At 52.8% G+C, this 57,671-nt stretch carries 57 protein-coding genes and 1 CRISPR repeat array; of the genes, 11 read left to right on the top strand and 46 right to left on the bottom strand.

Going from position 1 to position 57,671, the window contains the following annotated elements:
- Nucleotides 1-46: 46 nt before the first annotated feature.
- Nucleotides 47-376: direct repeats of the CRISPR family, unit length 37 nt; unit sequence GTTTTAATCCTCTCGCGGGGATTAAGGCCATTCCAAG.
- Nucleotides 377-1,327: 951 nt separating this feature from the next.
- The 13 genes from SE18_RS27590 to SE18_RS28265 form a co-directional block, all read right to left on the bottom strand.
- The gene (locus tag SE18_RS27590) at nucleotides 1,328-1,504 is read right to left on the bottom strand and encodes a hypothetical protein (RefSeq protein ID WP_160319530.1); all 177 of its coding nucleotides are present in this window, start codon (nucleotides 1,502-1,504) and stop codon (nucleotides 1,328-1,330) included.
- 18 nt (nucleotides 1,505-1,522) lie between these two features.
- Complete coding sequence (locus SE18_RS19580) at nucleotides 1,523-1,798, bottom strand: type II toxin-antitoxin system VapC family toxin (protein WP_330218469.1); 276 nt, start codon at nucleotides 1,796-1,798, stop codon at nucleotides 1,523-1,525.
- Nucleotides 1,799-1,908: 110 nt separating this feature from the next.
- Nucleotides 1,909-2,133 carry a type II toxin-antitoxin system Phd/YefM family antitoxin gene (locus SE18_RS19575; protein WP_201783515.1) on the bottom strand — a complete coding sequence of 75 codons (225 nt, stop codon included), beginning with the start codon at nucleotides 2,131-2,133 and terminating at the stop codon, nucleotides 1,909-1,911.
- Between the two features lie 154 nt (nucleotides 2,134-2,287).
- The gene (locus tag SE18_RS19570) at nucleotides 2,288-2,479 is read right to left on the bottom strand and encodes a hypothetical protein (RefSeq protein WP_054536161.1); all 192 of its coding nucleotides are present in this window, start codon (nucleotides 2,477-2,479) and stop codon (nucleotides 2,288-2,290) included.
- Nucleotides 2,480-2,488: 9 nt separating this feature from the next.
- Complete coding sequence (locus SE18_RS19565; RefSeq protein ID WP_054536160.1) at nucleotides 2,489-2,920, bottom strand: hypothetical protein; 432 nt, start codon at nucleotides 2,918-2,920, stop codon at nucleotides 2,489-2,491.
- On the bottom strand, nucleotides 2,917-3,147 hold the full coding sequence (locus SE18_RS19560) for a helix-turn-helix domain-containing protein (RefSeq protein ID WP_054536159.1): 231 nt from the start codon (nucleotides 3,145-3,147) through the stop codon (nucleotides 2,917-2,919). The genes SE18_RS19565 and SE18_RS19560 overlap by 4 nt, the downstream gene beginning before the upstream one ends.
- Entirely contained in the window at nucleotides 3,140-3,778 is a 639-nt protein-coding gene (locus tag SE18_RS19555) for a hypothetical protein (protein ID WP_054536158.1), read from the bottom strand. The genes SE18_RS19560 and SE18_RS19555 overlap by 8 nt, the downstream gene beginning before the upstream one ends.
- 114 nt (nucleotides 3,779-3,892) lie before the next feature.
- A complete protein-coding gene (locus SE18_RS19550) occupies nucleotides 3,893-4,477 on the bottom strand; it encodes a hypothetical protein (protein ID WP_054536157.1) in 585 nt (194 codons plus the stop codon).
- 65 nt (nucleotides 4,478-4,542) lie between these two features.
- Nucleotides 4,543-4,893, bottom strand: a complete 351-nt coding sequence (locus SE18_RS19545) for a hypothetical protein (RefSeq protein ID WP_054536156.1) — start codon at nucleotides 4,891-4,893, stop codon at nucleotides 4,543-4,545.
- 58 nt (nucleotides 4,894-4,951) lie between these two features.
- Nucleotides 4,952-5,878, bottom strand: coding sequence for an ArdC-like ssDNA-binding domain-containing protein (locus SE18_RS19540; RefSeq protein ID WP_054536155.1), 927 nt, complete (start codon nucleotides 5,876-5,878; stop codon nucleotides 4,952-4,954).
- Between the two features lie 271 nt (nucleotides 5,879-6,149).
- Nucleotides 6,150-6,668, bottom strand: coding sequence for a hypothetical protein (locus tag SE18_RS19535; RefSeq protein ID WP_054536154.1), 519 nt, complete (start codon nucleotides 6,666-6,668; stop codon nucleotides 6,150-6,152).
- Between the two features lie 64 nt (nucleotides 6,669-6,732).
- Nucleotides 6,733-6,927: a hypothetical protein gene (locus SE18_RS19530; RefSeq protein ID WP_054536153.1), complete on the bottom strand. Its 195-nt coding sequence runs from the start codon at nucleotides 6,925-6,927 to the stop codon at nucleotides 6,733-6,735.
- A gap of 943 nt (nucleotides 6,928-7,870) precedes the next feature.
- Entirely contained in the window at nucleotides 7,871-9,166 is a 1,296-nt protein-coding gene (locus SE18_RS28265; protein ID WP_054536151.1) for a formylglycine-generating enzyme family protein, read from the bottom strand.
- A gap of 160 nt (nucleotides 9,167-9,326) precedes the next feature.
- On the opposite strand from SE18_RS28265, the gene SE18_RS19515 reads away from it, so the two are divergent.
- Entirely contained in the window at nucleotides 9,327-9,539 is a 213-nt protein-coding gene (locus tag SE18_RS19515; protein WP_054536150.1) for a response regulator transcription factor, read from the top strand.
- Nucleotides 9,540-10,982: 1,443 nt separating this feature from the next.
- On the opposite strand, the gene SE18_RS19510 is transcribed toward SE18_RS19515, so the two are convergent.
- From SE18_RS19510 to SE18_RS19490, 5 genes are all read right to left on the bottom strand, one after another.
- On the bottom strand, nucleotides 10,983-11,237 hold the full coding sequence (locus tag SE18_RS19510; protein WP_054536149.1) for a hypothetical protein: 255 nt from the start codon (nucleotides 11,235-11,237) through the stop codon (nucleotides 10,983-10,985).
- Between the two features lie 806 nt (nucleotides 11,238-12,043).
- Nucleotides 12,044-12,790 carry a hypothetical protein gene (locus SE18_RS19505; RefSeq protein WP_054536148.1) on the bottom strand — a complete coding sequence of 249 codons (747 nt, stop codon included), beginning with the start codon at nucleotides 12,788-12,790 and terminating at the stop codon, nucleotides 12,044-12,046.
- 68 nt (nucleotides 12,791-12,858) lie between these two features.
- Entirely contained in the window at nucleotides 12,859-14,502 is a 1,644-nt protein-coding gene (locus SE18_RS19500; protein WP_160319529.1) for a DUF4365 domain-containing protein, read from the bottom strand.
- Nucleotides 14,503-14,529: 27 nt separating this feature from the next.
- Nucleotides 14,530-15,543, bottom strand: a complete 1,014-nt coding sequence (locus SE18_RS19495) for a hypothetical protein (protein ID WP_054536146.1) — start codon at nucleotides 15,541-15,543, stop codon at nucleotides 14,530-14,532.
- 61 nt (nucleotides 15,544-15,604) lie between these two features.
- Nucleotides 15,605-16,801 carry a hypothetical protein gene (locus tag SE18_RS19490; protein WP_054536145.1) on the bottom strand — a complete coding sequence of 399 codons (1,197 nt, stop codon included), beginning with the start codon at nucleotides 16,799-16,801 and terminating at the stop codon, nucleotides 15,605-15,607.
- 197 nt (nucleotides 16,802-16,998) lie between these two features.
- On the opposite strand from SE18_RS19490, the gene SE18_RS19485 reads away from it, so the two are divergent.
- Genes SE18_RS19485 through SE18_RS19470 form a run of 4 tightly spaced genes read left to right on the top strand, consistent with a single transcriptional unit; the run spans nucleotide 16,999 to nucleotide 24,344 of the window.
- Nucleotides 16,999-18,543 (top strand): type I restriction-modification system subunit M, encoded by a 1,545-nt coding sequence (locus SE18_RS19485; protein ID WP_054536144.1) that lies wholly within the window; start codon nucleotides 16,999-17,001, stop codon nucleotides 18,541-18,543.
- The gene (locus tag SE18_RS19480) at nucleotides 18,540-19,712 is read left to right on the top strand and encodes a restriction endonuclease subunit S (protein WP_054536143.1); all 1,173 of its coding nucleotides are present in this window, start codon (nucleotides 18,540-18,542) and stop codon (nucleotides 19,710-19,712) included. The genes SE18_RS19485 and SE18_RS19480 overlap by 4 nt, the downstream gene beginning before the upstream one ends.
- Before the next feature lie 29 nt (nucleotides 19,713-19,741).
- Complete coding sequence (locus SE18_RS19475; RefSeq protein ID WP_054536142.1) at nucleotides 19,742-22,942, top strand: type I restriction endonuclease subunit R; 3,201 nt, start codon at nucleotides 19,742-19,744, stop codon at nucleotides 22,940-22,942.
- Nucleotides 22,943-22,955: 13 nt separating this feature from the next.
- On the top strand, nucleotides 22,956-24,344 hold the full coding sequence (locus tag SE18_RS19470; protein WP_054536141.1) for a HEPN domain-containing protein: 1,389 nt from the start codon (nucleotides 22,956-22,958) through the stop codon (nucleotides 24,342-24,344).
- Between the two features lie 21 nt (nucleotides 24,345-24,365).
- Here the strand turns inward: SE18_RS19470 and SE18_RS19465 are convergent, their stop codons facing one another.
- The 7 genes from SE18_RS19465 to SE18_RS19435 form a co-directional block, all read right to left on the bottom strand.
- On the bottom strand, nucleotides 24,366-25,988 hold the full coding sequence (locus SE18_RS19465; protein WP_054536140.1) for an FtsK/SpoIIIE domain-containing protein: 1,623 nt from the start codon (nucleotides 25,986-25,988) through the stop codon (nucleotides 24,366-24,368).
- Between the two features lie 9 nt (nucleotides 25,989-25,997).
- Nucleotides 25,998-26,684 (bottom strand): hypothetical protein, encoded by a 687-nt coding sequence (locus tag SE18_RS19460; protein ID WP_054536139.1) that lies wholly within the window; start codon nucleotides 26,682-26,684, stop codon nucleotides 25,998-26,000.
- Nucleotides 26,685-26,847: 163 nt separating this feature from the next.
- Nucleotides 26,848-27,279, bottom strand: a complete 432-nt coding sequence (locus tag SE18_RS19455) for a hypothetical protein (protein ID WP_054536138.1) — start codon at nucleotides 27,277-27,279, stop codon at nucleotides 26,848-26,850.
- Nucleotides 27,280-28,524 (bottom strand): acetate and sugar kinases/Hsc70/actin family protein, encoded by a 1,245-nt coding sequence (locus SE18_RS19450; RefSeq protein WP_054536137.1) that lies wholly within the window; start codon nucleotides 28,522-28,524, stop codon nucleotides 27,280-27,282. It lies immediately after the preceding gene.
- Between the two features lie 1,086 nt (nucleotides 28,525-29,610).
- A complete protein-coding gene (locus SE18_RS19445) occupies nucleotides 29,611-30,624 on the bottom strand; it encodes a replication-relaxation family protein (RefSeq protein WP_236706922.1) in 1,014 nt (337 codons plus the stop codon).
- A complete protein-coding gene (locus SE18_RS19440; protein ID WP_054536135.1) occupies nucleotides 30,563-32,527 on the bottom strand; it encodes a type IV secretory system conjugative DNA transfer family protein in 1,965 nt (654 codons plus the stop codon). The genes SE18_RS19445 and SE18_RS19440 overlap by 62 nt, the downstream gene beginning before the upstream one ends.
- Before the next feature lie 123 nt (nucleotides 32,528-32,650).
- Nucleotides 32,651-33,178, bottom strand: a complete 528-nt coding sequence (locus SE18_RS19435) for a hypothetical protein (protein ID WP_054536134.1) — start codon at nucleotides 33,176-33,178, stop codon at nucleotides 32,651-32,653.
- Between the two features lie 238 nt (nucleotides 33,179-33,416).
- Between SE18_RS19435 and SE18_RS19425 the strand changes: the two genes are divergently transcribed.
- Nucleotides 33,417-33,869: a DUF6326 family protein gene (locus SE18_RS19425; RefSeq protein ID WP_170206289.1), complete on the top strand. Its 453-nt coding sequence runs from the start codon at nucleotides 33,417-33,419 to the stop codon at nucleotides 33,867-33,869.
- Between the two features lie 99 nt (nucleotides 33,870-33,968).
- Here the strand turns inward: SE18_RS19425 and SE18_RS19420 are convergent, their stop codons facing one another.
- The 21 genes from SE18_RS19420 to SE18_RS19320 form a co-directional block, all read right to left on the bottom strand.
- Nucleotides 33,969-34,364, bottom strand: coding sequence for a hypothetical protein (locus tag SE18_RS19420; RefSeq protein WP_054536131.1), 396 nt, complete (start codon nucleotides 34,362-34,364; stop codon nucleotides 33,969-33,971).
- 29 nt (nucleotides 34,365-34,393) lie between these two features.
- Entirely contained in the window at nucleotides 34,394-34,561 is a 168-nt protein-coding gene (locus SE18_RS27585) for a type 2 periplasmic-binding domain-containing protein (RefSeq protein WP_160319528.1), read from the bottom strand.
- 11 nt (nucleotides 34,562-34,572) lie between these two features.
- Complete coding sequence (locus SE18_RS19415; RefSeq protein WP_054536130.1) at nucleotides 34,573-36,912, bottom strand: VirB4 family type IV secretion system protein; 2,340 nt, start codon at nucleotides 36,910-36,912, stop codon at nucleotides 34,573-34,575.
- Nucleotides 36,909-37,325, bottom strand: coding sequence for a hypothetical protein (locus tag SE18_RS19410; protein ID WP_054536129.1), 417 nt, complete (start codon nucleotides 37,323-37,325; stop codon nucleotides 36,909-36,911). The genes SE18_RS19415 and SE18_RS19410 overlap by 4 nt, the downstream gene beginning before the upstream one ends.
- 80 nt (nucleotides 37,326-37,405) lie before the next feature.
- The gene (locus SE18_RS19405) at nucleotides 37,406-37,768 is read right to left on the bottom strand and encodes a hypothetical protein (RefSeq protein ID WP_054536128.1); all 363 of its coding nucleotides are present in this window, start codon (nucleotides 37,766-37,768) and stop codon (nucleotides 37,406-37,408) included.
- A 93-nt stretch (nucleotides 37,769-37,861) separates the two neighbouring features.
- Complete coding sequence (locus tag SE18_RS19400) at nucleotides 37,862-38,224, bottom strand: hypothetical protein (RefSeq protein WP_054536127.1); 363 nt, start codon at nucleotides 38,222-38,224, stop codon at nucleotides 37,862-37,864.
- A 236-nt stretch (nucleotides 38,225-38,460) separates the two neighbouring features.
- The gene (locus tag SE18_RS19390; RefSeq protein ID WP_054536125.1) at nucleotides 38,461-40,056 is read right to left on the bottom strand and encodes a hypothetical protein; all 1,596 of its coding nucleotides are present in this window, start codon (nucleotides 40,054-40,056) and stop codon (nucleotides 38,461-38,463) included.
- A gap of 7 nt (nucleotides 40,057-40,063) precedes the next feature.
- Complete coding sequence (locus SE18_RS19385) at nucleotides 40,064-41,974, bottom strand: pre-peptidase C-terminal domain-containing protein (RefSeq protein WP_054536124.1); 1,911 nt, start codon at nucleotides 41,972-41,974, stop codon at nucleotides 40,064-40,066.
- Nucleotides 41,975-42,002: 28 nt separating this feature from the next.
- The gene (locus SE18_RS19380; RefSeq protein ID WP_054536123.1) at nucleotides 42,003-44,195 is read right to left on the bottom strand and encodes a hypothetical protein; all 2,193 of its coding nucleotides are present in this window, start codon (nucleotides 44,193-44,195) and stop codon (nucleotides 42,003-42,005) included.
- Nucleotides 44,176-44,856 (bottom strand): carboxypeptidase-like regulatory domain-containing protein, encoded by a 681-nt coding sequence (locus SE18_RS19375; RefSeq protein WP_054536122.1) that lies wholly within the window; start codon nucleotides 44,854-44,856, stop codon nucleotides 44,176-44,178. The genes SE18_RS19380 and SE18_RS19375 overlap by 20 nt, the downstream gene beginning before the upstream one ends.
- Nucleotides 44,853-45,152, bottom strand: coding sequence for a hypothetical protein (locus SE18_RS19370; protein ID WP_236706920.1), 300 nt, complete (start codon nucleotides 45,150-45,152; stop codon nucleotides 44,853-44,855). Before SE18_RS19370 ends, SE18_RS19375 begins: the two co-directional genes overlap by 4 nt.
- A 96-nt stretch (nucleotides 45,153-45,248) precedes the next feature.
- Nucleotides 45,249-46,511 carry a peptidoglycan DD-metalloendopeptidase family protein gene (locus SE18_RS19365; protein ID WP_054536120.1) on the bottom strand — a complete coding sequence of 421 codons (1,263 nt, stop codon included), beginning with the start codon at nucleotides 46,509-46,511 and terminating at the stop codon, nucleotides 45,249-45,251.
- Between the two features lie 10 nt (nucleotides 46,512-46,521).
- The gene (locus SE18_RS19360) at nucleotides 46,522-46,881 is read right to left on the bottom strand and encodes a hypothetical protein (RefSeq protein WP_054536119.1); all 360 of its coding nucleotides are present in this window, start codon (nucleotides 46,879-46,881) and stop codon (nucleotides 46,522-46,524) included.
- 31 nt (nucleotides 46,882-46,912) lie between these two features.
- Nucleotides 46,913-48,508 carry a sialidase/neuraminidase family protein gene (locus tag SE18_RS19355; RefSeq protein WP_054536118.1) on the bottom strand — a complete coding sequence of 532 codons (1,596 nt, stop codon included), beginning with the start codon at nucleotides 48,506-48,508 and terminating at the stop codon, nucleotides 46,913-46,915.
- Nucleotides 48,505-48,990: a hypothetical protein gene (locus tag SE18_RS19350; RefSeq protein ID WP_054536117.1), complete on the bottom strand. Its 486-nt coding sequence runs from the start codon at nucleotides 48,988-48,990 to the stop codon at nucleotides 48,505-48,507. The genes SE18_RS19355 and SE18_RS19350 overlap by 4 nt, the downstream gene beginning before the upstream one ends.
- Nucleotides 48,991-49,016: 26 nt before the next feature.
- Nucleotides 49,017-49,364 carry a single-stranded DNA-binding protein gene (locus tag SE18_RS19345; protein WP_054536116.1) on the bottom strand — a complete coding sequence of 116 codons (348 nt, stop codon included), beginning with the start codon at nucleotides 49,362-49,364 and terminating at the stop codon, nucleotides 49,017-49,019.
- A 148-nt stretch (nucleotides 49,365-49,512) separates the two neighbouring features.
- Nucleotides 49,513-49,647, bottom strand: a complete 135-nt coding sequence (locus SE18_RS28180; protein WP_269083558.1) for a hypothetical protein — start codon at nucleotides 49,645-49,647, stop codon at nucleotides 49,513-49,515.
- Between the two features lie 10 nt (nucleotides 49,648-49,657).
- On the bottom strand, nucleotides 49,658-50,020 hold the full coding sequence (locus tag SE18_RS19340; RefSeq protein WP_054536115.1) for a hypothetical protein: 363 nt from the start codon (nucleotides 50,018-50,020) through the stop codon (nucleotides 49,658-49,660).
- Nucleotides 50,021-50,308: 288 nt separating this feature from the next.
- Complete coding sequence (locus tag SE18_RS19330) at nucleotides 50,309-50,488, bottom strand: hypothetical protein (protein ID WP_054536113.1); 180 nt, start codon at nucleotides 50,486-50,488, stop codon at nucleotides 50,309-50,311.
- Between the two features lie 31 nt (nucleotides 50,489-50,519).
- Nucleotides 50,520-51,029: a hypothetical protein gene (locus SE18_RS19325; protein ID WP_054536112.1), complete on the bottom strand. Its 510-nt coding sequence runs from the start codon at nucleotides 51,027-51,029 to the stop codon at nucleotides 50,520-50,522.
- A 17-nt stretch (nucleotides 51,030-51,046) separates the two neighbouring features.
- Nucleotides 51,047-52,681 (bottom strand): hypothetical protein, encoded by a 1,635-nt coding sequence (locus SE18_RS19320; RefSeq protein WP_054536111.1) that lies wholly within the window; start codon nucleotides 52,679-52,681, stop codon nucleotides 51,047-51,049.
- A 680-nt stretch (nucleotides 52,682-53,361) separates the two neighbouring features.
- Between SE18_RS19320 and SE18_RS19315 the strand changes: the two genes are divergently transcribed.
- The 5 genes from SE18_RS19315 to SE18_RS19295 all read left to right on the top strand — a co-directional run bounded on the left by SE18_RS19315 (nucleotide 53,362) and on the right by SE18_RS19295 (nucleotide 57,121).
- Complete coding sequence (locus SE18_RS19315) at nucleotides 53,362-53,706, top strand: helix-turn-helix domain-containing protein (protein ID WP_054536110.1); 345 nt, start codon at nucleotides 53,362-53,364, stop codon at nucleotides 53,704-53,706.
- Complete coding sequence (locus tag SE18_RS19310; RefSeq protein ID WP_054536109.1) at nucleotides 53,703-54,221, top strand: ImmA/IrrE family metallo-endopeptidase; 519 nt, start codon at nucleotides 53,703-53,705, stop codon at nucleotides 54,219-54,221. The genes SE18_RS19315 and SE18_RS19310 overlap by 4 nt, the downstream gene beginning before the upstream one ends.
- Nucleotides 54,218-55,306 carry a hypothetical protein gene (locus SE18_RS19305; RefSeq protein ID WP_054536108.1) on the top strand — a complete coding sequence of 363 codons (1,089 nt, stop codon included), beginning with the start codon at nucleotides 54,218-54,220 and terminating at the stop codon, nucleotides 55,304-55,306. The genes SE18_RS19310 and SE18_RS19305 overlap by 4 nt, the downstream gene beginning before the upstream one ends.
- Nucleotides 55,303-55,881: a hypothetical protein gene (locus SE18_RS19300; RefSeq protein WP_054536107.1), complete on the top strand. Its 579-nt coding sequence runs from the start codon at nucleotides 55,303-55,305 to the stop codon at nucleotides 55,879-55,881. The genes SE18_RS19305 and SE18_RS19300 overlap by 4 nt, the downstream gene beginning before the upstream one ends.
- An 88-nt stretch (nucleotides 55,882-55,969) precedes the next feature.
- Nucleotides 55,970-57,121, top strand: coding sequence for a hypothetical protein (locus tag SE18_RS19295; RefSeq protein WP_054536106.1), 1,152 nt, complete (start codon nucleotides 55,970-55,972; stop codon nucleotides 57,119-57,121).
- The last annotated feature ends 550 nt before the right edge of the window (nucleotides 57,122-57,671 follow it).

Below are 57,671 nucleotides of genomic sequence, written 5' to 3'. Positions count from 1 at the left end.
ACAGGACAAAAGAAAAACCAGCGTCGTGATGGGCGCTGGTTCGTTAATGATAATCCTCTCGCGGGGATTAAGGCCATTCCAAGCTGGTACCAACTAATACTCCAACTGTAACAGTTAGTTTTAATCCTCTCGCGGGGATTAAGGCCATTCCAAGCGCATTGATAGTGTTATGGAGGATAGTCTGATGGCTTGTTTTAATCCTCTCGCGGGGATTAAGGCCATTCCAAGGGGTTGGTAAGAAATTTTATATTTTCATGAATCCAATCGTTTTAATCCTCTCGCGGGGATTAAGGCCATTCCAAGGAGGTTGACTTTGGTTAGCCTCTTTGAACTGGTCGAGTTTTAATCCTCTCGCGGGGATTAAGGCCATTCCAAGTCCTCTGTGTCCACGTTTGCAAATGCGCCTGCTCGACGAGCCGCATTCAGAGGCATTGCGTGATCATCACCAGACATGATGGATACAGACGTAATAATTATGTCAAACAAAGAGTGGTTGTTTCATAATCTGTGTCCATTATACCAAATCTGTCAATCGCCTTATAATGCCGCCTTCACCGTGCTTACCGTATTCATCGCTACACCAACCACTGCCACTTTCTCCCGTAGCGATGTCCCGTGCGTGCGACACACCATATATGCCTGACGGCTACGCTTGGCCACCATGAGACAAAAACGCGCAGTTCACCCCATGAACCGCGCGTTCGCCGTTACGTGGCGAGAACGTCGAGGCCCATAGCATACCAAATCAGTGGCCCTCGCGCAACACGGAGCTGCAACGCGCATGCGGTTTCCGTAGCACGCACGCTTCATTCAGTGCATGTGCGCAATGGATGGAGCTGGTGGCTCAGAATCTCTATGAACCTGCGGTCATTGGTAAAGGCGACGAGTAATCACCCTTGGACGGCCACCATGGTGATTTCCAGCGACTCCCACACCAGGCGAAAGCCTGCCTCCGCTTGGCGAAAGTTGATTCCACGCCGCTCGCACAGCATCAGGGCAGTGCGTCTGTCTCGCCTGTTGATGGGCTGCGAACGGCTTGGTCGTGCGGGATACCGCGTGCGCGATCCTCCTGGCGCCAACACGGGTGACGCTTACGCCACCAGTAGTCAATTTCCGTCGCACACACGGGACATGTCCATCGCTTCGGCTTGCGCTTCGTCGTTGCATGCGCGGTCGGGAACACCTGGCGAGTTGGATTCGCTGCACAGTGGGCTTCGTGATGCTGCAACCCCGTGGTTGAAACCGCTAATTTCGTATGGCAATAGCGACAAAATTTCTGCATCGCATCCTCCTACAGCGACACCTACTACCGGGACTGACTTTATCCTCACGGGTCACCCATCATCGCTGTGTGGGCTGCCTGAATGATTGGGACGGCCATCAGGGTTCCCGTGCCCGTGCGGTCGCGTTCGGCCTGCGTCAATTCCATGAGCAGCAGCATGATGAGCGGATCATCCAAGTCGATGCGCCGCACCCGTGGGTCGGGTAGCCACTCGTCACCCATCACTGGCTCCTTTCGATGCTAGCCCCACCACCGCTGCACCGGATAGGCATCAAACGCACTGTCCCGCCCAAGAATCGGAATCTGCTCCACGATAGCTTGGGCAATCAACATGCGGTCAAACGGATCGCGATGATGAAACGGCAGCGTGACAATCTGCTCCAGATGCAGCGTCGAAATCCCAAACAGCAGCATGCCATTCTGCGGCACCAGCTCATGCACCAGTTCACGCAGCGACATGCCCAAATCGAGCTTGCCCAACGAGATTTTGATCGCCATTTCCCAGATGCTGGCCAAACTGACTAAGCGCTGGGCGTTGGGCTACTCAATCCGCGCGCGCACCGCTGCGGGCAGCTGCGGATCACCTGCCAAATACCAGAGCAGCGTATGCGTATCGAGCAAAAACCTCATGCCGCATCCTCCATCCCATCCGCAAGCGGGTCGTCAAAATCGGCACGCAGGCGAATCTTGCCACGGGCGCTGCCAAACTGGGGCGTGCCTGTGGCGACTGGAATCAGTTGGACGGCACTGCCATCAGGGCGCGTGATAATCACTTCGTTGCCTTGGGTGGCGGCCTCAATCAGTTCGGCTAATTGCTGCTGCGCTTTCGTTATGTCAATTACCGTCATCATATCCTCCTTGTAGTCGGTTAGCCGCCGTGAAGCTCCAATGGATCGTTCATAACATCGTGTGTGCGCTGATCCTCGGTGTCAATCTCGGTCAATGCTTCGGCCATCCTGATTCCTTTCACACTATGCCGAGTATACCGAGAGCGGGGCGCGCTGGCTAGCCTAACAACACAAGTCCTGTCAACACTACACCGACCACCGTTGCAGCCCGTATCAGATAGAATGATGCGCGGCGAAACCAGAGCATGCGCTCCAGCGGGCCAAAAAAACTCATAATCGTGGCGATTCCCGAGCCAAGGATACAGCCATAAAACAGCCAGATGGCGAGCATCACCAGCAAATCCTTCATTATTGCTCCCTATGCGCCAAGATTCCAAAAAACAATACACATGATAATGGCGGAGAGACATGCCCTGCGGGCATACCTGGCCACTGTTTGCCATCGCCCGATCCAATCCGATTCGCTGAAGATCGCGGCGATGCTTGCACCAACGGCAATGCCGATGCTGACCAGTGCCAGGATAAAACACCACAGCGCTGTACCAGTCATGGGCCGCTGGCTCTGCAGCAGCCAGAATTCAAAGCGGGCGGCTGCGGCTGGCTCGATCCAGGTAGGGATGCTCACCCCAATGAAGGCAATCGCCGCCATAAAACTGCGAGCCGCAACATTCCGAGACCAGAACGGTGGATCGGATTCCGGCAGCCAATACACGATTGCTGCGATGATGGATACGAACAAGCAACCCATGGCCATACCAACGCAAAACCACTGGATAGTCGTGGGATTCATGCCGTATCCTCCTCTTCCGGCAGCGGGTCAAACTGCTCGTTATACGTCGCGGTTCGCCAGGCTTGATACGCCAACACATCCTCGCGCGTAAACAGGTAGCGGGTGCGCTGTTTGCCTTCTGATTTGAAACTGGGGACGAGGCGACCTGCCATGATTTCCTGATGAATCATCGGCTGCGAGAGCTTACACAGTTTGGCGACTTGGGTCGTCGATAATAACTCATGCATCTTCCGCTTCTCCAGTGATTGCCTGATCAGTCGTCCGATCCGGCACAAACCGCACGGTCTTGCCTGTTAACACCGGAATGTATTTGCCATTCGCGATCTGGTGTTCAGTAAGGAAGGTTTTCACCGTTAAAACAACTCCGGTATGGCTACTCGGCTTCACCTTATAAATTCCCTGCCCGTGTTTCTCTGGTTCCTCGGCAGCCAGCAAGATCACCGCATTACCTTTCATTTGAAGGCCAATCCAGTCAGGATTCCCGAGATGATCATAGACATCCTTGCCAAATGCCAGAAATCGATCTCCATGAACCCGCACAAAGCGACTTGTTCGACGACCTTTGTGCGGGTTTGCGGGCGCGCCATAGGCGATAACCGTCGGCGTTCGCTTCGGTGCCGCCGTGCAGGCGGCGCACCAATCGCCAAGTGGGATATGCTGCTCCGCTTGGCGTAAGGTTGGATAGCTCGCTTGTTCTTGATGGGTTTCGCAGACCACCACCCACGGGTGATCTGCTTCGATCCCTGCTTGCTCAGCAACGTACAGGGTCACGGGCTGTCCGGTCGTGCGGCTGATACTTTGTTTCACCCGTCCAGGAATGCCCTGATCGGCGTAGGTTCGGTCGGTCGGTCGGGCCATACACGCCTCCATCGGTCATAGTTATGGGTCATTGCTTAATTCCTCCTCAAACATCATTCCTTAACGTGCGGATGCGCCATGGTGAAATTACTCCACCATGGCACAGGGATGCTCTTATGCAGCGCCGCGATTATGCTGGGGTGGCATCATCGGTGGGGGAGCCTGCCGCTCGATGCGTGCCACATCCTCACGTCGCTCAGAGACGATCTGCCACGCTTGGGCTTCCACGCGGTGCGCTTCGGCGAGCTGTTCTTCGCAGCGCATGCGGTGCTCGGTTGCATCCTCGTAGGCCGTGATGGCCACATTGAGCATGTGTTGAGCAAACTGATGAGCGCTTTGGCGCTGGCGTTCACGTTCCGCTGCGAGCCACAACGAAACCGCGATCATATGGATGCATGTATCCTTATAGCCTCGTCGTTTTTGTGGGCATGGACACTGCCACGGGATTCCTGCCGCATTGTGGCCAACGGTCACACGGTAGCGGCGAGTCCCATCAGAGACAAGGATATACTGCGCCACGTCGTCGGATAGGTCGTCGATGGCCTGCGGATGCTGGGCCGCGATCAACGCTACGGCACGCTCAACGGCTGATAACGAACGGGCGAGGGCATGCAGGTCGCGGGCGCTGGTGGTGGTGGCAATTTGTGCATAGAGCGCTTGACGCATGCGCGCGGCTTCGGGTACAATTAATGCGTTCATAGTTTGGTTCCCTTTGGGTACTAAACACGCGCTGGTCGTGCTGGTTACACGACCAGCGCATTGTTTTAAGCGGCTTCGTTGGGTGCTATTCCACGTGTCTTGGTAATTCGCAAACTCCCCGCGCGATGGTGCTGCTTGCGCTGCTTTTCGATCATCTCGGCAATCCCTCCTCGCCCATTCGCCACCAGTTTCCGTACCAGCGCTTCCAATCCTGCCCGATCGTAGCTCATCACAATCGCAGGGCGGGTTATTTCCATGGTCGCGACGCCATCAAGGATCACTTTTCCTCCTGCGGCTTCGACGAGGCCGCTTAAGGTCGTTCGGGCCTGCTCGCGCTCGGCGTTGAGACAGGCGATCTGGTCGTCTAACGCGGCGATGGTTTGATAGATGTCGATCATGGCTGGATCGTTGGTCATGGCTTTATCCTCCTATCATCGGCAGCGGCGTGAGGCCGCTGCCTTTTTTTTTCGCTCGTTAGGCGGCCATCGCGGTCATCGTGCGGCGGCGTTTGACGGAGGCAGCGGTGGGTGGCGGTGGTTCCGGCGCGCCGTCGCTGGCCTCCTCAGCTGGCGCAACGATGGCCATGATCTGCTTGGTGATGGTTTGGATATGGCCTAAGACCTGCTTGATTAATGCGGTTCCGCCCTCATGCGCTGCCCAACCAGCGATATAGGTAAATGAGCGGTCGCTGCTGTCAATCCCCAAACAGGCACAGACTTGATAGGCGGTTCCCTCTGCAATCGTCTCATCCGCCTCACGGGTGTGCTTGCCCACCGTTAAATGGTGGGCGATTTCGTGAATGAGCGTTTTCACCATCTGTGCTTTGGCGGCTGGGCGAATCCAAATCAAACGTGACGATGCTGAATAATAGCCCATCGCCTCACCCATGGCATGCTGGTCGTCGTTACTGACGGTCAATCCTTCGCGGGTCGCATAGGCAACCAAGCAATCATAGATCTCGTGGCCGCGTTCCTCGGTCAAAATGGGACAATCGAGCGTGGGGATGTCGTCGCCCTCGGTTTGCGACACATCAAAGACATGTTCAATCCCAAAATACACATGGGTTTGCTCGTCGCCCGTCGCTGCGTCAATTTTTGAGGCAACGCGCGGCGCATAAATCATGATGCCTTTTTCGCCCTTTTTGACGGTTCGCCCTAGTTTTCGCCACGTGTGGAACCCTGCCACGCGCTGGGCAGCGGGGTTTTGCAGCCAAATCAGCATGGCGTTATTGGCGCTGTAGGCGTGAAACTTGGCATTCGCCGCAAGGGCCGCTTGAAAGGTGTCACTATCCAAAATGGCTTGAACCCCATTCATTAAGGCGCTATCCAGCTGGCTGCGGCGTTCGGTATCACGGGCGGTACGTTCGTCGGCGGTCAACATGGACTTGCGGTTGGTGTTCATAGTTGGCTCCCTTGTGCTAGGCGGTAGCGGTGCTGGTACACTTACTGCCGTTCTTGATTTCCTCTGTATTATATATCATTTTCAACTCTTTGTCAAAAAATTTCTTCCCTTTCTAATGGCCTAAAACGACTATTTCTGACCAGTTCAGCGCCGCGATTTTGCAGATTGTCGTTGGCTGGTTGGGGGCGTTTCGCGGGTGCTGTGACGCGCTGTACGGGTTTATGCGGGATGTTCTGTGCATCATGGTTTGGTCTGATATGGATGTATCCGCTTACTGGACTGAATGCAAGACAACGCGAATCGTTTGGGCGGTGGTTTTCTTGGCCAGATCGCGATAGGCGGTTTCATGCGCGGCGGTGTAGGCTGCATCGCCCATGATCCAGCGCTGCCGTTTGGCGGGAACCTTCGCGCGGGGTTCACGGTGCCATGCGCCGTCACGAATCAGCATCGTGCTATAAATCCGCTGGTTGGTGTCGCGGATCTGGACGCGGATTGCATCCTCGTTAGGGTCAGCAGTGATCTGGATGGTGTGGGTATCGGCCACATCTTCTAACAAGCGGCGCAGTTCGCGTGCGCCAAACTGGTAACATGCCGAGCCAACCATGAGGTGCAGCATCGTGCTGTTGGGCTTCGTGAAGGCCGCGCGTACCACGCTCACACCCATCCAGCGGCTTGCGTGGATCATGCGCTCCATTGGACGCGGTGCGGCTGGTTGTTTCACAATCACGGGTTGGGCGATCACTGGGGCGGTATCGCTGAATAAGTCCATTTGGCTGGTAGTTGGCAGCATGGGGATTCCCCTCTCACTCCTGGCGAGCGGCCAAGACTGGCCGCTCGTGACTCTCCATTCCGACTTAGGCGGCGTATTCTTCGGCCATCACGGGAATACTAGCAGGCATGGGGAATTGGGTACGGCTCCAACGCTCGACATCAATCTGCCATAAATAGCCTTTCAAGTGGTCAATGTGGGCTATGATGGCAGCCTCACGGACCTCTAACTCTGCATCGCTCAAAAGCTCTACGTCGGTGGTGGTATTGAGGGTGTTCATAGTTGGCTCCCTTGTGCTAGGCGGTAGAGGCGCTGGTACACTCGCTACCGTTCTTGATTTCCTCTGTATTATATATTATTTTCAACTCTTTGTCAATAATTTTCTTCCCTTTCTAATGGCCTAAAACGACCAATTCCAACCATTTCAGCGCCTCGATTTTTAGGCTTGTCGTTGGCTCATTGCGGTCACAGCATGGGTGCTGTGACGCGCTGTACGGGCCGCTGCGGGACAGTTGCTGGCGTGGTCGCTCGGTTTCGTGCGCGGCGCTCCGCGCATTAATGGCCTGCCGCGCACGGCAGTTTCCTTGGTCGTGAGAGATGGAGAGGAGGAGGGTGAAGGAAAGGATGGGTGGGGGTTTGGGGGCGGGAAGGAAAAACTTGGGGCGATGGTTTCCCTTCCCGCCCCCAAGAACAACTTTTAGGCGTGGATCGGCGCATTCATGCCAGCACTGCCGTGTGCGTTTGAATACTAACCAAATGACCACCGCGCAGCGGCCACTATCTGATAACCGCCCAAGGATGACTTGAACCTTTGGTGATTGTGGTTCGCTTGCAGGGCGCATGACATAGGGTCAGATGGCGCGGCCAAATGAGAAACAGGATGCTTGGCGGGGTGGCACGAATGGATTGCGGCGCACGACGCATCGCGGGTGCAGTGGGTTCGTGGATGCAGCTGAGGTTATGCAAATACGTTGTGCAGTGGGAATACATTATGCTGGCGAAGTGGCGTGCAGAGCAGCGGAAGAAGACCCGCCACCGTGGTTTATGGAAGTACTGCTCGGTTTTCATGAGTAGCGTGGCCCTGCTGCTAGTGGCTGTGATAGCCCGTGGCGCGGCTTCTGGATGTTCGAACCATGACCATGGAATGGTGAGTATGTTTGTACTAATTCTATCCTGTAATTTCATCCTGACCATAGCGATCTCTCAATCCTCGCAAGCGTGATTTAATTTCCGTCTTCGACACATCGAAAACCCGTGCTATCGCTCGTATCATCTTTCAAATCAATACGCCACGTCGCATGTAAAAATCCCGACTGCGTATTCCATGCTCCACCACGACGTACATGCTGTCCGGTCGATACTTTCGGCCCCGTCGGATTCCGTGTTTCTCCAGATTTATAATATTCACCAGAATACCAATCACTCGTCCATTCTGCCACGTTGCCAAGCATATCATGCACTTCATCCTTGCTTGCCCCGGCGGGAAACGACCCGATTGCTTTGGTACCAAATGAATTTCCTTCGTAGGCATGATTTAATCGCGTTGCATCCCACTCGTTACCCCACGGGAATATCCATCCATCGACTCCTCGTGCTGCTCGTTCCCATTCTGCTTCTGTGGGAAGGCGTTTGCCATCCCATTGACAGTAGGCTTCAGCATCATGGTACGCTATGTGAACAACAGGATGCTCCAATTTTTCAACAATACTGGTCGTAGGGCCGCCTGGAGATCGCCAATTAGCACCCTTTACGATCTCAAACGTCCGGGCTAATCGACTCCAGACCTTACTTTCACCTCTTTTTTCAGCATCAGTCACATAATGGGTTGCCTCAACAAAAATTTGGTATTGTGCATTTGTCACCTCATGCTGTCCAATCCAATAGTCATGCAACCAAATTGCCATCTGGGGTAACTCATCGCTAAACAACGCGCGATTACACTCCTTACTGATATCAATACATAAGGATTCTATATACCGCAGGTCATCCTCCGTACTCCCACGAAGAAAAGATCCCTCTGGAATATAGACCATCCCATCACGAATTATTGGGGGCTGTGCCTGCACCGTAGGGGAGCGTGATAGAGACCAACGTTGCGGCATATCGAACCAGAGAAACAGTATTATTGAAAGCCCAAGCACTATTGCGCCAACCGTCATTATGCGGCGTATCGGGATCGAATACTGTGTCTGGACAACCTGCCTCTCAGGCGTTAAGGCAGGAAATGTCGTATGTAATGCCGTTTCGACAGTTGATGACTGTGTTCCTAGTTTGGCAAAGCCACCCGCTGCCAAAAGACTATCAATTTCATCACGCGAGCGTATCGCATGATGATCGTGGAATATTTTGACAACCTTCAAGACAAAATCTCGTGTAATAGCTGAGGGTCTTTCTCCATTCAGAACATTGGACAATCCCCCCGCTGTATATCCCATATCCTGCGCAAGTTTATCTTGATTATAGTCAGGAATCCGGCTGCGATACTCGATGATTAATTGCTTCAGGGTCGCCATAGGCATGATTTCTCCTGCTTGATAGCACAATTTTCAGCTTGAAAACCCTATTTTCAGGGTAAACGAGTAGGGTGGTGGTATGTGATTTCGATACCACCCACATAGTAGTCGTTGGCTATTGTACTACGGTAGCTTGTATGGAATGTGGGTGATTAGGAGGAAGCTTATGACCACCCGCAATCTCAGTCCAAGAGAACAAGAACTATGGAAATGGCTTTCGGCTGGATACTCAAATAAACAGATTGCAGCAGCAATGGGTTTATCCGTTGCAACGGTTCGTTGGTATGTCACGATCATTTATCAGAAACTGCGGGTAACGGGACGGGTTGAGGCAACAATTGCCTATATGACACGCGACAATGATCCTATGGATGCCTAGTACTGATGGGTCAGGTCACAGATCAGGATTGTAATCGTAGCTCAATAGGATAGGCTCATCATGTTCCTTCTAAAGACGTGCTGATAGTCAATCCGATGAGCAGGAAGCAGCTGAAAGAACGATAGACCATCACGCATTCTTAGCAATGGAATACGATTCATTCTTTTCGTAAAAGGAGGCTGTCATGGCAAAAGGATCATCGAACGGAGGCCGATATGGTGGTAAATCATCAGGTGGTTCGAAAGGGAATGGTGGCACAGGCAACCAGGGTGGAAGGAAATAGATAGCATAAACCTCCCCCATTGGATGTTTCACACACCGCTGTGGATACAATACCGGTATGGGTTTATAGCACAGGATAGCGCAATATCACTGCTCCGGTGGGAACAACTCATGAGAGCATCTTGATTCCTGCATTGTTCTATGAACAAACACATACCGGTATTGATGATACAGCACATTGGACAGCATGGTTTAATAGATTTTAGTCCTGTCGCACATCACCATAGCATCGTATTTTTCATGTGCGACCCATGAGGTATTCTCTATGAAACGATTACAGACGTTGCTATGGCTCTGCGTGTTCGTTAGCAGGTTCGCTCTTTCACCAATCCCTGCCCAAGCGAAATCAACAGTCGAGCAGCCCCATCAGACGTTGTGGGGATCCAATGAATCAATGGTTGCGGTTCATGGTGGAAATGCATGTGGCGGATCATGCTCCGTTCAACAAGTCAAGATTACTGGCCGGAATCAAGAAAATCAACCTACCATGTGGACATCTTCCTACAGTGCAAATGGTTATTCTGCCTATGCGCTTTGGGGTTGGTGGTGGAAACCCGATAAGACTATCACAGTAGAATTTACCTTTCAAGGCTATTCAGGCACTCGACAATGCAGCATTACGGAACCACGTCCTTGGATGGGCTATGATACCTGGATTCACATAGAATATACAGGCGATTATACCTGTAAGTCCTGGTTCTCCCCGAATTCTTGGTCCTAGACAAAAATAACAACTTAAATATTGCTAGAGCAATCTATAACACAACCCTAAAACTCATCCCGAATGACCCATACCTCGATATGTGGCCTCAGCGCCACGAGAATGCATAGCGCTGAGGCCCAAATTGTGACACATCTAATAAAGTAACCAAACTAAGCCATTGCCTTGGTACCACATACCGATCCTTCACCATGGCAGCATTACCCAAGGATACGAAGTATTTATCATTCCTATTCCTGCATTTTTATGGCATTACACTAGGATAAAAACACTCTGCCAATACGCGTGCTCGGTATATATTATCAACCTATGAACTTAGCGTGAAAGTAACCTCAACTCTCAATCATAGTGTCCTGATTGACCCTTATACAAGAATATGCTGCTATCATAATCTGTATTCACTAATCCACTATCGTAAGGGATACTGGACAAAATAATTATTACCCTGATTCACGATCAACCACGAGTGCTTCCAGCCGAACCAAGGCCGCTCCCAGCGCGCGCTCGGCACTGATGCGTTGTGCTCCGGTTAAGCGTTCTTGGTAGTCTTGACTCAGCCCATGCCGACCGACAACCGCAAATTCGATGGGTCGTGCGATAGCCCACAGCTGATCGTGCTGGGCTTGATTCAGTTTTCCATTCCCTGCAAGCTCGCTGCGCAATCCATCCAACTCCCGCTGCCATCGCGATAGCATAGCTATGGATCATCTAAGTTTGCACGCACGCATAATCAAACATTAGAAAAACATAAGAATTTTATTTTTAATGAACAGCACGGTATCACGAATACTTGAATAATTCTTTTTCGTGAGAGGATTATTTAGACCGCGATTCGTGGCTACTATTGAATTCATCCCTTTAGAATGACATGAATTTTAAAGCTTGATCAATGAATACTTATAAAGTATGGGTTTACCCTATAACACAATTTCAAACATAGCACACGTAGCTTAGGTTATTCCTATTGACATATGTTATAGCGACCTATATAATGCCAATTAGCGACCGCCGTACTGGAATATTATGATCGTCATTGATCTCCAGTGCGGCTTTTTTATACCCAAGGTCGCCTAACAATTGGTATTTGAATCACGAAAGGAGGATTCTATAAAAATATCAATGAAAGGGGGTGAAAAGCTATGGAAAAAGGCAAAAAGAAGAGCCATCAAAAGATGGCCCGACGTTTTCGCAATATGTCCAATTGGTTGAAAAAGAATGTCAGTTCTGTTATCAACCTGGTCGCATCGCTTATCCGCTTGTCAACGGACTTAAACTAAACTGGCATAAAGGCACAAGAGGTACGAACTCTTGTGCCTTTATTTTCAGCCGATTTGCCAATTTTGTCAACATAATCATTAGTACTCTAATCCCGATTGGAATAGTACTTGAAATAGTACTCTAATAATATCGCGTATAGTACTGTAGTATATATAGTGTGATACTCCAAGGTGTATCAAATATTGAAATCCATTATCGTGAGAGATATTGGACAAAATAGAAATCATGCTGATTCGCGATCAAGCAAGAGTGCTTCCAGTCTGACCAAGGCCGCTGCCAGCGCTCGCTCGGCGGTCGCGCGTTGTGCTCCGGTTAAGCGTTCCTGGTAGTCTTGACTTAACCCATGCCGCCCGACAACCGCAAATTCGATGGGTCGTGCGATAGCCCACAGCTGCTCTCGCTGGGCTTGATTCAGGGTTCCATTCCGTGCAAATTCGCTGCGCAAGGTATCCAACTCCCGCTGCCATTGATTATGTTTGTGTTCCGGATCGTCAATCGTGGTTAACACGACCTCCGTGCGCTCGGCCAATTTCTGTGGCTCCCGCACAAAACACTCCAATATGACCCACCGCACATTCACGGCCAGATATTCGACGAGCAGTGTTTCCAGCGTGGCAATCAGATTTCTTCCATCAAACTTCGTTTTCATCGCGGTCAGCTGGCGATCGATCGATCGGTCCAGGCTGCGATTCAGCTGCGATGGCCACACGACAAACCGCTGCGGGCGGGGCATCGGCTTCCGGCCTCGTGGTGTTGCTGGCGCGGGCTTGTTGGCGCGTTGGGCGGCTTTGCGTTGGCGGTCGTGGTCTTTCCGTGCAGCTTCAAGACATTCAGGACTACAGAGCGTCGGGGTTCGCCCTGGGTAACTCTCGATGGTGGCTTCATTCCCACACCAGCGGCAAATGATGGTGAATGTACGCAACGGCATGGATCGGGTGTGTTGGCCAACAATAACGTGGCGTTTACTCATCCTATACTCCATCATCGTGAGGGATAGTGGACCAAGCAACAATGAACATATATTTATGTCAATTTCCCTCAGTCTTTATCATTATCTCCACTTTCTTCGTCCTCCATCACCGGTATCCACTGCGGGAATATCAATTCGGCCCCAACCTCGCCAGTATGAAAGGTAACAAGAAGCACATCCTGTAGTTTTCCACGTTTGATAAATGTATCAATAGATTGGAGGTCATCCACGCTCATAGTGACCTCTGGGGCATAGAGCACATAGTCACCTAGCTCAATGGAGAATCCAAGAATATCAATTGCTTTAGCGGCAGATGTTCCTCTCAAATGGAGGCTATTTTTGGCTTGATAAACCCGTAGAAGCTTTTCAGCCCCTTCATAGAGAAGCGGAACAGTAATTGGATTGTGTACACGAACCTTGCCTAAAAATAAAATCGTTGCGACAAATAATATCCGTTCAGCATCTTCAGGTTCGAGCGAATCAGGCCATATCAACTCAATATTACATCGTTCTTGAATAATCATTAATGCTTCGATTAATTGGACAAACTGAGATGGTATCTCGGTCACATAATCTTTAAAATCATCCCTAATCAACACCGTGTCTGTTTGTAAATTTATTATTTCTATCGAATTCGCATCATTCATATCCATCATTGCAGTAATGGTCTCGTATATGGTTTGGATAGGCGTGCCTGGACCATGATCAAACCCAAATGAGATGTTAATAGTATTGCTGACTTTACTCACCGTCATCGTTGTTGTAATAGAGAGTTTCTGTGCCTTATTGGTAAACGTGACCTCTTCTGTCCCCGATTGCACATCAACAAGCTCAATAAAAGGGAAGCGTTGTACAAGCGTCCCATGCTTATCAAAAAAGGATACTTTTATCGTTTGGGGATTTTGGCCAGGAATAGAGCTAATTAAAATTTTCGATGTTTGGAAACTTTCAAGTTCAGGCATAATCGGATAAAAGATATCATGTACGTTAAAGCCCTCAAAAACACTTGAATCAAACTCGGCAGGTATACCTGTTCGTATCATATCTTTAAACTTTTGTAGATTGGCTCGTCCATGTTCTGATGCATCAAACCGAAAAGTACCATTAATTGAGACTGGCGAGTCCTGATCAGCCCCAGGATAACGCGGCGAAACGCCAATTTCAAAACCATTGTCTTTACTTTGGAATTGGTATGAAAAGTAGGGATGATTTGCCGTCTGGACAGCTGATAGCCATCGATGCGCTTCATTATCATGAAGAACCCGATTTTGGATAATAGGAATAGCATCATTATTGAAGATATTCGTCTTCGGGATTTTTACGGTTGCAGTCTTTTGTTTCAACCATGTCTTCTCAAGGTCATTTCGAATATACTCTTGTATCCATATCCAATAGGCCACCTTATCCACCGCATCATACATTATGTATATAATACGTTCAGGTCGTGCAAGAAAATATGCAAGAGTAGATGTCTTAAATGAATAGGTAACAACATCTTTCTTTCGCTCAAGTTTATCGGTCGCTTTTAGCTGGATAGACCACGACGCTCCGGTTACACGCTCATTAAGAACCAGCTCTATTTGCATATCAATCCCATAATCAGATGGGGATTCGCCACGAATAATCCATTCGGATGGAATAATATTGCCTACAAATTTTCGTGATTCTTCTTCAAGGACATGCTTACGATTTCGTATCGGCAACGATGACATATCAATCTCCAGCAACATTCTAAATACTTAGAAATTACCGCGTGTATCCATAGTTATCCATCCATCATTCCTAGCTGTGATAACACTTTCATTAATATTGCAATTTTGAATGATGATTCGTGACTCCCGAGCAGCTAGCTTTAATGCTTCATCGAGACTCAGAATTGGTATGCCAAAGGCTGGCCGTTGTTGATCAAAGTCCGTAATCATATGGCCTTCATGCGATGCCACATAGGATTGCATCCAATCGCTGGTAGCATCCAGTTCAGCATTATCATCGGATACGACCTGTCTATATACAACCATGCCTTTGTCAAGAATTTGTTTAAAATCTGGGGGATTCAACAGATGTTGCTTATCAATTCCTTTCGATGATTGGGTAAAGAAAGCCATTGGTGTAAGCAGGACAGGGTCATACGAATGGCCATCATCGATTAATTCATCCACATAAATATAGGCTTGTGTCACGCGTTTTGTTCGTAAATGATCATGATGTGCCATATTAAGCATCGTTTTAAAACAAAGATGCCCTGTTATCGAAACTTTCCGGCGACGAATATCAGAATTTTGCAAGAGATGATTTGGAATAACTAGTGGAATACCAGAGTGGCACATCCCATCACTCGTCGCTGTATAAAACCATACTTCATTACTACCGAGTTGTTGTGGCGCGAGCCGAATACAGCCAACCCCACCCTCCATCATTAACATCTTTCCCCATGGATCATACATTGATTCATCGTGAGTATAAACGTGATGTGCTGCTTCGAAACGGTTGCGACGAGCTTCATCAGTATAGTAATACCCAGGCGAACGAGGAAACCAATCTACAAGCTGAAATGAATCAAGGTAGATTTGCTGGCACAACAGTGTTTGTTTTTCAAGCGCAGTCCAAAATTCAGCATTTGAATGAATATGAATAAGTGCATTCTTGTGAGGAGTATCACGGGTATAGTTTGTGAGGTTCCGAATACGAAGCTGATCACGAATAAATTTTTTCGCCGATCGACGTTCTCGTGGTATTAATAGTCCTTGCTTCATAGAGATATATCCTCAGTATCAGATGGCACCAATATAGATAAGGTATATCCATCAAACTAGTCTAATTCGTTAAAGGGAATGCAGGATATTCATGTGAAATATTTTTAGATCGCTTAATAAAATTAGTTAATAATTCATTACTTTCATTCATATCGACTTCTATTTCACCTTCAAATGTCATAAAAAGGCCATCCCATCTTTTTAATGTCGTTGTAGTACCTTCTACGGTAAATTCCTCAGGAATCCAATGAATATTCTGTTTTCCTTTATAGGAGTATACAACACCAACTTTAAATGTTATCTCGCGATTATAAAAAGCATGAACACTTAAACTAAATACCTCTAACTCCGATTTTGCTAAGGAGAAATATCCTACTCGATTCAACTCATCCGATTGTTTTGTCTTTTCAGAATCAGCACTAGCGGAAAATCCCGGATATAATGGTGCTGCCATGATACCCATTGCTTTTTCATCTAAATATGCAAAAAATTCATCTGGATAATCGGCGATTCCTCCATGCAGATCAAAACTATTATCAATGCCTGTAACGTTTCTCTCATTGTTTGCAATTACATCAAGAACGAGATAAGGAGCGAGCTTCACCCAACCATCATCGGATTTTCCAACAATGTCAATATTGATAACTCTTGACCAGCATACCTTGTCAGCCTCATCGAGCATCGATTCATCAAATGGTTGGTTATTAAATATTTCACCATTAAAACTATCATCGTAAATGGGAGCATATGCACCACCATTCGTGCATGATGATGTGCTATGGACATCGATCACGCTATCTGAAATAACCTGTTGAGGCAGATTTGTAGCAGTTGCTATTGCACCTGATTCTAAAGCAGGAGGGGTTGAAGAAATAGGCTTAATACGAATATCTTCGATGGTTCTGGTTGTTTCTTGAATATCAATAAGCCGATCATAATTAGCAAACCCCTCTTTCTGAACAATAATCTTTCCAGCTACGCTATCCTCATCAAGCAATATAATGAAGCGAAAAACACCTTCAGTATCTGAGTACACAATTGGCGGTGTATTCTTCATATCGAAAGAAACTTTCGCGCCACTAATAGGAATTTGAGTTGTGTCGTCGATAATACGGCCCACTATTTCGACAGATGTTGCTTGAGTCTTACCTAATGAGACAATGGCAATAATGACGGCTGCAACTGCTGCGAGCGCGGTTACAGATGCAATGATAGGATGATCACTCCAAGGTCGCCAGCTTGATCGTCGCGTTGCCATGTGATTCTCCCAATATCTTCAAAGTAGCGTATAGGTAGAAAAATATTATTAAATCCTACCATGCTCTATAATCCTCTGTCTAGATCCCATGCAATAAATTGTAAGGATAAATATTCGCTACCTATCGACAAGCAAGCCATTCTTCGGTACTATACCAAGCAGCACCCACCTTGCCAGTTGAAGGATACCAACACACCATGGCACAAATCTCCATGATTTCCAATACCAATGAAGAACCCTTAGAAAAACAATTATGGAAAGCAGCGGATAAGCTCCGTAAAAATATTGATGCAGCCGAATATAAGCATGTCGTCTTGGGCCTGATCTTCTTGCGCTATATCTCGGATGCGTTCTCGACCCTGCATGCCAAACTGGTTGCTGGCGAAGGCGAGTTTGCAAACGCAGACCCCGATGATCGCGACTATTATCTGGCCGAAAATATTTTTTATGTGCCTGAGGCGGCGCGCTGGCCACACCTCCAAGCCCAGGCCAAACAATCCACGATTGGGGTCGTGGTCGATCAGGCAATGGATGCGCTTGAGCAAGAAAACCCCTCCCTCAAGGGCGTGTTACCCAAGGTTTATGCCCGCCAAAACCTCGATCCCACGATTCTTGGCGAGTTGATCGACTTGATGAGTAACATTGCAATGCATGCAGCCCAAACCCGCAGCCGCGATGTCTTGGGCCATGTCTTTGAATATTTCTTGGGGGAATTTGCTCTCGCCGAAGGCAAGCAGGGTGGTCAGTTCTATACCCCGCGTAGCATCGTCGAATTACTCGTGGCGATGTTGGAACCCTATCACGGGCGCGTGTTTGACCCGTGCTGTGGGTCTGGTGGCATGTTTGTTCAATCTGAACAGTTTGTGGTTGAGCACCAAGGGCGGATTGATCAGATTTCGATCTTTGGCCAAGAGAGCAATCAAACGACCTGGCGGTTGGCTAAGATGAACTTGGCTATTCGTGGGATTGATAGCTCACAGGTGCGCTGGAATACCGAAGGCTCCTTCCTAAAGGATGCCCATCCTGATCTCAAGGCTGATTATGTCATTGCCAATCCACCATTCAATGTCAGCGACTGGAGCGGGGAATCGTTGCGCAAGGATGGCCGCTGGATGTATGGCACCCCACCCGTTGGCAATGCCAACTTTGCATGGCTCCAACACTTTCTTTATCACTTGGCCCCAAACGGGCGGGCAGGCGTGGTCTTGGCCAAAGGGGCGCTGACCAGTAAAACAGGTGGTGAGGGTGAGATTCGACGACGCATGATTGCTGAGGGCAATGTGATTGATTGTATTGTCAATCTGCCTGCCAAGCTGTTCTTGAATACCCAAATTCCTGCCTCGCTTTGGTTCTTGAATCGTGCGCGCGCCAATGGTCATCCGCGTAAGCATGAGATTCTTTTCATTGATGCGCGTGATTTGGGCCATTTGATCAATCGGCGCACCCGTGAATTATCGGCGGATGATATTCAGACGATTGCCAGCACCTACCACGCCTGGCGCACGGGCGATGCCTCGTATGAAGATATTAAAGGCTTCTGTGCCTCAGTCTCGTTGGATCGGGTGCAAGAACTGGACTATGTGCTCACGCCTGGGCGCTATGTGGGCTTAGCAGATGATGACGAGACCTTTGATTTTACCGAACGCTTCAGCACCCTTAAGGCAGAGTTTGAGGCCCAATTAGCGGAAGAAGCGGCCTTGAATCAGGCTATTTTGGAGAATTTGGCGAGGGTACAGGTATGAGTGAGTGGGCAAATATAAAGCTGGGAGATGTAGCCGATATTACATCAAGTAAACGCATTTTCTATTCTGATTATGTCGCTTCAGGAATTCCTTTTTTCCGTTCTAAAGAAATCATTGAGCTAGAATTTGGTTTTAAAATCGAAGAACCTCTTTATATTTCTCACGACAAGTTTGAGTCCATTAGAAATAAATATGGAGCACCACAGGATGGGGATTTACTGATCAGCGCTGTTGGCGAACGATCGGGGATCCCTTTTGTCGTTAACAATCTTGGCCCTTTCTATTTTAAAGATGGGAATCTTATCTGGATTAGAAATATATCATCACGGTTAAACGCTAATTTTCTATATCGCTGGATTAAATCATATATTGGTCAACGGAGTCTAGAATCAATTATGATTGGGTCTGCACAGAAAGCTCTCACTATAGAAGGTCTGAAAAGCCTTCAAATACCCTTACCTCCTATCCCTCAACAACAAGCCATTGCCGATGTCCTGAGCAGCCTTGATGCCAAAATTGATCTGTTGCACCGTCAAAATGCAACCCTTGAAGAGATGGCAGAAACGCTCTTTCGTCAATGGTTTATCGAGGATGCCCGCGATGGATGGAACAAAGGCAATCTTATAGATGAATTTACTATTACGATGGGACAATCCCCTGCTGGCTCGTCATACAACGAACATGGACAAGGTATGCCAATGTTTCAAGGCAATGCAGATTTTGGATTTCGATTTCCAACCAACCGTGTCTATACTACAGCCCCTATGCGGCTCGCACAGCGATTTGATACACTCATTAGTGTTCGTGCTCCTGTAGGAGAGCAGAATATGGCATGGGAAACCTGTTGCATCGGTCGTGGAGTAGCTGCAATACGCTATAAAGAAAATCCATCGTTATACACCTACACATTCTTTAAGATACGATCGTTAATGCAATCATTGAAGGCCTTCAATAATGAAGGAACAGTTTTTGGGTCTATTACAAAAACTGATTTAGAAGCACTTTCCGTAGCATTACCACCTACAGATTTGATTAATCAATTCGAGCAGCAGTGTAAACCCATTAACGATAAAATTATCCATAATACTCAGCAAATTCAAAAACTCGAACACCTTCGCGATACCTTGTTACCCAAGCTTATGTCCGGCGAGATTCGTGTGGCATATTAACGTATTCTCAGTTCTGGTAGGAGGAGCGGATGACTGGATTATCAGAAGACGCGGTGGAACAATTCGCCCTTCAGCTGCTCGAAGCCCAGGGCTATACGGTGATCCACCGCGCCACCCCCAGCTTAGAAGACCCGACCGCCGAACGCCAACGGTTTACCGACGTACTCTTGCGGCAACGCCTCGAAGCCGCCATCCAGCGAATAAATCCGACCGCGACCATAGCCATGCGTATGGAAGCCATGCGCCATCTGACCCAGCCCATGGTCGGCGATCTGATGGGAACCAATGCCCAGCTGCATCGCCTGCTCACCATGGGCATTGCGGTCAGTACCCAGCAGGACGGGGGCGAGCGCGGCGAACGGCTCTGGGCGATTGATTTCACCAATCCCGCCAACAATGAGTTCGTTGTGGTCAATCAACTCACCGTGCAGCATGAGAATCATGAGAAACGGCCCGATCTCGTCCTCTTTGTCAATGGCCTACCGCTCATTGTGATCGAACTCAAAAATCCAACCGATGAACATGCCACCTTGGAATCGGCTTATCGCCAACTCGACACTTATACCAGCCTAATTCCTACCCTCTTTGCGACCAATGCCATCTTGATTCTCTCCGATGGTATGGAAACCCGCGTGGGGGCACTCGCTGCGGCCTATAGTCGCTTTCTTGCTTGGAAACGCCCTGGTGATACTGACATCCAAAACTCGTTGGCGGTCACGATCATTGATCTGCTCAACCCAACGACCCTACTGGATGTCATTCGCCACTTTATCGTTTTTGAAGAAACAACGAAGAACGATCCGATCACCACCATCACGACCAAACAGCTCGTCAAGAAGCTGGCAGCCTATCACCAATACTATGCGGTCAATGCGGCGGTTGCGGCCACCCTCGCCGCTACGGGGATGCAGGATGCACCATTTGACCCGATTCTCTTTCAACGCGCAGGGATCGACAATCCCCAACCGACCGTAATTGGGAGCAAACAAGGCGGGGTGATTTGGCATACCCAAGGATCGGGCAAGTCACTCTCCATGGTCTTTTTCGTCGGCAAACTGGTCTTGGCCTTAAACAATCCCACGATTCTCATGCTTACGGATCGCAATGATCTGGATGATCAACTCTTTGATACCTTCGCTGCCACTACCGATCTGCTGCGCCAAACCCCAATCCAAGCGAGCGATCGGGCACACCTTAAACGCAGCTTGGCGGTCAATGCAGGCGGGGTCATCTTTTCAACCATTCAGAAGTTTTTGCCCGACTCTGGCACCGTTTTTGATACCCTCTCCGAGCGCGCCAATATTGTGGTGATTGCCGATGAAGCGCACCGCTCCCAGTATGGCTTTGACAGCAAAACGACCGTTACAGGCGATGAACAGGATGGATCGTTGCAGCTCAAAACCAGCTATGGTTTTGCCAAATATCTGCGCGATGCCTTACCCAACGCCACCTACGTGGGCTTTACCGGAACCCCGATTGAGCGCCATGATATTAACACCCCTGCGGTCTTTGGCCCCTATGTCGCCATCTACGATATTGCTGATGCGGTCGAGGATGGCGCAACCGTGCGCATCTATTATGAAAGTCGCTTGGCCAAGGTTGGCCTCACCGCCGATGGGCGCAACCTCATAGCCGCGCTCGATCACGATCTCGATGTCGATGATCCCACGATTGCCGATACGGCCCGCCAACAGTGGGATGCGATGGAAACCCTGATTGGCAGTCAGGATCGGATTCGCACGATTGCCGCCGATATTGTCAGTCACTTTGAGGCTCGCACCGAAGCGCTCATAGGCAAGGGCATGATTGTCACGATGTCGCGGCGGATTGCGGCGGCCTTGTACGAGGCGATTATCGCCCTTCGGCCTGACTGGCATCACCCGGATCTCAATCAAGGTCGAATCAAGGTCGTGATGAGTGCCGCATCCAATGATGGGCCAAGCATTGCCAAACACCATACGACCAACGAACAACGTCGCCGCTTGGCGGAACGACTCAAGGATGATCATGATCCACTTCAGCTGGTAATTGTGCGCGATATGTGGCTCACGGGCTTTGATGCACCCAATTTGCATACCATGTATCTGGATAAGCCCATGAAGGGCCATAACCTGATGCAAGCGATTGCACGAGTGAATCGGGTCTACAAAGACAAACCAGGTGGGTTGATTGTCGATTATTTGGGAATTGCAGCCGATCTCAAACATGCGCTCTCATTCTATGCTGATGCGGGGGGACGGGGTGATCCGGCGCTGATTCAAGAGCAAGCCGTGCGACTGATGCAGGAATACCTAGAAATTATCCAGAACTTGTTCTTTGGCTTCCCCCATGCCCACTATCCCACTGCCGATACGGGCGAAAAACTCATGATCTTACTGGGGGCAGCCAATCATATCTTGGGACTGCCTGATAATGGCAAGGATCGCTTTGTGAAGCATGTCGCCATGCTCAGTCAAGCCTATGCCTTAGCAATTCCCCATCCTGAAGCCTTAGCTCAGCAAGATCTGATCGGCTTTTATCAAGCGGTCAAGGCTCGGCTCGTTAAAGTCAGTGCCAGCGAGACAGGCCGCAGTGCCAGTGGGATGGAAACCGCCATTCGCCAAGTCATTGATGCCGCGTTAGTGGCCGAACCCGTGATTGATGTGTTTGATGCAGCGGGGATCAAAAAGCCTGATATTGCGATTCTCTCCGATGACTTTCTGGCCGAACTCAAGGACTACCAGCACCAGCATTTGGCGGCGGAAGTGCTCAATAAACTCTTGCGCAATGAGCTGACCATTCGCGCTCGAACCAATCTCGTGCAAAGCACCAGCCTGCTCGAACAAATTGATAGCTCAATGCACCGCTATCACAATCGGGTGTTAACGGCAGCCGAAGTCATCGAGGAATTGATTAGCCTGAGTAAACAGATCATCGCAGCGGATCGCGAGGCCCAAAACCTGAGCTTGACTGCGTTTGAATATGCCTTTTATACGGCGGTGGCCAGCCAGGGCGATGCGCGGCAACTGATGGAACAACGCATGCTGCGCGAGCTGGCAGTGGTGTTAACCGAGCAAGTCCGGAATAACACGTCGATTGATTGGACGATCCGAGAGAGTGCGCGAGCCAAACTGCGGATTCTGATCAAGCGGGTCTTGAATAAATATGGCTATCCACCCAATATGCAGGCGTTGGCAACGGAAACCGTGATCAAACAGGCGGAGATGTTGGCACGCGAGATAGTACGATAAGAGGGGTTAGCAAATGGATGCGAAAGAACAAAAAAAACACACAATTCTAACAAATCTACAAAAGTTCGTAGCTAAGATTATATCTCTCCCCAAATATCAATATACAACGGAAGACTTATTTGATAACACATCCAACATTTCTTTTTATGACTCTGCTACTGGTTCTTATCATTTTGCAGGAGAATATGCATCTATTTACTTACAATTAATCGAAGATATCTACGAGTATACCAATAGGGGATATACTAAAAATAGGATAGAAATGGAATTGGATTTTATCTTAAAATACATACTCTTAAATAAGAATCTATCTAATTATCGGGATAGATTAAAGGAAAAACAAAAATCCTTAACAGATTTCATAGATAAAGAGAAATCACTATATACTATATCGATACCAATTTATGGAATAAATATCATTAAAGAAAAAATCATATTTTTTGGCTGCTTTTCATTCGAAAGCAAGATATATGAAGACACAGAAACTAATTTTATATCCTTAAGTATTTCATCAAATGAGCATGATGCAGCAGCAGAATTAGGATATTATTTAATAAATATATTGATAGATGTACTAAATTCCTATCAAAAAATTCATAGAAATCCTTACTATACTATTTCAACCAAAAACTATATAAGCGAATCCAGACTAATATACGTTTATACTACAGATTCATATAATAAAAAACTCATGCCTAATAAAATAAATTTCCTTGATCCAATGAATATCGATCTTGAAAAATTACTAGAGAATAAACAAATTAATGGATTAAAAAGAATTGAGGACATCATCCAAGTAAGCTATATAAATAGAAATAATAATCTTTTATCTGTTATAACAAAATCATTATGTTGGATAGGAAAAGCACATTTAGAGGAAAGACTTTCAAGCCGGATTATTGCCTATATTACTGCCATTGAAACCCTTATCTTTGATAATCAAAAAAATGAAATTACTAAAAGATTTAAATTATACATAGAAAGAATTCTACCTTATATAAACAATAAAAAACATAATTTATTTCAACTATATGTGAAAGATAAAATAAAAACCGATTTACGAAAAGATTTAGAAAAAATCTATGAAATTAGATCAAAAATAGTTCATTCAGGATTGGAAGATTTCGAGATTGACGAATATACTGTTACTTTCACAGGAAATATAGCTAAAGCAATTACATTTACAATACTTACAGAAGAGTATTTTAAATCAATTACGTCAGTAGCAGATCTACAAAAATTCCTTAATCCTAAACCAAAATATAAGTTATCAGGAAAGGAAAATGAGATTAAGAAATATCTTAAACATAAGGTTGCAAAAGCAGCTATTGCAAGGATACTCCATGTATCCACAAATACTCTTGTACGATTTATTAAGAATAATAATCTCCACATCCCTTAGTAAATATATCTATTAACGCTGTTAAGCCGCTAATAGACCCTGTAAAAAGGTGTCATCCTGAACGCCGCGTTGTAGTTGTGCTGCACGCTCAAGCGCAGCCTTCACAACACGATCTTTCGTACCAGAGTAGCCTTGTTCGCCCCAGAGCGCCCGTACAACACCGCTATTGCTCTTGACCCGCGCATACTCGACAACACAGGCTTGGATAAAGAGCGGTTCATCGGCTAGCTCCTCCAGCTTGCGGCTCCGGTTCTGGCTAATGGCCACCAGCAACCGTTCAAGCGCAAGCCGATCATAGCCAAGCCCTTGATTCAGGCCTTCCGCAGCGCTTGGCATCGGCGTAATTGGTTCTTCAGAAACATGCGGCGCGATGCTGGTCTCATGCTCAACAAAATGAGGTTGGCTATCACTACTGGCACTAATCATCCGATTAAACGACTGCCAAGCCGCGACCAGCCGTGCTTTTTCGCGCCGTTGGGCAAGTGATTGCTCAGGTGTGAGATCGGGCAAGCGTAATGCTAACAGCATGCGTTGATCATCATCAAGATAGGTTGTGCGTACATTTACTGCCGTATTGCGATGCACCGCCGTAAACAGACCGCGCACATTGGGTAAGCGATGGGGTGGAACAACCTGTAAAACTTCTTCTAATTCCTTGGTTGTCTTGCCTGTATTGGGTCGGACTTCATCACCCGATGGCTGAAGCCCCGCAAAGAAACATTCCATGGCTGCACGCCATTCTTTCGACCAACCAGAGGTATTTTGCGTTCCTACGACTAAACGCAAACCAAGACCGCGCCAGACATTAACCTCGCGCATCAGCCATGATTCAACCTCGCTGCGCGTCATCACCTCAAGCAGCTGGGTTAATTCGCTGATAATCACAATCATCAACGGTGGCCGATCAGCGCCGCGATAGTTATCCCAGCTACTGACACGCGCTTGTTTCAACCAACGTTTGCGATCCAGCTTAATCGCCGAGAGCAATTCCATGGCTTCGGTGAGCTGATAACCTTCTTCGGCAATATGAAACACATGCTGCTTCTTATCCCAATCAAGGTAGTCTGCCCCACCTTTTCCATCCATCACAAAGAACTGGAGTTCTTCGGGTGAATAGTCATGCATGAGGCTATAGGCCATATTGAGAATCAAATTATCCTTGCCGCTGCCTGGCATCGCGGTGACAAGGATATTGTAAATATCCCCAATAAAGTGGCCAACCGCTAAGTGGATTGTTTGACTATCTGTCCACCAACCAATCGGGAAACTCACCCGACCGTGGGGAACATATTTTTGAATATAGGCGCGGGCAGTATCCAAATGAGCTGGCGGATTTTGGAGTGCGCCATTCGCCCCAGCCACCGCTTCGCGTGAAATACGGCTCAAGTCGAGAACAAGGGATTCATGTGGCGTAATCGGAATAGTGGGAGCAGCTGGGGTTGGAATAGGTATTGTTGGGGTCGATGTCACAGGCTGCACCACTGCTGCAATAGCACTGGTTTTCCACGCTTGGAATGCATCCCATTGGGGTTTAAAAACGCGATACCATTTCCAAACCTTCCGTGCACCAATAACCCCAAATAATGCAAGCACCAGTAGGAGTGTTTGACCAGGATTCAAGGTATCAAGAAAAGCAAGAATCATTGGAGACTCCTATCGGTCTTTATATTCATCCCATGCCGCCTTGAAAGCTTTTTCCGCACCAAAGGCTAAGATAATGCCAAGGACAAAACAGAGCATGCGTAAGGGAGTTCCAGGCTGTGGTAGCGTAAATCCCCCAAAGAGATTAATGGTGCGACCTGCGGCCCATTCATACATCCCTTGCGCTGAGGTGCCGATATTAATAATCGAGACGGCCAAAAAGCCAATTGTATGACGCATAAACCGCTTGCGCAATTTGAGATATTTGCGATAGTTCGTTTCATGCTCAGGATTGTCGGCAGCCACCTTGCGCACCGCATGCAGCATTTTCAGTTTTGCTGGGCCAACAAAAAAGTACAATTGGCCAAGGGTCAAGAGGGTAGGAATCAGCCACTGCGCATAGGAGAGCTGTTCCATAATGCTCGGCATCCATCCACCAAAGAACCATAGGGTAAAGTGGGCATCAGCACGCCACAAGGCAATCCCTAAAACCGCAAAAAAGAGAATACCACCCCATTCTTGTACGTAGTCGCCAAGCTGTGAGAGACGAAAAAAGGTATGAGAGCGCCGCGCGGTCGGCTTTATCAAAGGTTCGGGTGGAACTGTCACCGCAATAGGTGCGGTTTGAGCAACAACGGGTGTTGGGCGCACTACACTCGACGTATTCACTGAGACTTGGGGCGTTGCCGTTGCATCCATACACGTGGCTCCTTTTCGGGAGACCGTTCCGCATGGTATTATTGCGGTGACGGCCTAGCGATCAATATAGGGTCGTCCATCCCCCGACCACTGGTTGACGCTTTGTGGTGCGGGGATTTTTCTTGCCTTATTATAGCAGGATGGTCAAATCACAAAACATCTGCTAATCCCACTCCTCATCTTGCCCCGCCAACTCCATCAAGTCCATCACGGTCGTATCAATTTCCACCGTCGTAACGGTCGGTTCGGGTTGTACCACTGGCTCAGTTGCAACCATGATTGGCACAACCGCTGGAGGCGTTGGAGCAGCAACAATCCGCAACATCGGCGGCAACTCGTCCTGCTCTAAGAGAAAGTTAAACAGTGCATTCAATTCATACCGCAGGAGCCGTGCAAGCTCCTTCGGCTGGTGGCCCCCATACTGACCCGCCTCGGCATGCCAGGCTTCGACCGCCATGACGAGTAAGCCGCGCCGTGCAGCCTCGGTCAATAGGGCGGAGTCACTACTGTATTGATCGGCTAACTGGACACGCAGGGCATCCAGCACCTGCATACTCCGTTCACCGACGCGGATCGATTTGGGGGTGGTTGTCATTTATCGTCCCTTTCGTGCAAGCTCGGTAAACAAGACTTTTAAGAGCGTTCCGACCGCGTTCAACACGCTGGCGACTTCGGGATGAACAATCACAAAACTCTCGGCGCTGCGCCCCACGCTGTCCATGCGGTCGTTAATCATTTGCAAGGTCGTCGCATCTTTCGTTCCGCCCCCCGTAAAGGCAATGAAGGCATTGCGGTTACGGAGCGCTGGTAACAAGCGGCTGAGCATTTCTTGGGTTTCGCGTTCGACCACTTTATCGACGACGTGATTAATCGATTTGGGTCGGCCTCCGTCAAGGATACTGCGGGTGATCAAGGCTTCTTGCGCTTGGGCATCGTTCAAATCAAACTCGGCCAAGGCGCGAGCAACAGCGCGGGCTTGTTTGATGGTTCCCTCACCTGTGCGCTTGGTCATCATGCGAAACGTGGGTGATAACTGGATGAGGGTTTCATGGGTATCGCCACGGCCCATGTCGATAATGGCATATTCCTGAATGCCATCTGTGCGACGGGTCCCGAAAATCGTATGGGTCAAGGCCATGAACGTGCCATAGCTCTGTGCCTGCGTGTAGACTTGGCCAAAGGTGATCTGCCAATTGGTCACGTCCCCATCTTCATCGGTGCGATTCACATGGTAGGTTTTCCCATAGATATGATCCTTAATGGCCTGTTTGGTTTCTGGAACCACGCCAAAAACTTCCACCTCTTCGCCCGATTCATTCTTCTTAACCTGGGCCTGCATCTCCATGTTCGGCAACGCTAAACCCGTGGCCAAGGTGTATTGACCAGGCGTACAATGGGCTTTGATTAAGAGTTCAACCACACCCGCTGCATAGAAGTCAATTTGGCGCGGATCTTCTAATCGGACAGCAGTTGGCCCGATGGGAAGTGCGTCGCCCTTCATTTGCACCGCATCACGGCCAATCCAAAACGCTGGCCCGCCATTCACGGTGTAAGTAGTGGGGCTTTTGCCACCGCCAAGGGTAACGGCAATGCGGTACGCTGACACAAGCTGCACCGTGATGAGCCGCCCATCAAGGCCCATCATCGCTGCTTTCATCTCCCCGTTGCCTGGGTCAATCCCAATCGCGGTCATGGGCTGACCTTTGACCTCGACCAACTGAGGCAATTGGGCATTATTATCCTTGAGCGGTTGGCCTGTCAACATATATTGATAAATCGTCAGCGGCTCACGACGAACGCTGGTTGTGGGGTCAGTTGATACGGATGCATGGGTTGTCATTGGGTTTTGTCCTCCTGTAACCATACGCAACGAATTGTAATATATTGTAACGTCCTTTGTCAATTCACTCTCAGTATCTCGTAACGAATCGTAATCTCTTGTAATGAATTCATGACAAGGTTTTTATACCCTTTATCGACATGGTTTTGCTGTTCTGAATCCTCTCTCGACTCTCTCGTGAACCACCTGATCGGCTCTCGCTGAGTTCTCGTTCACTTCTCTCTCAACTCTCGGCGAAGCTCTCCGAGACCTCTCGCTGGCATTTTGACGCTCACAGCGTGCTATCGTCACCCTTCTCTCGCTGACCACTCCACGCGAAGCCCTGTTAAAAACGTCCGGGAAGAATCACGGCATAAGCCTTCGCACGGCCCTTGGTTCTGGTTCGCCTTTTAGGACTGGATTGCCCTGGGTGATTGGACTATCGTTGGGGAATGGTTGCCGTGCAGGGGCGTTGGCGTGGCCTGACCTTCCATGCGGGAGCGACGGCGGCAGACGCGGCAAGGCAGAGTGCGCCTGTTTGATGGCTCCGCCTCTCGGGATTGCACGGTGTTTGGCTATGGCTCCGCCTCTTGAAGGTTGGTGCGCACGTCGCCGCGCCACCGTGGGAAATCGGGTGAGGAGCGCCCCCGCGACGAACCCCAAGCAGCGTTGCAAACCAAGCCGCAGGATTGCCCGTAGGGGCTGCGCAGCCATGAGTCCCAGTGCGTTAAGCCGTGTATCGCAACGTTCGCAGAACCGCCGCAGGCGCTCGCGTAGCGAGGTGAGATAGGCAGCACTTGGACGATGGGATTTCCCACGGTGGCGCGGCGCAGCCGCCGCGCCTGCCGCCCCGCAGGGCGGCTGCACTTCGGTGGGGGGTTGATGGCGACGGGTGGAACACCAGTGCAAGCGTAGCGCAGCAGGCTTTAGCCCTTGCTGGTGGGTCAAACGGCGACAGCATACCCCCCACCGAAGTGCAATTGTCGTTAGCTCCGTATCCCCGTTTCGGGCTTCCACTGGCCCCGTTGGGTGTTCACTTCAACTGGTCGCTGCAACCCTGCCCATCTAATGAACACCTTTGTGTACACTCCAACTGAACAGGCAATCTTACTGTAAGAACACATGCCGACTGGTGGTTGCACTCACTTTTTCGGTGGCTTGGCGTTGGAACCCTGCCGCAACCACGGCCCGATTCACCGCCGTGATTTTCTGCCATTCACCACCGATCCGCAGCGGATGCACCGCCGCTCGCAAGGTAAACAAATAGTGTGAACTCGCACCGCCCAACACGGCTGCCGTCGCATTCATCAAGCGTTGTTGCTGGGCAACGGTGGGGGCTATCGTCAACAACACAAACGTGTCCGTCTGGTAGCGTGCACGCAACTCGGCACTCCCAGCATAGGCATGATAGGCTTCGATCTTCTCTCGCCATGTTTCGAGGCGGCGCGTGCCCCGATCCACCTCAATGAAGACCCGCAAACGCCCGTGCGGATGCACCAAGACAAACGTGCCATCGGGAACCACGGGCAACGATACCCGTTCCATGCCGCCTGCCCGTTGGCGCACCACCGTGAGATGATCGTAACTCCGCGCCGTCATGTGATCGCTGCGCCAGTCCTCCATGGCCATGCCAGGCATGGTTGCAATTTTCACCCGCAACGCAGCATAGACCTCGCCAATCTCGGCAGTATGCTGCGTTACCGAGCTTGAGCGCTCGCGCACCCGATAGGATTCCACTGCCATATGCGCATCATCGGTGGTTGCTGCCAACGCTAAGGCTCCATCTTCGGTCAAACTTAACAAGTCGGGTTCGCGGCCACCCCACGTATGTTTGCGAATCGCGGTTGGCCGTACCATGCGCGACAAATAGCCTGCGGCAGCCAATAAGTGCAACCGCCGATGCACGACGCGCCCAACCCGATACGGTGGGTGCGCTGCACTCTTTAATCGTGCCTGCATATCCGCCTCCCACACCGGGCGGCGATCAGGAAAGTGCAGCCATTCAATCGCCGTAGCGGTCAAAAAGCGCACCTGGGTCAAGGTCTCAAAAATGGCCAAGTCACGCGCCGTCAATGCGACGTGCACCAAAGCTGAGCGTGTCGTCGCCAGTAACATCAGCATGATCCTCCATCACTAGGGTCGTCTCATGGGTGGGAGGCGTATCCTCCGGCATCAGGTCAGAATCGGTCGATTCGTCAATCGGGGTAAAGGTTGCGCCAAAACTCATGTCCACACCATCGGCCAACGGAATGGTTGCACCCGTGCTGGCCACCGTGACAGCGAGCGTTGGCGGCGCAAATGCCGCAGCGGGGGTCGGCGCGCGGCGGGGCCGCTGAATCACGATGGGCATCCGTGGAACATCAGGCATCATGGCAAACTGGACTTTGGCCGCTGCCCCGCGTGCAATCACCCAGGCGCATCCGGTCGGCAAGGTGCGCACATCTTGCGGGTCGATGCGTGCTTCCTCCTCCATGCGATAGGTTCCGCGTTTCAAAATCTGCTTGCCCTGAAACTGGTGAATCGTCGTCATGACCTTTTGCACCCCTGCCAATTTCGTCAGTTCTTCGGGGGCGCTCATCCGATGCAGCACCACCGTCATGTTGCCGACAATCCGCGCCTGTTGATCGGCATCACCAAGGCCCGCCAAGGTCTGTGTCCCCAACATCACGATCCCGCCCAAGCTCCGCGCCATTTCGGCTAAGCGGATCACGCTCTCCGTCCCTAATGACGAAAATTCGTCGATGACAAACAAGGCGCGGCGGTCGGCGGGTTTGCGCGTCGATAAGTAATGTTTGATGTCCTCCAGCAGAAACTTGGCGATGCTCTGGCTATCGCGTTCGTTGGCCAACACGGGCAAACCAAAATAGGCGGCGCGGGCCTCGCTTAAACGCCATCCGTCCCGCCGGATTTGGGTCAGTTTCGGGGTCATGGTCGCAAAGCGCATGAACACGCTTTTGGCATCGGCGGCACTGATACTGGCCACCCGCGCAAACCCCTGCGCATCGTTCTTATACTGGTCAGCTAAGCGCCCGTATTGCAGCCGTTCTTCTAACTCCTCAAACGAACTGGGCAACGCCTCATCCGTATTGAGCACGGCGCGAAGATAGACTTCCCCCATGTCGGAATAAAATGACGCTGCGCCTTCGGTCGCATAGGCGGGAATCGCCATGATCCGACTGAGCAAGGCCCCGCTATCGCCTTCCCAACCGTTATATGGCTCCTGCGGAAATAGCCGACACTGCCGCCCGTAGAAGGCCATTAAGTCGTAAAACTGCTGCATCATCTTCACGTCATTTTTGGGGTTGACAAAGAATACATCCCAGTTCGTCGAAGCCGCAATTGACGCTGCGACACGCAACATCGACTCCGATTTCCCGGCACCATTTTCCCCAATAAACAGCATATGCAGACTGGCTGCGCCGATGTTGGTGGTGAGATACATCAGGCGTTTATGCTCTACCGCAAAGAACAAGGAATCGCCCTGAATCTTGGCACCAAGCACGGTCGCGCTATCAATGTCCTTGGTCACAGGGCGCTGGGTCAGGCTGGCCGCGCTGGCTTTCATGGCGCGCCGCTTGGCCGATTCCAGCTGGATGTCCCGCTTTTCCTTGGCGTGGCTATCCTTTTCTGCCTGTTGTTCTGCGAGCGACTTGGGCCGCACGCTCTCCCACACCATCGTCAGCGCAGGGGCAAGCGGAATCGTATACAGCCAGAGCAGCGGAATCGCACTGGCTCCGGCGCGCACCACGCCCATAATCCCATCGCGCCGCTTGCCCCGTTCAATCGCCGTGCGGCTTTCCGTTAAATGATCGCGCAAGGGCGACCAGACCACGAGGGCCATCAGCCCTGCGCCTGCTAACGCAAGCATCGCCACCATGGGCTGGTGCGTTTTCATGAAACGCCTGCCCCACAATGCCCCAATGGCTGCGGGGAGCGCCACAAGCACCACAATCAGGCCCATGAAGAAGCCCATCATCGCCCCGCCGCTGTCGCTCGACGCGGACTGGGCTGGTGGTTGACTCATCCGATCCTCCTTCTGGATACACGAACGCGGGATCGTCAGTGACCATCCCGCATTGCTTAAAACCAAACACCAGCATTGGGGTGCTGGTGTCATTTGTCGGTTATTTGGTTGTGGATACTCCGTCTACTCGGAACGGAACAGTGCGGCAAAGGGCGCAAACTCGGCATCACGCGCCATCCATTGCTCCAGCGTCCGGCTGGCATCGCCCAGCGTCAACGGCGGCAGTATCCGCTGATACGCCGTCACCCGTTGGCCCACACCATCGCCATTGATCCGCAGCACCGTGGCCTCACGCGGCACGGCATAGGTCACGCCATCCACCGTGATACGCCCCGTTTTGCCATCCGCGCTGCGGATCGACCACTGGGTCGTCGTACCATTCGCAAAGGGAATCGTACAGCGATATACCTCGTCTGCGGCCCCATCGGCAGGGTCGATATCACAGGTTTGGGCGGCGACCGTTCCCTCATAGATCAACACGACCTGCAACCCGCCGTCCCAGCCATAGATCCCATACCCGCCCCCATCCACCATGGCCGATTCTGCGACGCGCGGCGCAGCGGCGGTCGCCATGGGCAGTGTGCGCGTCCATGCCCATCCGGCCAACGCGGCCACCAGCACCACCATGAGGATTCCAATCAGCCGTTTCATGCGACCCTCCTTCACAACGATCAATCATGCTGCCATGTTAAACGCACGACCGTCGCGAAGGTTGCATGCCACGCCTAGAGCCGCGCCGCCCACGTCGCGGCCAACGCGCTCGGTTTCCCGTGTACGGTGCATCGCGCCACCCCACTCGCCAACCACACTTTCGTGTCTATCCGCCACGCCCATGGTGTCCCTATACTGCGGAACATGCTTCAGCATGATTCAAGACAAGGACAAATCGATGAATGCGATCAAACAACCGATGCCACCCCTTGCGGATGGGCAGGTTCCCGTCCAAGCAAAGCTCGCCGCCGCCTGGACGAGTTTCATGGTCCTCTACATCTACGTGGACTACTTCCACCTCTACAAGCCGGGAGCCATCGATCAAATCCGGTCGGGGGTCATCTTTGAGTTCGCCATCAGCCCAACCTATTTGACCATCGTCCTCGCGCTCGTGGCCATCCCCGCCCTCATGATCGTCCTCTCGATGGCTCTGCCCGCCCGTGCGAACCGTACCACGAACCTCATTGTGGCAGCGTTTGAAATTCCGTTCGCGGCCATCAACGCAGCAGGCGAATCGTGGGACTGGGCCTCCTTCTATGGTCTCTCCATCGGCATCGAGGTGCTGCTGCTCGTATTCATCCTGCGTACCGCGTGGACGTGGCCTCGCACGACGGCTGGGATCACGCGGTAATCGATCACGGTGCGTCATCTATCGTGGGTAGACGCAGCGAGCACACCCAGCAACGGCGGGACTGAGAACTCCCGCCGATCCTCACCCTCTCCTCGGGTGCTACGGGATAGGACGGTTGAGCGATTCGCCAGGACAGAGCGACCAGCCATTGACCGTGATCCGGTTACTCTTGCCCACTTCGACCGTCATACACTGTGGCTTGGGATCGCCCGCGCGAGTCCATTGAATCTTTGCGGTCGTTGAGGCGGTTAAGACCACGGGGTCGCCCACCAACGCATAGGCCGTGTAGTCATCGGTTCCGTCTTTCCCACGAAGTACCCGCTCCCAACGCTCTGGCTCCCAGCCAATCATGGCGGTTGCGGTTGCCCAATCGTCGGCCACGACCGCCTCCGCCCAGGTGGTGATCACATCCACTGAGCTTTTTGAACGGCTCGCAGCCTCACCACAGCCGACCAACACGCTTGCCAATACCAACACCAATAGCCATCGTTGCATTGTTTCTATCCTCCATACACCATGCATCACTATCCTTCGCGGCGGCGTTGCTCGATCTCCACGCGTTTTGCCGCCAAAAACCCATGTCGCCAGCGCCACCAACGGATCGCCAACACGCGGTGCAGCTGCTCGGTCGCGTTGGCCAAGTCAGCCCGTTCCTGTTGTCCCGTGGTCTCCTTGCGCTTCATCAGCTTCATGTCCATCTCCTCTAGCCCTTCCGAATGAAATAGGCCACTTCTTGATCGGTCAATTGCATGCGCAAATGGTGGACGTCGTTCGTCCCGAAAATACCGACGAACTCTCCTGCACCTGCCGTGCGGATCGCCGCAATATCACTGGGTGATAATTCGGGGTACGCCTCGGCTAAAAGATTCGCGTCCGTCCCCTCTTGGCGGCCAAACAGCTTCACGGCGGTGTTATTCGTGGTCTGGTTGCTGAAGTCTTGGGCATTGCCGCTGCCGCCCATATATGTGGATGCGTTCTGATCGGCTGACCACATGGCTGCACCGTAATTCCGCCATTCTTTGGTGTCATACGCGACCTCGGCCTTGAGGCTTTCGATCTGCGACATGACCCCAAACTCATCGATAATGCACACCAGCTTTTGGTTGCGGGCGCGCCGTTGTGGGCTACGCACATACTGATTCAGCGCCGTAAATCCATGGTCGAGGTACATGGGCAAGAGGGCTTTATCCGCATTATTGAGGTTGTAGGCCACCACATCGCTACCAAAATCCCACTTCAAGGTTGTTTGGCGATCAAAGAGGTGGGCCTGCGATTGCAAGGCAATATCCGTGATTTCCTCAGCCAAGGCTCGGCCAACGGGGCGGTTGGTTTCGCGCAAGGCCAGCACCAAGTCGCTCAAGAGCGGCGCGGTTTCATCATCCATTTGGGCGAGGAATGCGCCATCGGGGCCATAGATCCGCGTTGATGCTAACGCAGCTTCCAACGCGCCCCGCTCGGCATTCGTTAAGAGCCGTGGATGCAGCTGCACGCCCGTGCCGTGGTGAATGGAACGCCCTAAGATCATCGAGAGTTTGCGCTCCACATGATTTTTCTGACGGTTGAGGCTCGTCGAGAGCGGGTCAAGAATATTGATCGCCACCTCATTGGCCAAGTGATAATAGGTGGCTCCCCCGCCCACCGCTTCACACAACCACTCACATTTGCCTACGGGATCGAACATGATCACTTGATTGCCAGCTACCGCTTGTCTTAAGGCCAAGGCCCCAAGGGTCACGGTCTTCCCCGAACCAGCCTTCCCAAGCATCAGCAAGTGCGGGTTGTCCGTTCCGGTGGCCCCAAACAGATCATAGTGAAATGGCAGTTGATCGTGCGGATCATAGCCCCACAGGATGCCGCTGGTACGGTCGCTCTTGCGAATACCCCACGGCGTTTTGGCCGCGACATGCTCGCTGAGCGCATTTCGCCGGATGAGCGGCGCGGCAATCTGTTTGCTCGGTGTCATGGTAAAAAGCTTCAAATACTCGCCTTGGGTTCCGCTCAGCACATCCAGCTTGAGCCGTGCGCCCATGCGGTCACGCAGGGTTTGGGTGATCCGATTCAAATCCCGCACGCTTGGCGCTTGGATCAGGATCGCATACGCCACTTCATGCAACTGCTGCACATCCAACGCATTCATCGCGTAACTGACATCGCGGTATGCCCGTTCGGCCCTGGCATCCTTCACGGCATTCCGCGCGGTCAATGCGCCTTCGAGCACGTTAAACGCATCGGTCGTCGCGCGCTGCGCCTTGGCACGCGGCAACGTGGTGACATCCACCGCCACCGCCAATTCTTCTTCGCCACTCAGCAACTCCTGCATACTGCCCAAATCCCACTCGCCGCGCACATCGAAGGCGTGAATGACGCGCAAATACGGACGGCCCTCGTCGAGTGGACTGAGATAGGTTGCCATTTCGCGGTATTTTCCGTGAAACAAGGGCGGGAGCGGTGCGATCTGGACATCGGGCAACAAAAACGTGCCCTTAAGCACACTGCGCACGGCCTCGGCATCGGTGTATTCTGATGGCCAGGCGATGAAATAATGGTGGATACCAAGGGGATTGCCTTCGCGCTCCATGACCTCGTAGGCACGGCGGTAGTTTTTCAGCCAGCGCCATGGCCAGAGGGCGCGGCGGCAGCCGTCGGCAACCACGGCCAGCGTCGTGGCATCGGTCGCGCCGTCGGCCAGCGCGCGCAAGGCATGCCGCACGGTTGGCGCATCCTGCAAGGCAGCGGTCGCCCGCTCATAGATTGCGAGCCGCTTCTGTACCAGGCTGGTTAATGCCTCAGCACGCGGCTCACCGTCCTGCACCGCCAAGAGCAGCGGCAGCAACTCCCGCAGGTCATCGAGCGGGCTGGTTTGCTGCCGGAGGCGCTGACGAATTGGGGCAAAGGAAAAACGCCGCGTACACGAGATCAGCCGCGCATCGTAGGTGATGCCTGCCCAAAAGTTGGCAAAGCGTTGTTCGAGCTGTGGCAATTCCTCACGGTACTGCCGCACTGAAAACGGGTCAATCGTCAAACACAAGGGTTGCTGATTCATGGGCTTTCTCCTTCCGACCGTCCTTGGGCCACGGCTTCGCTGGCCATCGTGCGCGGGGCCAAGACCAGTTGGCCAGCGTGACTTAATCCCACCGCATGTTCCCGTTCTTCAATCACCCGATACCAGTCGGCTGCATCAATCGTGCGTGGCTTGATGGCACTGCGCAGGTAAAACAGGATGGTGAACCACAACCGCCGTCCCCACATTAAGCCGCGTCGATTCAACGTGATGCCTAAACCAACCCCAACCCCGACCATTGTCAAGGCCATCACGATCCCGCCGGTTCCGAGGATTTGGCCAATCCGGCTACCCATAAAGCCACCTAAAATCGCCCCGCCAGCATTTTTGTACGTAAACAGCCAGAATGCTTTTTCCTCTCCGCGTGCTAAAAACTGCTCTAATTCGCGCGCCATCACTGCCTCCGTTCACCAGCAGAGCACCGCGTGTGCGGTGCTCTGCATTGCTATCAAATCTGTATCACGAAAAGGGGGTATTAGCTGCCGAAGGCGAAGCCCACGAGGTCGGGGATAACACCCAAGCCCAACGCGGCAAACAACACCTTGCGCATCATCCCTTTATTCTCGCGTGCCCAATCGGGCAACACGGGTTCGGCCACATAACTAATAAACACGAGCACCAACGCCAACACCGCCAACGGACGGCCAACGGTCGTTAATTGCTCGGTAATGTCTTCGATTTTTGCCTCTAACTGCCCGACTTGATTCAAGGTCGGCTCATCGGCAACGACCGCGCTACTGCCACCAACTGGCGCGGCGTAACTGGCAGCGGCTGGGCCAGCGAACACGGCAAGACCGAACACGATAATTGCCAATACTGCATGAGCGAACGATTTCATGGGGTTTCCTCCAAAAAAAGATGGGAATCAATCCGATAGGCGGGGCATCGCACCCCGCGCGATCTGCTGTATCACGAAAAGGGGATGCGCGATTTAGCTGCCGAACGCGAAGCCCACGAGGTCAGGAATCACGCCCAAGCCCAACGCCGCAAACAAGACTTTGCGCATCATGCCCTTATTTTCACGCGCCCAGTCTGGCAGAACTGGCTCCGCGACGTAACTAATAAACACCAGCACTAACGCCAACACCGCGAGCGGACGGCCAACGGTGGTCAATTGCTCGGTGATTTCTTCAATCTTGGCTTCCAGTTGCCCGACTTGGTTCAAGGTCGGCTCGTCAACAACAGCTTCCACACTCCCGCCAATCGGCGCGGCATAACTGGCAGCGGCGGGGGCTGCAAAGACGGCCAACCCAAACACCATCACGGTCAAAACGGCATAGGCAAACTTCTTCACGGGATTTCCTCCAATAAAACAACCATTAATCCAATCCAACCCGATGTGTGGGGCGATAGCTCCACACGACCAACCCGACCGCCACCAACGCCAACCCTCGGCTGACGAGCGTGGCATCCCATCCAACCAATCCAACGAACCCAACACCACCGCCACTCACCACCCCGATTCCCCACCACCACCCCTGATACCGGCTCCGTTGTTGTCGGTTCATTGCGTTCCTCCTATTAACTGATCTAGGGCAGCGTGATCCGCCAGCGCTGCTGCCCAATTTGCATTTCCAGTTGGGCCACATCGGGCACGCTCGCCACCAGCCGCAGCGGCGTGGGCGTGCCTGGCTGAAGGACAATCGGCAAACTGTCGCTCGTGCCATCGAGCGGCACGGTGCGCCCGCCACTCCACACGCTCACCCCGTTCAGATCGACCGTTACGGGGTCACTGCCTGTGGCCGTGAGCACTGCCGTGATCGTGAAGCGGTGGCCGTTGCCTAAGGGTTCAAGCCGGACGGACGCAGGGTCAAGTGTGGTGATAAACGGGCGGCGGTCGGCTCCGGCAGGGGCGGGGGGAATCGTCAGTGCCACCGCCACCGTTTCGCCCGTTAAGGCGGTTGCCCGCCAGATTGCTTGGCCGCCTGTTTCTTGCACCAGATAGTGATAGGTCACGCGGCGCGCCGCGTGGGCATCAATCGCATCGTGTTCAACCGTCACCCGTTCGGCCAACACGCCGTCAAGCACCAGCTGGTCAGCCATCGCTTGGCTGGTCCAGACTTGGCCCGTGAGGTTTTCGACCTGCACCGTGATCGCCACTTCGGCAAATCCGACTGGGGTGGTGGTCGTTGGGGCAAGGGTCTGCACCGTTTGCACGGTGAGGCGGGCCATATCGGGCACGGTTGCGGCCTGTCCCCGTTGGAGTGTGGCCGTGGTTTGGCTCGCAGGTTGATAGGCCGCTTCGACGACCGTGCGTTCATTTTGGCCGTCCCCGCAGAGAATCAAGGTCATGCCTGCGCGGCGCTGGTCCAGCACCTCAACTTCCTGCCTGCCCACCTCGCGCACCCGCACTACCGTGTAGGTTCGTACCGCGCCGCTCGCGGGGCGCATCGTAATCACGCTGCCGCGATTCAAGCCGTCAATGGTGCTTTTCGCGGTCGTTGGCAAACAGAAAATGTGATTGATATAGGAGCCATTCAGCCAGGCAGCCACGCCCTCCGGCACGTCTGGCTCCCACACGCCGCCAAGCTCGCTGGCACTCGCAAGAACGCGATAGACATCGGGGCTGGCTCCATCGTCGCGGGCAAGTTCGAGCGAGGCGGGATAGGCGACGGTGACATCATTGCCACCGCTAAAGTCGGTCAACGCGGTTGGGGTAACGAGGGCAAGCGTCGTCGTCATCGGCGTGGTCGTGGTATCGAGCGCCTGCGTATCGGTATCGGTATCGCCGTCGCCGCTTGGCCAGAAGAACCAGAGCAGCGGCACCAGCAACACCAGCCCAATCGCGGCCCAGCGCTGCGGGGTCATCGCGCCTGCGTCGCCGCTGCGGCCACTCCCCTTGGCGGGTTGGGCGAGGCGCGGATCACTTTCCGGTGGAATCAGGGCATATTCCCCCTCAGTCGTTGGCACCATGCCCATCCCGCTCGCGCTATCCCTGCCCTCGGCCTCGCGGATGAGGGCATCGACGAGTTCTTCTTCAATCTGGTCGGGATCAACCTCCATGCCGCCGCGCCGACTGGCCGCCTGCATGGCGGCATATAAGCGCTCTTGGTAAAACGCTTGAAAGGTCGCCCGCTCGTCGGCGGGAATCTCCGCCAACAGGGCTTCGATCTGATGCTCACTCATAACGTCCTCACGGTAATAAGGCTGGCAGCGGGGTCACGGTTGAGACCATGATCGGCTTGACCTGTGGCGTGCGCGCGGATACCCGCTGGGTGGCATCGAAGCTCGGCATGCTGACTATCAGCATCGCGGTATCGCGCACCCGCACGCTCATCGCCGCCCTGCCACTGGGGTCGGTCACGGCTTGCGCTAACACCGTGCCGCTTTGCTCGTCGGTGACATACACGGTCACGCCTGCCACCCCTTCGTCGATGTCACAACTCTTGTTCGCATGCACCCCGTCGTAACAGACCACCACGCTCAAGGGAACAAGGATGGTCGGCTGCGCCGTGGGTTGGGCCGCTTGGGCCAGCGGGATTTCCTCAATCTGGATGCCTGCCAACGGTGTATCCCGCTGGATTAGGGTTGGTTGCGGGGCGGCTGGTTGAGGCTGCGGATTACTACCGCCCATGCCATCGCCACCGTTATTCGGGACGCTGCCGCCTGCCGTGCCACCGGTTCCCATGGGGATCGTTGTGGCCGTTGGCGTGGCCGTGGTCGGCAACCAACGGTCAACCCGTAGCGTGTACGTGCGCTCGTTCAGGGGTGGGGCGAGCCGTCCGACTTGGCCAATCAGCAGATAGGCATCCAACACGCCTGCCGCTTCGGGCACACAAAAGAGCACCGTGCTGCCTGCCTCGTCGTGGGCTGCATCGTCGTTGCCTGCCCATGGCGCGGCCATGTCGCGTTCGGGGCCATACACAATTAAGTTGGTGTCAACCCCCGCCGCTACCGTGGTGCTGGCCGAATAACACAAGCCGCCCTTCACGCTGATGGTGAAAAAGTCGGGCACGGTGCAGCTGGCCAAATCCAAATAGGCATAGTCAGGACAGCCAAAGGTCAAGTCCGCTACGGTGTCGCCAATCGGAATCAGCGCGGCGGTGTCCCACTGGTAGTTGCCGTGATAGCTATCCCATGGGGCGGCTGCTGGGGAGGCCTCCGCCGTAGGGTTTGGCGCGCCAACGGGGGCTGTGATGAATGCCACCTCCAAGCGATAGGTTTTGAACGCCGGATGGGTTGGGGCCACATTGCGAACCTCCACCAGATAGGTTCCGGCTTCGGCGCGCAGGGCGAGCGACGAACGCGGGTCGGTTGGCGACACATCGTCATTGCTGGCGATTGCAGCACCGTCGCTGGTCAACACGCGTAGCTGGGTATCCAACCCCACCGTTAAATAGGTGTTGATCGTGAGGGTCAATCCGGCTTGGCTCGGTTTCACCTGCACCGCGAAATAATCCACATCCCCCAGCGGCCAGAATGAGAGTTTATCCAGCGTCGCGGGTACGCCCAATGGGGTTGCGCGGTCTGCCTCGTTATTGGGTTCCGCGCTATCGGGCACTGGTTCGGCGCTCGGCAACATCGGCGTGGGGGTCAGCCACGGGGTTGCGGTTGGCCACGCGGTTTCCGTGGCCACGCTTGGCATGGTTGCCGTTACGCTTGGCTGGCTCGTCGCGGTAGTCGTCGCCGTGGCCGTCGCTGCCGGAATTCCAATCGCCACCAGCTGCGCCGTTGCGCTCGCGTTGAGTGCGGTCACGGTGGCAGTGGCCACCGTTCCGGCGGGGGTCGCGGGGTCAAACGCCACCACGAATACGCCAATCCACGGCGTGTCCGTAGTCCGGCATTGCCACTGGGCCGCGCTGGACTGGCAATCGCTGGGCGAGGCCGTGACCATCAAACTGGCATCAAGCTCCACCGTGATCGTCGTCGCCAATGGCAGCGCTGCGGTAATGGTCAGGGTCACGGGTTCACCGTGGCCTGCTTCAGCGACGCTAAAGGCAACTGCCAGCGGCGTGGATGCGCGGGCGGTTGTCGTGAGCAGCACTAACCAGACACTTAGCAGAATGCCAAGCATATGCCAGCGCCGCACAAGGGTGCGGGTCATGCAATATTCCTTTCTCAATCAGGGTCGATTAGTGTCCGGCGCGGGATCGGCGCGGGGTACGTCCATAACCGCGTGGGCGTTGTTCCGTTGGCGCGCTCAAGGCGGCAGGGGGCGGGGCGGCAATCCGTTCGGGGGTCGGCGTAATCACGGGTTCGCGCTCGCTGGGCCGCTGCCGATGCTCCGCGCTATAGCCTGCATACGAACTCGGTTGCTGTTGAAGCGCAGCGGCGGCCTCGGCATCACTGACCTTCACGCCACTGGGTATGCGTTGCATATGCCGCTCCATCGTCTGCATCCGGCGATTCGCAACCGCCTCGGTCATCCCACTCGCCATTAAGTCGTGCTGCGCTTCGGCGCGGGTTTCCGGTCGAAATTGCCCTTCCTGTCCCGCCTCCACCATGAGGCGCTGCGCCAAATCCGGCGCAAACGGCGTTGCGTGCAAATCATCCAAGACGGTTTGCACGGCGGCGGTCTGATAGCCAAACGCGCCAGGCGCAAGGCCAATCACGTTGGTCACGCTGTCCACATTCGCGGGCTTGGTTGGATCGTCGGCGTAGGCGCTGACATAGGCGCTGGTCATGGCCTCGGCGATCTGCGGGCGGCCTATTGCCTTAATCGGCGCTTCGTAGGCTTCGCGGGCCATGCGTTGCTGGCGCTCGGCCTGCCGTTCGGCATCCTGTTGCGCTTGGCGGGCTTGTGCTTGTTCACGGGCCATCGCCTGCTGGGCCTGTCGTTCTAAAGCGTGATGGCGATCCGCCTCCTGCTGCTGTTGGCGCGCGTGGGCCACTTGGCGATCCTGGGTTCGTTCCGTGCGTTGCTGCTCGCGGTCGGCGTGCATGCCTAATTGATGCCGCGCCATGGGGCTGTGCATCCCATAGCGGCGGTCTTTGGCGTTCTGGCCGATGGCGGCTCCGGCGGTGTATTCACTATTCCCGTAGCCCATCAGCGTGGCCAAATTGCCGATCGCGGCAAGGGGTCGATTGCTTTGGGCCGCGTAGCCCAAGGCCGCGCTGCTACTCACGCCCGACTGGCGGGCGGTTTGGTAGGCCAGCGCCGCTTTGGGGGCAGCCAAGGCACCACCCAACACCGCACTTGCGCCACCCGTGGCCAATGCCGCTGCGGGGGCGAGCGCCCGACCGACCGAACTGATGCCGCCACCACTGCCCATGCCCGTGATGGCGCCGATGACCGCCTTATAGGCCACCGTGACATAGACAATCTCTAAGGCAAGCCCAAGAATCCCGACCCCAAGCACGGCAATCGAGCCACTTTGGTTGGCGGCACTGACCACGGCAGCGAGTGTCAAGCCCTGCACCGCGCTGATCCCCCAACTCTGGAGCATCAAATCGGCCATCTTTTTGATGATGCCCACGACCATGCCTTCAAATGGCGTGAACCACATGAATAAGGTAGCGATAATCAGGGCAATCAACTGAAAGCCAAGGGCAAGGGTAAAGGCCACATTGATTAAGGTCTCCAAAAAGGCGAAGGCCACCAAAATCAGGCCGTAGACCGTGCGGGTAATCCCGCCGCCTGCCTGCTCAATCAGTTGCCAGCGCACATCGGTATCTTGATTGCCAAACGCGCCAATATCGTAGGGAAAATACTGTTGCTCAAACGCCGTCGGTAACAAGCGACTACTTTCGACCACATCGCTGCGGGTGGCCCACAGATACGAGGCCGCAATATCAACCCCGCGAAGTCCTGAACGGCCATCATTCCGTGGCCCATACGCCGGAATCTGGCCGCTGCCATCGACCAAAATCCCGCGATCCGTCCCTTGGGCTGCATCACCAGGAGCAATGTTGAACGATGAACTGCTGAAAATCTCGTTGTAAAACAGTGACCCTAAGTCACTCCGCGCCGCGTCAATATCTTGGAATCCACCTGCCAACATCGGCAACAAGAGCGGGACGATGACGGCCAAGCCAAGCACCTTTTTAATGTTGACCCACTGGAAGCGAATGATGGGGGTTGCGATAATCAGCAGCATGCCCACCGTCAATGAGAGTTCAACGACGGGGCGGCTAATCCCCAAAATCTCGGTGCTGACCGTATCGAGCGCCTTGGTAAAGCCTTGCGTCACCAGTTGCGCCCGAAAGCGATCCAAGACGTCGATGATGAAGAGGCCCGCACGATTGACGCCCCACGTCACCTGCGCCACAATTTGTTCGAGCTGGTAGAGCGGCTGTTGAACAAGGTTATCCATCCAATCGGGCATCGTCGGCCTCCTTTGTCGGGGTTGGGGGTCGGGGTCGCCGCAATCGCCACCAGCCCAGAAATGCCACCACCGCCATGCCCCACACCAGCAACCCAACGCCGATCAAACAGCCTGCATCGAAGCGGGCGCGGATGGGTTGGCCGCTGGCATCCACGCGGCCTTCCACCACATCGCGCACCAAAAACGCGGTCGGCGTGGGCACGCCAAGCATGGCAAATACGGGATCGTAGGGTTGCGGCGGGGCATCATCACGCTCGGCCATGTCAAAGAGCGGCACCAGCACGGTTTCACCGTTGATGGGGGTGAGCACAAAGCGCTCAGTGCGGCTGGCCTCGGCAAACCGCACGCCAAAGCCATTGCTCGTCCCGCCGCCGTCGTCGAGCAAGCCCATGTTTTGCTCATTGGGTGCTTGAATCCCTGCACCCTGAAACTGCACGATATACAGGCCCCATGCGAGCTGCGGCAGCGTGATCCGTCCGGTCGCATCGGTGGCCATGGTCGCGACCAACACCCGCCCATCATTGTCCGTATCGTGAAATACCGTCACGGTTAACTGGGGGATGGGTTGGCCTGCGGGGTCGCGCACCAACAGGGTCAAATCTCCGCGCCCTGCCACGACTGGGGTAAGTGTGGTAAAGAGCACCAATAACAAGAGCTTCATGCGCCGACCTCCCTGAGTGCCAACGGTGGGATTCGCACGCGGGGGCTAGCCACGCCGAAGCGGTCGAGCCAGCGCACCACCGTGGCAATCTCGCCTTTCCACGGCAGCACCGTCACCAGCAACGTGCGCTGATCCAGCGTCAACCGAATCCCCAACACCGTGCGTCCATCACTGAGCGAGAGTGGAATGATGCCCGTGCCGTCGCGCTCCATCGCCCGAAGTCCTGAGCGACAGTGCATCAAGAGCGTGGTATAGGCTTCCGCTGGCAGCGGTTGCCCCGTAATCTGCGTCGTCATATGGGCCAGCGTGAGTGCCACCACATCCGGCGTACCGCTGGCATAGGCCGCCACAACGGCCTGCACAAGGGTGTGCATTGGGTTGTCCTCCTTCGGCTATTTCGCTATCACATCCAGTGGATTTCTATCAAGGCCATTCAGCCGCACCCGAAAGTGCAGGTGTGATCCCGTAGAACAGCCCGTTTTGCCCATCGCGGCAATCTGCTGGCCTGCCTGCACCGTTTGGCCTGTACTCACTGACCACTGTGAAACATGCCCCCACCAATACACAAAGCCTTGGCTATCTTGCGTTTTTAAATAATTGCCAAAGCCCGTGTACGGGGGGTCGTTTTGGGGAATCAGCCAGGAACAATCCATCGTCGAGGTGTCGCGTCCGGCGTACAACACGGTCATATCGCGGGTCGCGTAGAGCGGTGTGCCAACAGGCTTGGCGAAGTCAATGCCATCGTGCCACCATGGCGTGCTGCCACCACACGGCCCTTTTGTGCCCGTGTAAAAGCTGTGGCAGCCATAGCCACGGGTAATCGGCGTGTCTAAAGGAACAGGCCACCGCCCTGATCCGGTGCTGGGAACGCCTGCGGGGGGAATCATTCCGCCCTCGCTGGCGCCGCCGCCCACGCCTGTGGTGCAATTGGGGTCGTTGCGCAAGAGCACCCAGACTTGGCCACTGCCTGCACCATCGTCGCGGCTCGTATCGGCGTTGGTGAGCGTAATCCCCCATGCCTGCGCGTCGCCTGCGGGCGCTTCAAACACCAGCGTGCGGCTACTGGTGCCGATGGGATAGCCGCCAATCAATGTGTCGTTTATTTCCTCAAGCGGCGGGTCGGTGGCAGGGCTAATGCCCAACTGCTGCGCGGCTTCCTCGCTGGGATACCAGGTCGCTTGGATCATGCGTCCGTCCGTTCCTTTGATCGCCCGCAGCTGCGAGAAATCGAGATACAACGGCCACTCCGTTTGCGTTGGGTTCTCTAACGCGATTGTGACCAGATGATAGGCATTGCCGTTGCTGGCAGGCTGGGTGCGGTAGCTGGTCACGCGCAGGGTGTACTGATTAATCTGAATGCGCTGATTGACATAGTAATCACTGCCAGTTCGGACATATGGGGTTGCGGTTGGCAGCGGGGTGGTGTAGATGCCTTCGGCGGTTGGCTCCGTGCCTGGCACGTAGGTCGCATTGGTCGGCGGTTCTGGCGTTGGTAGTGTGCCTGATTGCGTCGTGGGAATCGGGCTGGGCGTTGGGCATTGCCAGTTCGCCACAATCGTCGGTGGCTGATCGTCGTCGCCGTAGGTCGGCGCACAAGCAAGCAAGGTCGCCAAACTCAGAACGAGAATGAGTGACCCCACGGCGCGGTCGTTCATACGGATGCTCCTATTCGTTGGGCGAGAATGAACCGTCGGTCGGTTGCTTGTTTTTTTGGGGATTGGCTGAAGCGTTTGGTACCGCAACGCACTGATATTCAAGGATATACAGCGGCTCCTCATAGCAGTGCAATGGTGCTTTATAGCGTGCAACCCCAACGGGCTGTGCTCCGTGCTTCAACCGATAGCCCATTGCGTTCAGTTGCGTTTTGGTGCGTAATGTTATGCCAACGTGTTCAAGCAGGGAAACCCGCTCGTCTCGCTGGGCTGCTGACCATGAAAATCCATTGCCATCCAACCCATCGACCACATCGTTTAACATCCGTTGGATAGCTGCAATGCGTTCTTTGGCCGTATTTGGTGATGCCATACACCCTCCTCCATCAACATGGGGTTTACCCCTAATTCTCTGGGCGCGTTAACAGCGTTGCAGGCAGAAAGCCGCCCACGTACACCTCAAGGTTTTCGTCGCGTTCGATTTCCATCCATGTCACCATCGCGACACCGTGTCCGGCAAATGCCACACGCGGGTTGCGGGCGGCGCTGCGGCGGGTCGCGCCAAACACGCCCAAGGCGGGTTCGGTGACGGTCGTCGTCATGACGGGAAACCATGCCCCGCCCTGCGCAGGCCGATAGCTGTAGACCAGCGTGGAGGCGCTGCCATCGAGCAGGCTCCACACGGCCATCAGATTATCGGTACTCGGCTCGTACAACAATTCAGGATGAAAGCCACGTTGGCCGCTACCCTCGCTGGGATTCGGGTTGTCCTCCAGCGCAGGCGTTGGCGCGGCGGGATCGGGGGTTGGCTCCGCTCCCTGCGCGGCGTGGTAGGCCAACACTTCCGGCACGTCCCATGTCAGTCCTGCATCGCGCGAGCAGGCGACAAAGAGGCCGCTTTTGCTGTATTGGCCCCAACTCACACAGACCTGCGACTGGCCTGCTGCGTCGGTAAAGGCCATGAGGTCAATCCAGGCCACGACCTGTGGCTGAATCGGCAAGCCGCCAAGATTGCGCGGTCGTTCAACCCATGCGCCATTCCGACCGTCTTGGGTCACGATGCGCACCGCCTCCCCAACGCCAATCGCCACGACCGTGCGGATCGTGCCATTGGGCAGCGGCACCGTGGCGATGTCACCATAAAGTTGTTTGGAATCGGCAATCAGCCAATCCTGCCATGTCCATGGGCCGTTGCTATCGCTGGCCCGCTGCGCATGCACCGCGTGGTAACAATCAAAGCAGCGATCAGCACTGATCAAGAACAGATGCAGCTGGCCCGCTGCGTCAACCACCAACTGAAACATGCGCCCGCCCTGACTGCCACTCGGTAGCGGAATGGGGTTGGGAATTGTCCATGTGCGACCAGCATCGGCGCTCGTCGTGATCACCACCTGCCCGTTTTGCGCAAAGACCACATGGATGCGGCCTTGGGGGTCAATGGCAATCGCGGGCGCGCCTGCACCCTTGGTGACGGCTCCCGTGTTGACCCCTAGACCGCGCCGCCATGTTTTGGTCGCGGGGTCTTGCACCTTCACGATGACACTCGCCTCGGTCGGAAACTCGTTCAGCCAGTTTGCCCACACGACCGCCGCCCAGCCCTCGGTGGAATGGACGGCAATCGCGGGGTCTTGATCGTAGCCTGGCATGTTCGAGAGATTCAGCGGTGGCGTGTCCTTCCCCCCTGGCGGTGCGGCGGTAGGCCGTGTCCACGGGGTTGGACTGGGTGTTGGACTGGGGGTCAGTGTCGGCGTGTTCGGGGCGGGGGTACAACTGGGCATCGTCGGCGCGGCGGTGGGACTGGCGGTCAGCGTGGACAATGGCGTTCCGGTTCCGCTCGGCGGTGACAGCATCACCGGATTGGTCGCGGTCGGCGGTGGCTGCTCAAAGCCATACGGCCAACAGCCCAAGACCGCCGCAGTTCCAGCAAGCTGGCTCGGCGCAAGGCGGCTACAACCAACCAACATTACGAGCAGCCCAACCCCAAGCCAACGGCGGCTCATCGCTCGGCTCCTACCACCACGGGCAGCCACGTCGTGGTGATCTGATTGAGCAGCACCGTGGCGCTCGCTTCAATCCTACCGAAGTTACTCGATGCGGTAATGGTGACGCGCTCGCCGGACATCGCTGGCCGATCCATCAGCAGCTGCCAACTGAGCGTATCACCAGGAAACACCTGCATCCCCTGCGATTGAAATGCGTGATAGCCTGCATCATCCGTCACCAGCAAGACCTGGAGTGTCTGACTCTGCCCAGTGGCACGGGTCAAGACCAGCGCGCCCGAGTCCATCGCGGGCGGCACCTCGGCAAGAAGGTCAAGATCCGTCATGATCGCACTCGTGATCGTCACTTGGGCCACCACCGTCATCCCATTGATGGGGACATCCACGGTTGCGGTAATACCCGTCTGCGGCTGGGCAGCACTGTGGCCGCTCCCACCAATGAGACTTCCTACGATCAATCCCATCACAATCCATCGTCGCATGGTGATCTCCTTTCAGTGCATCGTCATTAGCCGCGTGGCTCGTGCGTGACCGCGACATCATCGGCCACCAGTTCATGGCCTTCGCGCTGCTGGCCACTCTCCTGATCCTGCCATTGCCGAACCTGCCAGCGGCCTTTGATCACGACTTTGCAGCCCTTGCTCACCCGCTGCGCCACGCGGTCGGCGGTATTCCCCCAACAACTCACGGCCATAAAATTCACTTCTTCACGCCCTTCGCGGCCTTCATTCCCCGGTATCCAACGGTGATTGGCAATGCGAAACGTCGTCAACGAACTATTGCCCGTCGTCACCTTCACCTCTGGTTCGTTCACCACCCGCCCTTCGATCACGACGAAATTGACATCGCTTGCCATACAGAACCTCCTTGATTCAAAAAAAAGCCAACACAAAGCCCATGCTGCTCTGCGAGCAGCATGGAACAGATTCAGTATGCAAAAAGACACAAGAAAAAAGGCTCCTGCAGGACGCAGGCAGCACGAGGGATTCAGGAATTAGCCAGGCTTATTCTGAGCGATGGCGTTCCCCAAGCCACGCCCACCAGCTGACCAAGGCAATGATCAGCATCGCGGCGAGGCTCAAGAGCAGATTGGTTGCGGGATCATTCCGACCGGACAGCAGCACCAGCGCCACCAGCATCAGCTCCCGTCTAGAGATCGTCGAACGATCGATCCTGCGCCACATCCTCCCAGACAAGGCGCTCGACAAGGGTCGCAACCATGATAGGGATGGGGAGATCGAGATTGGCAACAAACCAACACACCTCAACCCACGAATAAAAACCTGCTGCCGTCAAGGACGTGGATTTCAAGATCGCCGTGCATTTATACGGTGGCAACACGTCTCCGCCGGGATCACAAATCAGGAGTGCTGCATGCTTCGGATGCTGAAGCTGCCTGCGGATCAGGCGTGAGAGTCCCTCGGGGGATCCTTCAAGCGCTTGCGACATCCAGTTGGCGATAGTGATCGATTCAATCCAAATGGTGCGTTGCTGAGGTGTCATGATCTCCATGGCTGCTCCTGCATGGCGTTGGCGTGCACGTCCCGTGGGAAGTCAATCTGCGGTAGGCGTGGAAGTACCACGCACCAAGGCCGAGGAGGCTCCCCATGGACACGGTACTCGCCTTGACCAGTCACCGGAGTTTGGATGATACCATGACCCTGCTCCAGGCTCGTGGCTATCGCCGCAGCACTGCCGACAGGAGCCGTGCAAATCAGGATTTCCCATCGGTTGGTCATCATTCCTCCGATTATTTCTGCGGACAAAAAAGACCATGGTCTGCTGCGCAATCAGCCAGGCTTACTCGGAGCGATGGCGTTCCCCAAGCCACGCCCACCAGCTGACCAAGCCAATGATCAGCATCGCGGCAAGGCTCAACAACAGATTTGTTGCGGGGTCGTTGCGACCGGACAGCAGCGCAACGGCAACCATCACGGCAAGCACCGTGTAGACCCCGCGAATGAGCGAGCGAAGGCGCATAGGATTCCCCAAAAGGACAAGACCGCCATGCTTACTCCACCGGGGCAGGCGGAACTACCGAACACGAGCCGGTGTCGGATTCCATAAACTGAACGAGATAGAGGGTCGCAGCACTGCCTTCTGCTGGACGCAACTGTGGTCGCACCTGATCCGGCGACAGCATTGAAAGCTCCATCCGAAGACGGTCTTTCCTCCATGAGATTTGCAACGGTGGATTATTAACCGCCATCTGCCACCCCTGCGCTGCCAAATACGCGGTATAGGCGTGGATGATCGTGGACGAATCCTGGGGACTTTCGATCACCCAATCCAGAGAGTCATACCACGGATAGCGTTGGCTGTATACGTCCTCAATCGTGCGCGACTCCTTGACGGTCGCATCAGGCAGGCGAAAGCGCGTTTCGGGAAACCGCTCCAACTCAGGGATGGTATAACACGGCCCCCACCACAACCCGAACAACCGCGCCGTGTCACGGCCAGCAACCACGATAAACCCACTCACCACAAGCAGTACGCCAAGCACCCACAACCGTCGTCGCATCGCCGATCCTCCGTCTATCAACGCCGCAGCAGTGCGGCTATCACCAAGCGCTCGATCTGCGCCTCGTAATCGGCCAGCATGCGCTGTCGCCCACTATCATAGGCTACGACCTGCCGTCCCTGCAAGTGCGAACGCTCCAAGACATCCCGCAGGGCAGGCGACAACGTTTGCCACGCTGCGGGCGCTATCCAATCGGGGCAATCGGTCGCCGTAGACTCCTGCTGATCGCCACCACCTGGCGGTGGTGGGGTGGATGGGGTTTCCTCAGCTGCCAATTTAGGCGCATCCGCTACGACCTCCTCGGCACGACCAAGCCGCGCGTTGAGCTTGGCAATCGCCGCGTCGGGATCAGCCCAGAAGTCGTCCGTGGGGCGCACGCCCCGCTTATCCAGCGCAACCTGCCAGCCAAAATCCCGCGCATCACGGGCCATCGAGACCGTCCATGCGGCCAAATCACGGACCGCTGGCCGCGCTTGGCCATCGGCAATACAGGCATTGATGAGGTCCAGCGGTAGATCGGCCAATTCAGCGCACGTTTGGGGCCGAACATTCAATGCGCGCAGGCGCTCAGCGCTCGGTGTTTCTGGAATTGACATAATGCTTCGGCGGCGGCGCGGCTGATTTGGACGGTGATTGGTTGCATCCCCTTCGTTATTTTCACGCATTAATCGCTCTCCATTTTCTCTAAAAGATAACTCTCCACCACAGAGTGTTTTCTTTTGCACTTGTTCGGTTGTATTCAAGGGGGTAGGGGGATTCTTTTTCGCTTTATTGCCTTTAATCCCTGTGACCAACGATCCTTTTTTCACAACCGCCGTTTTGCCCCGTTGGGCTGCGCTAAAACCACGCTCCGCTTGGGCCGCTGGCCTAGCCAACTGCCTAGCCAACTGCCTAGCCAATTCCCCAGGCACAAAAAAAAGTGCCGGACGCGGATCGGTGTGCGCGGGACGGGGTTGCACGGGCGGTTTCACGATGCCAACGCGGCGTGCACCCTGCTCGCTTAGCTCCATTTTGGCCAGCGTTTCCTCAGTGGTCGGTACCGCCAAGGCTTCCGACTGGAAACACAAATCGAGCTGCTCCAAGGCAGGGGTTGCGCTGACCGCATGGCTGGTGTGCTGCATCAACAGATAGGTTCCCACATCGGCCAAGGTGAGGTGGGCACGCATCCCATAGCGTTCAATCAGTGCCGGGGCTTTGGCATGCGGAATCAAGCGCCCCATATAGTCGTCGAGCAATTTGCGATCAAGCCGCACCGTGCGCACCCGCCGCCGATTGAGCTGCGGCTGCGTTTTCGACCAGAGACGGGCATTCGTTGATCGGCCCCATGCAGGGCAATACTGGGTTTTGCGTCCGGCGTGCCGCGTCACCTGAATCCAGCCGCCGTCAACCAGACGCTTGATGGCGGCGCGAATCGACCCACGGCAGAGGGCAGGATCGTAGCGCTGAATATCCTGATCGCTCATGGCGACCGTAGCGGTGTCACTGGCGAGCCAGCGCCGCACAATCAGCGTAAAGAGTCCAATGGCGGTGGGTGAATCATACAGGGTGGCGAGCAGCTGGGTCGGAACCCAGAGATAGTCAGAATCCGGGGCAGCCAACCACGGCGGCGTGCGCATGGCGGTGGCCCCACCAGAAGGATGGGTGGATGGCATAGGGGTATAACGCTCCCTGCCACAACCGGAGACTTGACACAGATCAAGAGACTGTGTATACTCGGTGGTAGCAAAACAGCTCCCATAGCTGGGAGTACAGATATCAAGAGGAACGCGAACAGCTTGGCGGCGAGAACGCGTTCTTTCTTTTTTAGCTAGTTTTTTCTTTATCCCCGCTAGCTATTGGGAAACACAACGGTAGTGTTATGGTGGTATCACGTTGAAGGTCGAATGACCCTCCTCTAGATAAAAAGCTAGTACACACTATACCACATCAGTGTACTACAGTGAACAGCGATCATGCAAGCACAATCCTCCTTGGAATAGCCACTACCTGCTTCTACTATTCCCTATTGTCTGGTTTCCCAAACTTTAAATTGTCACCGACTCCAAGCTTATCATCAGTTAAGGCATATAAACAGAACGATCTTCAACGTGACACTGCACGCCATGATGGTCAGGGCATTGAAGAGTTCTGAGTGATCGGGTACAATTAAGGCATCGATTGTTAAGGTGCAACCCTGACATCGGTGGATGGAGGCCGCTTAGCCTAAGGAACTCGGCGGCTTTCTACATTATAAGCAACCTACAATATACTAGATTATAGTCTGTTGCCTACTAGATTATAATCCTCGTCGCCAAATCAGTCAAGATTTTAATCCAGCCTCGGAGCCGACTGTATGGATTTTTCAGAACTTATTAATGATTTATTTCGTGACCATCCTAAATCTGATGGAAATGAATACTCAAATCAGGATGTTGCACGAACAATAGGATGTGATGCATCCTATCTCGGAAAATTAAGACGGGGTATTATCACTAACCCTGGACGTGATACTTTGCTTGGTTTAGCAAGGTTTTTCAATGTCCCAATCAACTACTTTTTTCCAGAGATTAATCCTAATAACGACATGCTTGATCCAGATACGCAAGTTTCTGTTGCACTCCGATCAATAGGATTAAATGAGAATGAAAGTAGTAGCGTTCAAGCTATTATTGATATTATTCGGGGCAAGAAAAAATGACAGGTTCGGATAACATGGTTAATGTTGAGCGACTGGCTAAGAGTCTCCCATTACCATGTCACAGGGTATACAATAATCTACTCAATTTATTTGGGGATAGTCTATCAATTAGTAATATTATTGATTACGTAGAACTTCAAAAACCTGTAATCGTAGATTACAGCTCAATGGATGTAGGTAGGACAGGGTTAGTCATCTCACTTACCGATGTTTACTATATCGTAATACGAGAGGATATTAACAATAAGAGAAAAACAATGACCTTACTTCATGAGTTATCACATATTCTCCTAAACCACATAAAGACTGAAAATTTCCTCTGGAATGATATAGCTAAGCAGATACCAATAAATATTCTTTATGATCATATTAATACTGATACCTATGCATCTCCCCTTGAATTAGAAGCAGAATCACTGGCGACCGTTTTAGATATTAAAATACGGCAGTGTGAGTACTTAGCTTCTTTACCAACTATAGTGAGAGATTCGATTAAACGAGAATATCAAAAATGAATATAACACTAGGTAGAAACATAACAGTTGCAGTAACTATCGCTGCAATTTTAGTTTGGAAAACAGTTCTTAAATCTCGACATCATGTTGATAGTCATGTTGCGAGGAGAGTTGCCATATCAACCTTATGCTTAACTATTGCAGTTTTATCGGCAGCTATCCAGCCAGTTAACTTTATATTTCATGCACTAGGTATCTTCTTGGTTCAACAAGGTTTATTATTTGCCTATATTGTTGCAGATACTGTACATGGCAACCAAAAGTATTATCACTTTTGGCAAAATAAATACTATCTTCTTTATACAGGGCTATCATTAATTGTGGTTTTTTTAGATTATACCCGTAAGGATACTAATTTTGGGTCGTTCCTCGATAATGACTATTTCCATCGAGACTTGACATATTATTTATCCTACACAATTCACTATGGATTATCTTTTGTTATTATGGGAATGGTTGTAGAAATTGATGAAGGCGATATAAAGAATCGAAAAATACCTATCCTTGCTTATAAAGTTCGTAGGTATATGACCATATATGGTTTCAAATTTGGAATGATAGCAATGTTGATTGTTATTATCAATATTAATATCTCATACCTTTTCACAGATATCTATCGGGATGATATAAATAACATCTATAGCCTTGTAAGAACTATTTTTGTTTTGCTCATTATTACAGGAACCGGCGGCCACGAGATAATATTTAAGGTACTAGCATATCCAATTGTAAAAATTAGATCAAACCAATCTCTCGAAAATCAGAAGATTTTGAGAGATTTTCATCAGAAAATAAATGAAGTTGTAAGGGCATACTTACCCAATCCTGATCTTTCCGAGTATCGGATTATCTATGAAATAAGTGATATTCGCGACAATATATTAAGTCATTTTCATATTGCTAAACTCAACCCTTTTGAAGAGGCTCAAGCATTTGTGGAATCATTAGGGTCGGATTCTTCTACAAAATTCAATCAACCAGGTCCACATAAAGTTATTCAGGTTCCTGATAACGAAGATGAATACTACTTGAATGTTGCAAAACACTTCTTTCGTTTGCAGCAGATGAATAAAGGGAGATTATGACCAAGTTTGCAACCATCGCATCGTATATTTTGCATCCAGCCGTTCTGATGCTGGCAACCGTGGCCACGTATAGCGCTCTCGTTCGCCACTCCTTTATAGCTGTTCTTATTGACATAGGGATTTTATTGCTTGGGTTGTTACCAGGATTGTTCTATATTTTTATTCAAACGAAACGAGGGGTTTTCGCCTCCTATCATCTGGTGATTAAAGAGCAGCGACGAGTAACACTAATACTTCTGCTCGTAGGGCTACTCATCTCCTTTTTGTTCTATCGGAGTATTGGAGTTCCGGCGATGATGACTGATGGTATGGCTATCGCCTTAATTGGGGGAATCATCATTGCCCTTATTACGTGGTTTTGGAAGATTAGTTTTCATGCAGCCGTGGCTATGGGGTGCTCAGCATTATTTCTTGTTGTCTCTATTCCACATATGATTATCTTTTTCATCTTAGCATTACTATCCGGTATTGTTCGTATCCCTGTAAAGCATCATACTCCTATGCAGGTTCTCGGCGGATGGGTGTATGGTTTTGGTATCACAATAGGACTACTATGGTTGTTTAACTACGTATAATGATTGGCTCATGGGATTTCGTCGGACGTTGCTACTGATTGCGCTCACTAATACCAAATAGAGACACTTGTGATTGAAGGAATCTGCTATGGATGCTGAAGAACGACGTTCCCTCTTTAAAGCCCTTCAAGCTGCCTATGCGCGTGGCCTTGAAGTAAAATCGTATCTCCAACACCTGCAATCCGCGCAGCCACTCACCCCAGCGGAGGCGCAGCAGCGCATTGATGCGTATCAAGCCTGGTTTCTCCAAACGGCGGTGCTGCTCAATGACCATGAGCGCGGTCACTTTGAATTTGCCTATACAGGCGAACCGCTGAAGCCGCGCTTACAGCACTATCTCGCCCACTACGCCGATGAGCGTGCTGCCGAATCGCTGCCAAAGGACAAACAATTTGCCCGGATGTACCGCTGGCAGCATCCGTATAGTACCTATTCTCGCTATATGGATGAGCAAATCAGCATCGTTGCTACGGCCCGCAAGCGGATCATGGATGGACCGTCCCTTGTTCCCAAAGAACTCATTGATTGCCTTGGGAAGCCCTTCATGGGCCGAAAACACAGTCTTTTTATCGTGGATGGGCTATTTACTGATGCCGGGGCTGATCCCGCGTGGTGCGTCTACCCACCACGACGCGGACTCGCAAATAGTCAAAAAGTTACCCGTATCTGGAGTTGGATTGATGGTATCCGCTTGTATGCGCCGGATCGCGAATTGTCGATTATCACAACAGTGTGCCAGCGCCTCATCCATGGTAATTTCGTGGGGGCTGCCGATGGAAAAACGATGGAACGCTTGCTAGCCTCGGTCACTGCCGATCTGCCCCAAGCACCGTTGCCAATTGATGTGGTTGACCCGCAACGCCTAACAGACCTACGAGCCATCGCAGCGGATAATCCTGCCTTTGATCTGCGCAAATTGATTCGGCTGTTAGAGGAATTGGTGCTGTGTATGGATCAACGGGCCTTGTTTGCCGCTGCCATGCTAACGCGGGCCATCATTGATCATGTGCCGCCAATCTTTGCCTGCAAAACCTTTAATGAGGTCGTGAATAACTATCCAGGGTCACGGTCGTTCAAGGATTCGATGGGCATTCTCAATAATTCCGTCCGTAAGATTGCGGATAGCCATTTGCATACCCATATTCGGGCATCCGAGGTGTTGCCGACGCGTGTTCAGGTAGATTCTGCGCGCGAGTTAGATGTCTTGCTGAGCGAAATTATTCGGATTCTGCAAAGATAAATCTATATGCCCTATATCACTTATTTTATTGACGAAATACAATTCTGTAATTATATTTTTATGGCTCAGCATCGCCATTGTATCGTCGATTTGGATTATGTACTATTCATTGCCTGCTTTCTCTCCATGGAGTTGTCAGGCACAAAAAGAGTCTTTATAATGAAATACAGATCTGATTGAAACATTTGTTTGATAGCGGGAGGAATCATGCGCTCACGGATCAATGCTGGTGACGAACCTCCGTTTTATGAGCTTGACGAATATCGTTTTCAAAAGCTCTGCCGCGATCTTATGTACTATGAGCCAAACATTCGTCTTCCTGTGGTATACGGTATTCGTGGTGAAAAACAATATGGTATCGATATTTTGAGCCGACGAACCATCCCAGGAATCGAAGTAGGACAATGTAAGTGCTATCAACGATTTAGGCTCTGTCTGATAATTCAGGATACTGGTGTGGATGGGGCAAGGAGCCGAACCACGCGTTGAATCATGGCCAGATGGACGAATCCGAGATAGTTGAGCGCCAGTTTCTCAAATCGTGTAGCGA

It is taken from the genome of Herpetosiphon geysericola, assembly GCF_001306135.1.
Lineage (GTDB): Bacteria > Chloroflexota > Chloroflexia > Chloroflexales > Herpetosiphonaceae > Herpetosiphon > Herpetosiphon geysericola.
This window is presented reverse-complemented; position numbering and strand designations above follow the sequence as displayed.

Coding starts and splice junctions, on each gene's coding strand:
- SE18_RS19320 (WP_054536111.1), bottom strand. CDS start 52,681: ATGCCATCCACCCATCCTTCTGGTGGGGCCACCGCCATGCGCACGCCG.
- SE18_RS19370 (WP_236706920.1), bottom strand. CDS start 45,152: ATGACGACGCAGATTACGGGGCAACCGCTGCCAGCGGAAGCCTATACC.
- SE18_RS19490 (WP_054536145.1), bottom strand. CDS start 16,801: ATGGCAACGCGACGATCAAGCTGGCGACCTTGGAGTGATCATCCTATC.
- SE18_RS19480 (WP_054536143.1), top strand. CDS start 18,540: ATGAGTGAGTGGGCAAATATAAAGCTGGGAGATGTAGCCGATATTACA.
- SE18_RS19460 (WP_054536139.1), bottom strand. CDS start 26,684: ATGGATGCAACGGCAACGCCCCAAGTCTCAGTGAATACGTCGAGTGTA.
- SE18_RS19390 (WP_054536125.1), bottom strand. CDS start 40,056: ATGAGTGAGCATCAGATCGAAGCCCTGTTGGCGGAGATTCCCGCCGAC.
- SE18_RS19440 (WP_054536135.1), bottom strand. CDS start 32,527: ATGAGTCAACCACCAGCCCAGTCCGCGTCGAGCGACAGCGGCGGGGCG.
- SE18_RS19495 (WP_054536146.1), bottom strand. CDS start 15,543: ATGAAGCAAGGACTATTAATACCACGAGAACGTCGATCGGCGAAAAAA.
- SE18_RS19345 (WP_054536116.1), bottom strand. CDS start 49,364: ATGGCAAGCGATGTCAATTTCGTCGTGATCGAAGGGCGGGTGGTGAAC.
- SE18_RS19420 (WP_054536131.1), bottom strand. CDS start 34,364: ATGCAACGATGGCTATTGGTGTTGGTATTGGCAAGCGTGTTGGTCGGC.
- SE18_RS19485 (WP_054536144.1), top strand. CDS start 16,999: ATGGCACAAATCTCCATGATTTCCAATACCAATGAAGAACCCTTAGAA.
- SE18_RS19435 (WP_054536134.1), bottom strand. CDS start 33,178: ATGAAACGGCTGATTGGAATCCTCATGGTGGTGCTGGTGGCCGCGTTG.
- SE18_RS19365 (WP_054536120.1), bottom strand. CDS start 46,511: ATGAACGACCGCGCCGTGGGGTCACTCATTCTCGTTCTGAGTTTGGCG.
- SE18_RS19540 (WP_054536155.1), bottom strand. CDS start 5,878: ATGAACACCAACCGCAAGTCCATGTTGACCGCCGACGAACGTACCGCC.
- SE18_RS19450 (WP_054536137.1), bottom strand. CDS start 28,524: ATGACAACCCATGCATCCGTATCAACTGACCCCACAACCAGCGTTCGT.
- SE18_RS19545 (WP_054536156.1), bottom strand. CDS start 4,893: ATGACCAACGATCCAGCCATGATCGACATCTATCAAACCATCGCCGCG.
- SE18_RS28180 (WP_269083558.1), bottom strand. CDS start 49,647: ATGCTGGTGGCGCTGGTGCTGCTGTCCGGTCGGAATGATCCCGCAACC.
- SE18_RS27585 (WP_160319528.1), bottom strand. CDS start 34,561: ATGAAGCTGATGAAGCGCAAGGAGACCACGGGACAACAGGAACGGGCT.
- SE18_RS19550 (WP_054536157.1), bottom strand. CDS start 4,477: ATGAACGCATTAATTGTACCCGAAGCCGCGCGCATGCGTCAAGCGCTC.
- SE18_RS19445 (WP_236706922.1), bottom strand. CDS start 30,624: ATGCTGATGTTACTGGCGACGACACGCTCAGCTTTGGTGCACGTCGCA.
- SE18_RS19505 (WP_054536148.1), bottom strand. CDS start 12,790: ATGAGTAAACGCCACGTTATTGTTGGCCAACACACCCGATCCATGCCG.
- SE18_RS19535 (WP_054536154.1), bottom strand. CDS start 6,668: ATGCTGCCAACTACCAGCCAAATGGACTTATTCAGCGATACCGCCCCA.
- SE18_RS19415 (WP_054536130.1), bottom strand. CDS start 36,912: ATGAATCAGCAACCCTTGTGTTTGACGATTGACCCGTTTTCAGTGCGG.
- SE18_RS19510 (WP_054536149.1), bottom strand. CDS start 11,237: ATGCTATCGCGATGGCAGCGGGAGTTGGATGGATTGCGCAGCGAGCTT.
- SE18_RS19530 (WP_054536153.1), bottom strand. CDS start 6,927: ATGAACACCCTCAATACCACCACCGACGTAGAGCTTTTGAGCGATGCA.
- SE18_RS19565 (WP_054536160.1), bottom strand. CDS start 2,920: ATGAATCCCACGACTATCCAGTGGTTTTGCGTTGGTATGGCCATGGGT.
- SE18_RS19475 (WP_054536142.1), top strand. CDS start 19,742: ATGACTGGATTATCAGAAGACGCGGTGGAACAATTCGCCCTTCAGCTG.
- SE18_RS19350 (WP_054536117.1), bottom strand. CDS start 48,990: ATGCGACGATGGATTGTGATGGGATTGATCGTAGGAAGTCTCATTGGT.
- SE18_RS19300 (WP_054536107.1), top strand. CDS start 55,303: ATGACCAAGTTTGCAACCATCGCATCGTATATTTTGCATCCAGCCGTT.
- SE18_RS19470 (WP_054536141.1), top strand. CDS start 22,956: ATGGATGCGAAAGAACAAAAAAAACACACAATTCTAACAAATCTACAA.
- SE18_RS19310 (WP_054536109.1), top strand. CDS start 53,703: ATGACAGGTTCGGATAACATGGTTAATGTTGAGCGACTGGCTAAGAGT.
- SE18_RS19295 (WP_054536106.1), top strand. CDS start 55,970: ATGGATGCTGAAGAACGACGTTCCCTCTTTAAAGCCCTTCAAGCTGCC.
- SE18_RS19425 (WP_170206289.1), top strand. CDS start 33,417: ATGAATGCGATCAAACAACCGATGCCACCCCTTGCGGATGGGCAGGTT.
- SE18_RS19515 (WP_054536150.1), top strand. CDS start 9,327: ATGACCACCCGCAATCTCAGTCCAAGAGAACAAGAACTATGGAAATGG.
- SE18_RS19315 (WP_054536110.1), top strand. CDS start 53,362: ATGGATTTTTCAGAACTTATTAATGATTTATTTCGTGACCATCCTAAA.
- SE18_RS28265 (WP_054536151.1), bottom strand. CDS start 9,166: ATGCCTATGGCGACCCTGAAGCAATTAATCATCGAGTATCGCAGCCGG.
- SE18_RS19340 (WP_054536115.1), bottom strand. CDS start 50,020: ATGGAGATCATGACACCTCAGCAACGCACCATTTGGATTGAATCGATC.
- SE18_RS19405 (WP_054536128.1), bottom strand. CDS start 37,768: ATGAAATCGTTCGCTCATGCAGTATTGGCAATTATCGTGTTCGGTCTT.
- SE18_RS19380 (WP_054536123.1), bottom strand. CDS start 44,195: ATGCCCGATTGGATGGATAACCTTGTTCAACAGCCGCTCTACCAGCTC.
- SE18_RS19355 (WP_054536118.1), bottom strand. CDS start 48,508: ATGAGCCGCCGTTGGCTTGGGGTTGGGCTGCTCGTAATGTTGGTTGGT.
- SE18_RS19455 (WP_054536138.1), bottom strand. CDS start 27,279: ATGACAACCACCCCCAAATCGATCCGCGTCGGTGAACGGAGTATGCAG.
- SE18_RS19465 (WP_054536140.1), bottom strand. CDS start 25,988: ATGATTCTTGCTTTTCTTGATACCTTGAATCCTGGTCAAACACTCCTA.
- SE18_RS19330 (WP_054536113.1), bottom strand. CDS start 50,488: ATGCGCCTTCGCTCGCTCATTCGCGGGGTCTACACGGTGCTTGCCGTG.
- SE18_RS19575 (WP_201783515.1), bottom strand. CDS start 2,133: ATGATGACGGTAATTGACATAACGAAAGCGCAGCAGCAATTAGCCGAA.
- SE18_RS19500 (WP_160319529.1), bottom strand. CDS start 14,502: ATGTCATCGTTGCCGATACGAAATCGTAAGCATGTCCTTGAAGAAGAA.
- SE18_RS19325 (WP_054536112.1), bottom strand. CDS start 51,029: ATGCGACGACGGTTGTGGGTGCTTGGCGTACTGCTTGTGGTGAGTGGG.
- SE18_RS19570 (WP_054536161.1), bottom strand. CDS start 2,479: ATGAAGGATTTGCTGGTGATGCTCGCCATCTGGCTGTTTTATGGCTGT.
- SE18_RS19555 (WP_054536158.1), bottom strand. CDS start 3,778: ATGGCCCGACCGACCGACCGAACCTACGCCGATCAGGGCATTCCTGGA.
- SE18_RS19560 (WP_054536159.1), bottom strand. CDS start 3,147: ATGCATGAGTTATTATCGACGACCCAAGTCGCCAAACTGTGTAAGCTC.
- SE18_RS19360 (WP_054536119.1), bottom strand. CDS start 46,881: ATGGCATCACCAAATACGGCCAAAGAACGCATTGCAGCTATCCAACGG.
- SE18_RS19385 (WP_054536124.1), bottom strand. CDS start 41,974: ATGACCCGCACCCTTGTGCGGCGCTGGCATATGCTTGGCATTCTGCTA.
- SE18_RS19375 (WP_054536122.1), bottom strand. CDS start 44,856: ATGAAGCTCTTGTTATTGGTGCTCTTTACCACACTTACCCCAGTCGTG.
- SE18_RS27590 (WP_160319530.1), bottom strand. CDS start 1,504: ATGGGTGACGAGTGGCTACCCGACCCACGGGTGCGGCGCATCGACTTG.
- SE18_RS19410 (WP_054536129.1), bottom strand. CDS start 37,325: ATGGCGCGCGAATTAGAGCAGTTTTTAGCACGCGGAGAGGAAAAAGCA.
- SE18_RS19305 (WP_054536108.1), top strand. CDS start 54,218: ATGAATATAACACTAGGTAGAAACATAACAGTTGCAGTAACTATCGCT.